The 57,322-nt window shown below is 62.0% G+C and carries 48 protein-coding genes and 6 pseudogenes (1 of these 54 only partly in view); 37 read left to right on the top strand and 17 right to left on the bottom strand.

What is annotated here, in order from left to right:
• On the top strand, positions 1-1,196 hold the 3' portion of the coding sequence (locus tag ACFLEY_RS39920) for an efflux RND transporter permease subunit (protein ID WP_060910355.1). 1,921 nt of this gene lie to the left of the window's left edge; 1,196 of the gene's 3,117 nt are visible here — the last part of the coding sequence; its start codon lies off the left edge, out of view; its stop codon occupies positions 1,194-1,196.
• A 275-nt stretch (positions 1,197-1,471) separates the two neighbouring features.
• Here ACFLEY_RS39920 and ACFLEY_RS39915 read toward each other — a convergent pair whose 3' ends face one another.
• Both ACFLEY_RS39915 and gmd read right to left on the bottom strand, forming a co-directional pair.
• Complete coding sequence (locus ACFLEY_RS39915) at positions 1,472-2,479, bottom strand: GDP-L-fucose synthase (protein WP_011084445.1); 1,008 nt, start codon at positions 2,477-2,479, stop codon at positions 1,472-1,474.
• Positions 2,451-3,536, bottom strand: a complete 1,086-nt coding sequence (gmd, locus tag ACFLEY_RS39910) for a GDP-mannose 4,6-dehydratase (protein ID WP_060910356.1) — start codon at positions 3,534-3,536, stop codon at positions 2,451-2,453. Before gmd ends, ACFLEY_RS39915 begins: the two co-directional genes overlap by 29 nt.
• 1,332 nt (positions 3,537-4,868) lie before the next feature.
• Between gmd and glmS the strand changes: the two genes are divergently transcribed.
• The 7 genes and pseudogenes from glmS to ACFLEY_RS39875 all read left to right on the top strand — a co-directional run.
• Positions 4,869-6,695, top strand: a complete 1,827-nt coding sequence (glmS, locus tag ACFLEY_RS39905; protein WP_211434221.1) for a glutamine--fructose-6-phosphate transaminase (isomerizing) — start codon at positions 4,869-4,871, stop codon at positions 6,693-6,695.
• Positions 6,696-7,209: 514 nt separating this feature from the next.
• Positions 7,210-7,809, top strand: a complete 600-nt coding sequence (locus ACFLEY_RS39900; protein WP_129557488.1) for a hypothetical protein — start codon at positions 7,210-7,212, stop codon at positions 7,807-7,809.
• Between the two features lie 289 nt (positions 7,810-8,098).
• A pseudogene (locus ACFLEY_RS39895) lies at positions 8,099-8,598 on the top strand (DUF932 domain-containing protein); the annotation flags it as partial.
• Positions 8,599-8,698: 100 nt separating this feature from the next.
• On the top strand, positions 8,699-9,673 hold the full coding sequence (locus ACFLEY_RS39890) for an ArdC family protein (protein ID WP_396604406.1): 975 nt from the start codon (positions 8,699-8,701) through the stop codon (positions 9,671-9,673).
• A 249-nt stretch (positions 9,674-9,922) separates the two neighbouring features.
• Positions 9,923-12,058, top strand: coding sequence for a ParB/RepB/Spo0J family partition protein (locus ACFLEY_RS39885; protein WP_060910359.1), 2,136 nt, complete (start codon positions 9,923-9,925; stop codon positions 12,056-12,058).
• A gap of 98 nt (positions 12,059-12,156) precedes the next feature.
• The gene (locus tag ACFLEY_RS39880; RefSeq protein WP_060910360.1) at positions 12,157-12,570 is read left to right on the top strand and encodes a hypothetical protein; all 414 of its coding nucleotides are present in this window, start codon (positions 12,157-12,159) and stop codon (positions 12,568-12,570) included.
• Between the two features lie 260 nt (positions 12,571-12,830).
• Positions 12,831-16,557 (top strand): annotated as a pseudogene (locus tag ACFLEY_RS39875) (strawberry notch-like NTP hydrolase domain-containing protein); the annotation flags it as partial.
• Between the two features lie 197 nt (positions 16,558-16,754).
• On the opposite strand, the gene ACFLEY_RS39870 reads toward ACFLEY_RS39875, so the two are convergent.
• The 3 genes from ACFLEY_RS39870 to ACFLEY_RS39860 all read right to left on the bottom strand — a co-directional run bounded on the left by ACFLEY_RS39870 (position 16,755) and on the right by ACFLEY_RS39860 (position 17,727).
• A complete protein-coding gene (locus ACFLEY_RS39870) occupies positions 16,755-17,033 on the bottom strand; it encodes an HU family DNA-binding protein (RefSeq protein ID WP_060910361.1) in 279 nt (92 codons plus the stop codon).
• Positions 17,034-17,168: 135 nt separating this feature from the next.
• Positions 17,169-17,318 (bottom strand): hypothetical protein, encoded by a 150-nt coding sequence (locus tag ACFLEY_RS39865; protein ID WP_171901206.1) that lies wholly within the window; start codon positions 17,316-17,318, stop codon positions 17,169-17,171.
• Positions 17,319-17,559: 241 nt separating this feature from the next.
• A complete protein-coding gene (locus ACFLEY_RS39860) occupies positions 17,560-17,727 on the bottom strand; it encodes a hypothetical protein (RefSeq protein WP_171901207.1) in 168 nt (55 codons plus the stop codon).
• 643 nt (positions 17,728-18,370) lie between these two features.
• Here ACFLEY_RS39860 and ACFLEY_RS39855 point away from each other — a divergent pair.
• Positions 18,371-18,559: pseudogene (locus ACFLEY_RS39855) on the top strand (DUF736 family protein); the annotation flags it as partial.
• 108 nt (positions 18,560-18,667) lie between these two features.
• Here ACFLEY_RS39855 and ACFLEY_RS39850 read toward each other — a convergent pair.
• The 4 genes from ACFLEY_RS39850 to ACFLEY_RS39835 all read right to left on the bottom strand — a co-directional run bounded on the left by ACFLEY_RS39850 (position 18,668) and on the right by ACFLEY_RS39835 (position 22,572).
• Positions 18,668-18,964, bottom strand: a complete 297-nt coding sequence (locus ACFLEY_RS39850) for a DUF736 domain-containing protein (protein ID WP_060912888.1) — start codon at positions 18,962-18,964, stop codon at positions 18,668-18,670.
• A gap of 478 nt (positions 18,965-19,442) precedes the next feature.
• The gene (locus tag ACFLEY_RS39845) at positions 19,443-20,453 is read right to left on the bottom strand and encodes a tyrosine-type recombinase/integrase (protein WP_060910363.1); all 1,011 of its coding nucleotides are present in this window, start codon (positions 20,451-20,453) and stop codon (positions 19,443-19,445) included.
• On the bottom strand, positions 20,450-21,370 hold the full coding sequence (locus tag ACFLEY_RS39840; protein ID WP_060910364.1) for a tyrosine-type recombinase/integrase: 921 nt from the start codon (positions 21,368-21,370) through the stop codon (positions 20,450-20,452). Before ACFLEY_RS39840 ends, ACFLEY_RS39845 begins: the two co-directional genes overlap by 4 nt.
• Entirely contained in the window at positions 21,364-22,572 is a 1,209-nt protein-coding gene (locus ACFLEY_RS39835) for a tyrosine-type recombinase/integrase (protein ID WP_060912889.1), read from the bottom strand. The genes ACFLEY_RS39840 and ACFLEY_RS39835 overlap by 7 nt, the downstream gene beginning before the upstream one ends.
• A 500-nt stretch (positions 22,573-23,072) precedes the next feature.
• Here ACFLEY_RS39835 and ACFLEY_RS39830 point away from each other — a divergent pair, with 500 nt between their 5' ends.
• Positions 23,073-23,372, top strand: a complete 300-nt coding sequence (locus ACFLEY_RS39830; protein WP_060910365.1) for a DUF736 domain-containing protein — start codon at positions 23,073-23,075, stop codon at positions 23,370-23,372.
• A gap of 36 nt (positions 23,373-23,408) precedes the next feature.
• On the opposite strand, the gene ACFLEY_RS39825 is transcribed toward ACFLEY_RS39830, so the two are convergent.
• From ACFLEY_RS39825 to ACFLEY_RS39815, 3 genes are all read right to left on the bottom strand, one after another.
• A complete protein-coding gene (locus tag ACFLEY_RS39825) occupies positions 23,409-24,308 on the bottom strand; it encodes a DEAD/DEAH box helicase family protein (protein ID WP_246572106.1) in 900 nt (299 codons plus the stop codon).
• A gap of 196 nt (positions 24,309-24,504) precedes the next feature.
• A protein-coding gene (locus tag ACFLEY_RS39820; protein WP_129557324.1) for an IS3-like element ISRj2 family transposase occupies positions 24,505-25,634 on the bottom strand; the annotation gives its coding sequence in 2 pieces (ribosomal slippage) (positions 24,505-25,382 and positions 25,382-25,634; 1,131 coding nt in all).
• A 59-nt stretch (positions 25,635-25,693) separates the two neighbouring features.
• Entirely contained in the window at positions 25,694-27,214 is a 1,521-nt protein-coding gene (locus ACFLEY_RS39815) for a TOTE conflict system archaeo-eukaryotic primase domain-containing protein (RefSeq protein WP_249163330.1), read from the bottom strand.
• 210 nt (positions 27,215-27,424) lie between these two features.
• On the opposite strand from ACFLEY_RS39815, the pseudogene ACFLEY_RS39810 reads away from it, so the two are divergent.
• A pseudogene (locus tag ACFLEY_RS39810) lies at positions 27,425-27,601 on the top strand (DUF736 domain-containing protein); the annotation flags it as partial.
• A 135-nt stretch (positions 27,602-27,736) separates the two neighbouring features.
• Here ACFLEY_RS39810 and ACFLEY_RS39805 read toward each other — a convergent pair.
• Entirely contained in the window at positions 27,737-28,138 is a 402-nt protein-coding gene (locus tag ACFLEY_RS39805; RefSeq protein WP_211434305.1) for a hypothetical protein, read from the bottom strand.
• Positions 28,139-28,299: 161 nt separating this feature from the next.
• The gene (locus tag ACFLEY_RS39800; RefSeq protein WP_060910370.1) at positions 28,300-28,533 is read right to left on the bottom strand and encodes a helix-turn-helix domain-containing protein; all 234 of its coding nucleotides are present in this window, start codon (positions 28,531-28,533) and stop codon (positions 28,300-28,302) included.
• A 241-nt stretch (positions 28,534-28,774) separates the two neighbouring features.
• Here ACFLEY_RS39800 and ACFLEY_RS39795 point away from each other — a divergent pair, with 241 nt between their 5' ends.
• The 25 genes and pseudogenes from ACFLEY_RS39795 to ACFLEY_RS39675 all read left to right on the top strand — a co-directional run bounded on the left by ACFLEY_RS39795 (position 28,775) and on the right by ACFLEY_RS39675 (position 52,314).
• Positions 28,775-29,038, top strand: coding sequence for a DNA -binding domain-containing protein (locus ACFLEY_RS39795; RefSeq protein ID WP_060912890.1), 264 nt, complete (start codon positions 28,775-28,777; stop codon positions 29,036-29,038).
• Positions 28,987-29,388 carry a transcriptional regulator domain-containing protein gene (locus ACFLEY_RS39790; RefSeq protein ID WP_306421947.1) on the top strand — a complete coding sequence of 134 codons (402 nt, stop codon included), beginning with the start codon at positions 28,987-28,989 and terminating at the stop codon, positions 29,386-29,388. Before ACFLEY_RS39795 ends, ACFLEY_RS39790 begins: the two co-directional genes overlap by 52 nt.
• Positions 29,318-29,965 (top strand): DUF2285 domain-containing protein, encoded by a 648-nt coding sequence (locus ACFLEY_RS39785; protein WP_249163400.1) that lies wholly within the window; start codon positions 29,318-29,320, stop codon positions 29,963-29,965. The genes ACFLEY_RS39790 and ACFLEY_RS39785 overlap by 71 nt, the downstream gene beginning before the upstream one ends.
• 206 nt (positions 29,966-30,171) lie before the next feature.
• On the top strand, positions 30,172-30,423 hold the full coding sequence (locus tag ACFLEY_RS39780) for an AlpA family transcriptional regulator (protein ID WP_060910373.1): 252 nt from the start codon (positions 30,172-30,174) through the stop codon (positions 30,421-30,423).
• A gap of 14 nt (positions 30,424-30,437) precedes the next feature.
• Positions 30,438-31,526: a replication initiator protein A gene (locus ACFLEY_RS39775; RefSeq protein ID WP_060910374.1), complete on the top strand. Its 1,089-nt coding sequence runs from the start codon at positions 30,438-30,440 to the stop codon at positions 31,524-31,526.
• On the top strand, positions 31,523-32,161 hold the full coding sequence (parA, locus tag ACFLEY_RS39770; RefSeq protein WP_060910375.1) for a ParA family partition ATPase: 639 nt from the start codon (positions 31,523-31,525) through the stop codon (positions 32,159-32,161). Before ACFLEY_RS39775 ends, parA begins: the two co-directional genes overlap by 4 nt.
• Positions 32,158-32,412, top strand: coding sequence for a hypothetical protein (locus ACFLEY_RS39765; protein ID WP_060910376.1), 255 nt, complete (start codon positions 32,158-32,160; stop codon positions 32,410-32,412). Before parA ends, ACFLEY_RS39765 begins: the two co-directional genes overlap by 4 nt.
• Positions 32,409-32,927, top strand: a complete 519-nt coding sequence (locus ACFLEY_RS39760) for a DUF2840 domain-containing protein (protein WP_060910377.1) — start codon at positions 32,409-32,411, stop codon at positions 32,925-32,927. Before ACFLEY_RS39765 ends, ACFLEY_RS39760 begins: the two co-directional genes overlap by 4 nt.
• The gene (locus ACFLEY_RS39755; protein WP_060910378.1) at positions 32,924-33,469 is read left to right on the top strand and encodes a S26 family signal peptidase; all 546 of its coding nucleotides are present in this window, start codon (positions 32,924-32,926) and stop codon (positions 33,467-33,469) included. The genes ACFLEY_RS39760 and ACFLEY_RS39755 overlap by 4 nt, the downstream gene beginning before the upstream one ends.
• 35 nt (positions 33,470-33,504) lie before the next feature.
• A complete protein-coding gene (locus ACFLEY_RS39750; RefSeq protein WP_060910379.1) occupies positions 33,505-33,840 on the top strand; it encodes a DUF736 domain-containing protein in 336 nt (111 codons plus the stop codon).
• 4 nt (positions 33,841-33,844) lie between these two features.
• Positions 33,845-34,405, top strand: a pseudogene (locus ACFLEY_RS39745) (lytic transglycosylase domain-containing protein); the annotation flags it as partial.
• A gap of 391 nt (positions 34,406-34,796) precedes the next feature.
• Positions 34,797-35,123, top strand: a complete 327-nt coding sequence (locus ACFLEY_RS39740) for a hypothetical protein (RefSeq protein ID WP_129557489.1) — start codon at positions 34,797-34,799, stop codon at positions 35,121-35,123.
• On the top strand, positions 35,116-36,855 hold the full coding sequence (locus ACFLEY_RS39735; RefSeq protein ID WP_211434304.1) for a VirD2 family relaxase/mobilization nuclease: 1,740 nt from the start codon (positions 35,116-35,118) through the stop codon (positions 36,853-36,855). Before ACFLEY_RS39740 ends, ACFLEY_RS39735 begins: the two co-directional genes overlap by 8 nt.
• 41 nt (positions 36,856-36,896) lie before the next feature.
• Positions 36,897-38,879 (top strand): conjugal transfer protein TraG, encoded by a 1,983-nt coding sequence (locus ACFLEY_RS39730; RefSeq protein ID WP_060910381.1) that lies wholly within the window; start codon positions 36,897-36,899, stop codon positions 38,877-38,879.
• Between the two features lie 8 nt (positions 38,880-38,887).
• Positions 38,888-39,373, top strand: coding sequence for a CopG family transcriptional regulator (locus ACFLEY_RS39725; RefSeq protein ID WP_060910382.1), 486 nt, complete (start codon positions 38,888-38,890; stop codon positions 39,371-39,373).
• A gap of 601 nt (positions 39,374-39,974) precedes the next feature.
• Complete coding sequence (locus ACFLEY_RS39720) at positions 39,975-41,690, top strand: outer membrane beta-barrel protein (RefSeq protein ID WP_063824272.1); 1,716 nt, start codon at positions 39,975-39,977, stop codon at positions 41,688-41,690.
• A gap of 621 nt (positions 41,691-42,311) precedes the next feature.
• Entirely contained in the window at positions 42,312-43,112 is an 801-nt protein-coding gene (gene trbB, locus ACFLEY_RS39715) for a P-type conjugative transfer ATPase TrbB (RefSeq protein ID WP_396604405.1), read from the top strand.
• On the top strand, positions 43,109-44,287 hold the full coding sequence (locus ACFLEY_RS39710; protein WP_347341936.1) for an FAD-binding protein: 1,179 nt from the start codon (positions 43,109-43,111) through the stop codon (positions 44,285-44,287). The genes trbB and ACFLEY_RS39710 overlap by 4 nt, the downstream gene beginning before the upstream one ends.
• 5 nt (positions 44,288-44,292) lie before the next feature.
• The gene (gene glcF / locus ACFLEY_RS39705; RefSeq protein ID WP_060910383.1) at positions 44,293-45,576 is read left to right on the top strand and encodes a glycolate oxidase subunit GlcF; all 1,284 of its coding nucleotides are present in this window, start codon (positions 44,293-44,295) and stop codon (positions 45,574-45,576) included.
• A gap of 466 nt (positions 45,577-46,042) precedes the next feature.
• On the top strand, positions 46,043-46,798 hold the full coding sequence (locus ACFLEY_RS39700; RefSeq protein ID WP_171901208.1) for a carbon-nitrogen hydrolase family protein: 756 nt from the start codon (positions 46,043-46,045) through the stop codon (positions 46,796-46,798).
• A gap of 22 nt (positions 46,799-46,820) precedes the next feature.
• Positions 46,821-47,450 carry a pyridoxamine 5'-phosphate oxidase family protein gene (locus tag ACFLEY_RS39695; protein WP_060910385.1) on the top strand — a complete coding sequence of 210 codons (630 nt, stop codon included), beginning with the start codon at positions 46,821-46,823 and terminating at the stop codon, positions 47,448-47,450.
• A 10-nt stretch (positions 47,451-47,460) separates the two neighbouring features.
• The gene (locus tag ACFLEY_RS39690; protein ID WP_396604404.1) at positions 47,461-48,228 is read left to right on the top strand and encodes an MBL fold metallo-hydrolase; all 768 of its coding nucleotides are present in this window, start codon (positions 47,461-47,463) and stop codon (positions 48,226-48,228) included.
• A 1,232-nt stretch (positions 48,229-49,460) separates the two neighbouring features.
• Complete coding sequence (sfnG, locus tag ACFLEY_RS39685; RefSeq protein WP_060910387.1) at positions 49,461-50,561, top strand: dimethylsulfone monooxygenase SfnG; 1,101 nt, start codon at positions 49,461-49,463, stop codon at positions 50,559-50,561.
• Between the two features lie 121 nt (positions 50,562-50,682).
• Positions 50,683-51,407 (top strand): annotated as a pseudogene (locus ACFLEY_RS39680) (ABC transporter ATP-binding protein); the annotation flags it as partial.
• Positions 51,408-51,774: 367 nt separating this feature from the next.
• Complete coding sequence (locus ACFLEY_RS39675; RefSeq protein ID WP_396604403.1) at positions 51,775-52,314, top strand: hypothetical protein; 540 nt, start codon at positions 51,775-51,777, stop codon at positions 52,312-52,314.
• 78 nt (positions 52,315-52,392) lie between these two features.
• On the opposite strand, the gene ACFLEY_RS39670 is transcribed toward ACFLEY_RS39675, so the two are convergent.
• The 3 genes from ACFLEY_RS39670 to ACFLEY_RS39660 all read right to left on the bottom strand — a co-directional run bounded on the left by ACFLEY_RS39670 (position 52,393) and on the right by ACFLEY_RS39660 (position 55,521).
• Positions 52,393-53,522, bottom strand: a protein-coding gene (locus tag ACFLEY_RS39670; RefSeq protein ID WP_129557324.1) for an IS3-like element ISRj2 family transposase whose coding sequence is annotated in 2 segments (ribosomal slippage) — positions 52,393-53,270 and positions 53,270-53,522 — 1,131 coding nt in all. Because the reading frame shifts where the segments join, the coding sequence is not laid out codon by codon here.
• A gap of 1,090 nt (positions 53,523-54,612) precedes the next feature.
• On the bottom strand, positions 54,613-54,897 hold the full coding sequence (locus ACFLEY_RS39665; protein WP_171901209.1) for a DUF3892 domain-containing protein: 285 nt from the start codon (positions 54,895-54,897) through the stop codon (positions 54,613-54,615).
• A 333-nt stretch (positions 54,898-55,230) separates the two neighbouring features.
• Positions 55,231-55,521: a DUF3892 domain-containing protein gene (locus tag ACFLEY_RS39660; protein ID WP_060910390.1), complete on the bottom strand. Its 291-nt coding sequence runs from the start codon at positions 55,519-55,521 to the stop codon at positions 55,231-55,233.
• A gap of 489 nt (positions 55,522-56,010) precedes the next feature.
• Between ACFLEY_RS39660 and ACFLEY_RS39655 the strand changes: the two genes are divergently transcribed.
• Positions 56,011-57,027 carry an IS630-like element ISRj1 family transposase gene (locus ACFLEY_RS39655; RefSeq protein WP_082756064.1) on the top strand — a complete coding sequence of 339 codons (1,017 nt, stop codon included), beginning with the start codon at positions 56,011-56,013 and terminating at the stop codon, positions 57,025-57,027.
• Positions 57,028-57,322 lie beyond the last annotated feature (295 nt).

The following is a 57,322-nucleotide window of genomic DNA, read 5'->3' as shown; positions in this document are numbered from 1 at the left end:
CCTTTAGCTTGCCTCCGCTGCCGGGCGGTTCTGGTGGCCTACCAGTCCAGATGGTGATCAATTCGACTCTTGGCTTTCAATCGATCCACGAGCAGATGTCAAAGTTGAAGGATGCCGCGCAGAAGAGCGGCCTCTTCATGGTGAGCGACTCCGACCTCGAGTTCAACCAGCCGGTGGTACGAATCAAGGTTGATCGATCGAAGGCTAACGAGCTTGGCATCACCATGCAGACCGTCGGTAACGCGCTCGCCACCTTACTTGGGGGAAATTACGTCAACCGCTTCAATCTGCAGGGCCGCTCCTACGAGGTGATCCCGCAGGTGCCGCGAGAGGAACGGCTAGTGCCGCAATCAATCGGAAGCTATTATGTGAAGACTGCGACGGGATCGATGCTTCCGCTGTCTACCGTAGTCTCCACCGAGACTGCGACCGATCCGAATGCGCTCACCCACTACAACCAGCTCAACTGCGCGACCTTTCAGGCCGTGCCGATGCCCGGCGTCACGATCGAACAGGCCGTGGATTTCCTAAAAGCCGAGGCGGAGAAACTGCCCCCAGGCTTCAGTTACGACTTCCTGGCCGACGCCCGCCAGTACGTGCACGAGGGTAATCAATTGGCGATTACCTTTGCATTTGCCCTCATCATCATATTCTTAGTGCTTTCGGCGCAGTTCGAAAGTCTGCGCGATCCGCTCATCATCATGATCAGCGTGCCGATGGCAATGGTCGGCGCCTTGATTCCGCCGTTCCTCGGCTGGGCGACCATGAACATCTACACCCAGGTTGGACTGTTGACACTGGTCGGGTTGATTTCAAAGCACGGCATCCTAATGGTTGAGTTCGCCAATGAGCTGCAGTTCAAGGAGAGATTTGACCGTCGCTCGGCTATAGAGATGGCGGCGCGTGTCCGACTGCGCCCAATCTTGATGACCACGGCGGCAATGGTCACGGGCTTCATACCCTTGTTGACGGCAACGGGAGCTGGCGCCGCGAGCCGGTTCTCGATCGGACTCGTTCTCGCCGCTGGCATGTCTGTGGGCACGCTGATCACGCTATTCGTGCTCCCGGCGGTCTATGTCGCGATCGCGTCCGATCACCGTGGTAATGGGGGTGTCGTCCGCGCGAACCTCGCCGAGCGCGACTTCACCAGCGCTGCTGATGCCGAGGTAACAAAGCATGACCATCAAATCATCTAGGTTTGCTAGTGTGACGCGCGAAGGAGCTTAGGACCACTTCACGGTTCTTTACACATCGAGAACTTCGCGTGCTTGGTGCCAAACTGGGCGCATCTTTTCGGCGGTTAACAGTCGGAGATCCGCCGCTGCCGCCCCAGGTTAAAGCGGCGCCGGGTATTCACGGAGACCTGACGCCCAAGCTCGACCAAAGGAGAATCGGTGCCTCTCTTGATCAAAAAGGAGGGCTGACAGATCATCGCAAGGCTCAGCCCCTTCGGAACATTGCTCGATATGATCTAGCCGGTGATGCAGGCTGCCTTGTCGAGAACGAGCAGATCACTCTGGAGCCGTCCGTCTCTCTCAGCGCAAAACACCCGGTATGCCAGCTGAATGCCTTCCGTGAGCGAGGTGGTGGCTCGCCAGCCGAGTCTGGACAGCCGACTAACATCCAGCAGCTTGCGCGGCGTTCCGTCCGGGCGCGACGTATCCAAGCTGATTTCACCGCGAAAGCCGACGGCGGCCGCGACCATCAGTGCTAAATCGGCGATGGTGATGTCCTCGCCGGTGCCGATATTGACCGGTTCCGGCGACGAATAGGTCTTCATCAGGTGCACGCAGGCATCCGCCATGTCGTCGACATAGAGGAACTCGCGCCGGGGCGTGCCGGTGCCCCACACGATGACGCGCTTCGCTCCCGAAACCTTCGCCTCGTGGAAGCGGCGGATCAGCGCGGCGACGACGTGGCTCAGCTCGGGGTGATAATTGTCGCCGGGGCCGTACAGATTGGTCGGCATCACGCTGATGAAGTCGCTGCCATACTGGCTGCGATAGGCCTCCGCCATCTTGATGCCGGCGATCTTGGCGATCGCATAGGGCTCGTTGGTCGGCTCCAGCGGACCGGTGAGCACGGAATCCTCGCGCAGCGGCTGCGGCGCCAGCTTCGGATAGATGCAGGACGAGCCCAGAAACATTAGCTTCTCGGCGCCGTTCTGATGCGCGGCCTGGATCACGTTCGCCGCAATCGCGATGTTGTCGTAGATGAACTCGGCGCGCAGCGTGTTGTTGGCGACGATGCCGCCGACCTTGGCCGCGGCGAGGAAGATCACTTGCGGCCGCGTCCTGGCGAACCAGTCGAACACGGCGGCCTGGTTGCAGAGATCGACCTCGCGCCGGTCGACCGTGACGAGCCGCACCTCCTCCCGTGCCAGCCGGCGCACCAGCGCGGCTCCGACCATGCCGCGATGGCCGGCGACGTAGACGCTCTTGCCCCTCAGCTCAAACGGTGCGTTTGCCACTGGCCGCATCCCGTTTTGTCTCCGCCAGATCGCTCGTCATCATCTCCTCGACGAGCTGGGCAAAGCTGCGCTTCGGCGTCCAGCCGAGCACCTCGCGCGCCTTGCTGGCGTCGCCGACGAGAAGATCGACCTCGGTCGGACGGAAATAGGTCGGATCGATCTTCACCACAATCTTGCCGCTCGTCTCGTCGACGCCGGTCTCCTCGACGCCCTTGCCGCGCCAGGCGATGCGACGGCCGACATGCGCAAAGGACAGCTCGACCATCTCGCGCACCGAGCGCATCTCGCCGGTGGCGAGCACGAAGTCGTCGGGCTTGTCGGCCTGCAGGATCCTGTGCATGCCCTCGACATAGTCCCTGGCATGGCCCCAGTCGCGCTTGGCCTCGAGATTGCCCAGATAGAGCGTCTGTTCCAACCCGACCTCGATACGGGCGACGCCGCGGGTGATCTTGCGGGTGACGAAGGTCTCGCCGCGGATCGGGCTCTCATGGTTGAACAGGATGCCGTTGCTGGCGAACATGCCGTAGGCTTCGCGGTAGTTCACCGTGATCCAGTAGCCGTAGAGTTTTGCGACGCCATAGGGCGAGCGCGGATAGAACGGCGTCGTCTCCGTCTGCGGGATCTCCTGCACCAGGCCATAGAGCTCGGAGGTGGAGGCCTGGTAGAACCGCGTCTCCTTTTCCATGCCGAGGATGCGGATCGCCTCCAACAGGCGTAGCACGCCGATGGCGTCGGCGTTGGCGGTGTATTCCGGGCTCTCGAAGCTGACGGCGACATGGCTTTGAGCTGCGAGATTGTAGATCTCGGTCGGCCGGATCTGCTGCACCAGGCGGATCAGATTGGTCGAATCCGTCATGTCGCCATAATGCATCAGGAACGGCACGTTGCCGGCATGCAGGTCCTGATAGAGGTGATCGACCCGCGCGGTGTTGAACGAGGACGAGCGCCGCTTGATGCCGTGCACGACATAGCCAAGAGACAGCAGATGCTCGGCGAGATAGGCACCGTCCTGCCCGGTCACGCCGGTGATGAGAGCGACACGCCCCTTTGAGTTGCGAACCGTCATGGTCTTCCTTAGTTGCACCGGAAAGAGCTGCACTCTGAGAAATCATTGCGAAGCCGCTTCTCGAAAAGATCGATATGCGGATGCGCGCTCCATCGCAATTAAAGGATACGCTCGGCAAGCCAAGTCATACACCGGACTCAGGAAAACACACCATATACATTGATTTAGGTGGACTGAATGATGCCGGCGCATGAGCTTCAAAGATGAAAGTCGAGCGAACCCTCGCAACGGCGACGATCCCAAGCAGGCGGGATGGATGGTAGGCCCTGTTAGACGCGCTCGGGGGCGCTTTGCCTCCTCGCGATATTTCTGGGGTCCTTATCTTTCCACGCGCGCAGGTATGTTTTCCGTTTGGTCCCTCATGGCGCGGAAGAGTGACGTGGTGAGACTTCCGACTAGAAGACGCAGCCTTCGCGGCTCATAATCAGCGCCGCTTTGCTAATTGCGGGTACGCAATGGACGGCCTGACGCAAAACAGAATGAGAAAGAAAGGCAAACGTTGGTATAGACTTTGTAACGTTTCGATATCGAAATCTTACGTTCGTACAATGGAGCTTTGATGCCAGTCCTCTAACTTGACCGGGCATAAGTTGCCTCTGTCCAATCATGAAAAGTCTCTTAAACCCTCATCGCAAGTGTGTTTCCAGCAAGTCGGGAGCAGCTGCGCAAAGAGATGAGCAGGGACTATGCGGAACGTGGGCAGATCTCATCTTTCTGTCTGAAATGGAGCGAAGCCCAGACGAAGCGTCACTCGCCCGGGAGAATGATTAGTGAGACGCGAGGACTCAGTTGTTGCCATATTGACCGTGCCCGGCAAGCTGGCATCGCTTCTCGCTTCTTCTGAGAACACAAACTGCGTCCTGAAATGGCTCCTCGGTGAGAGTGAGCCAAGCAAGATAACCTGCTTCACCGTAGGATAATTGGCTTTCCGTTCTGTTCGAATGCCCTCAATCTATGGAGCGAGACTATTTGATACATCTTGGCAGCGGCTTGTTGCGCCGGCGACAGTTAGTGAGGCCGTCGAGCGAGCCTGTTTGGGCGGACTTGGATGCGCCGTGCAGGCGCACTAGCGCATCTGATTCTGCTTCAGGCAGTCACGCCAATGGCGATGGCATCGCAGTGTTTCTTCGATCGGCCAGCCAAAAGCGGAATCTAGCTGGGCGAAGCGATGATGGCCGGGAGATCTAAATGAGGCCAGAGAATGCGGCGGTGATAAAGGCGCCCGCTGAAAATCCCGAACCTAAACCTGTTACCTTTGGGCAAACGAAGTTTGCGACGGTGCTCCTGTTGGAGGAACGTCAGACTTCTTGAAGCTGGGCTGCATGGATTGATATGTGTGGAATTGTTGGCATTTTGGGCCGTGGTCCGGTCGTTGATAAGTTGGTCGCGTCGCTCAGGCGATTGGAATATCGTGGCTACGATTCCGCGGGCCTCGCAACTCTCGAAGGAGTCCGGATCGAGCGCCGCCGCGCCGAAGGTAAGCTGAGGAACCTTGAGGAGCAGCTGCGCTATTGTCCGCCGTCGGGGCATGCTGGCATCGGTCACACCCGCTGGGCGACTCATGGAAAGCCGACCGAAAGCAATGCTCATCCGCATGCGACGGAGAATGTCGCGGTCGTTCATAACGGGATCATTGAGAATTTCCGCGAGCTGCGAGCCGAGTTGGAGCGGAATGGAGCCGGCTTTAACTCGGAGACGGACACCGAGGTAGTGGCGCATCTCGTCGATTCCTATCTCAAGAATGGCTACTCGCCGCAGGATGCGGTACAGGCGTCACTGCCGCGACTGCGTGGTGCCTTCGCGTTGGCATTCCTTTTCAAAGCGAACGACGATCTTTTGATCGGTGCTTGCAAGGGCTCGCCGCTCGCGATCGGACATGGTCGCGGCGAAGTGTATCTAGGATCGGACGCAATTGCGCTCGCACCTTTGACCGACACCGTCACCTACCTTGAAGACGGCGACTGGGCCGTGCTTACGCGCGCAACGTGCGTGATTTATGGTGCAGACGGCTCTATCGTCCAGCGGGAAACAACAAAATCTGGCGTATCAGCGCTCCTTGTTGACAAAGCGAATTACCGCCACTTCATGGCCAAAGAAATTCACGAGCAGCCGACAGTGGCCGGCAAGACATTGGCGCATTATCTCGATGTGGTGGCCAAACGCGTCGCCCTGCCGCTCGCGTTGCCCTTCGACTTTAATTGCATTCAGCGCATTTCAATTACTGCGTGCGGCACGGCTAGCTACGCTGGGCACATCGCCAAATACTGGTTCGAGAGGCTCGCGCGTTTGCCTTGCGACGTCGATGTAGCCTCTGAATTCCGCTACAGGGAGGCGCCTCTGCGCCGGGGCGATCTCGCAATAGTCATCTCGCAATCGGGCGAAACCGCTGACACATTAGCTGCCTTGCGATACGCCAAGGGCAAGGGCTTGCATACGATATCTGTGGTTAATGTACCGACGTCGACGATTGCGCGCGAGAGCGAATCCGTTTTGCCTACCCTGGCAGGGCCAGAAATCGGCGTCGCTTCCACCAAGGCATTTATCTGCCAGCTGATGGTATTGGGGGTGCTTGCCGTCAGAGCAGCTAAGGAGCGGGGTAAGCTGTCTGAAATCGATGAATCGCAGCTCGTGCGCGAGCTCATTGAGGTGCCGCGATTGATTGCTGCGGCCCTGTTGGTCGAGCCCCAGATTGAGAAGCTCGCGCGTTATATCGCCGGCGCGAGGACAGTACTCTATCTCGGTCGTGGCACATCGGCCCCCTTGGCCTTGGAGGGCGCGCTCAAGTTGAAGGAAATTTCCTATATCCACTCAGAGGGCTACGCCGCCGGCGAGCTCAAGCACGGCCCGATCGCACTGATCGATGAGGCTGTGCCTGTGGTGGTGATCGCGCCTTACGACGAGGTCTTCGAGAAGACCGTCTCTAACATGCAAGAGGTGGCCGCTCGGGGCGGCAAGATCATCCTGATCACCGATGCGAAGGGGGCGTCTGAAGCGATGGTAGACACGCTCCTGACCATCGTGCTGCCGGCAATGGTCGCAAGCTTTACGCCGCTGGTCTATGCCATTCCGGTCCAGCTCTTGGCTTACCATACCGCGGTCGAAAGGGGGGCGGACGTGGATCAGCCGCGTAATCTTGCAAAATCGGTCACGGTGGAATGAGGCTGGAGTGTTAGTATCAAAGCATTGAGGTCTCGGCCTCGAGCCATTCGGCGCGCGGGCTGGCGCTGTTCGGCACAATCTGTGCGGGTCTCTCGGATTGACAATTGGATCACAAAAGGAAAAGGCTCCCGTGAGGGAGCCCTTTCGGACGAAATAGTTGTTTAGACTCAGGTCGTGGCTTTTGGCAGCGAATGTCCCCGAAGCGACAACACTCCCGGAGTGCTTAGGGCCGCGTGTATTGCAAACTCCCTTGGCGATGTCAAGTTCCATTTTGGGGAGCGTTGAAGGACTAAATGCCTGATACTTCGTATGAATTCTTGGTTAAGTTCTTCGAGAACTATTTGCCATTCACTCCGACCCCGGGACAAGTTGCTGTTTTTCAGAACGATCTCTCCCTAGTCAGTCCGTACCTTATGGAAGCGGCTCTGGTCGAGCTGAAGAACGGATCCGCAGGAAAACGACCGGGATCGCCGGTGAATGGCGGCCGGCTCTTTTCCAAGTTTACAACCGAAAGGTGGCAGAACATGCCCAGTTGTTTGGCCTGTTCCATTCGTTCGAAACCGCTTTTCGGTCCACCGTGGCCGTCACACTGGAGCGGCATTACGATCACCAGCGGTGGTGGCGGAAGATCTATGATGAGTTGCGAAATGGCAACAAAGCTCGATCCGTAAAGAAGATCGGAACTGTGCCAATACCATCCGACGCTGCACACTCACTCGGCGACATCATCTACGCCATCGACGGGGACCGATTCCAGCGAAATCTCGTTGGAGGATTTGTAAACGGGTTCCAGTTTGTCGAGGCTTGCGATCTTAGTCACATAGCGCGCCTGATCGAAGATCACTGGTCCATATTTTCTTCCCGATTCGTGCGCGGTCCAAACCGCCTCTCGCTGGATCACTTCAAGCGGAAATTCAAAACGGTTCGTGATGCTCGAAATGATGTGTATCACCACAAGTCGATCGCACGGATGACCGATGTCGTCTTCAACGCAGAAGATCTACTTGATTACCTGGACTTCTCTCTGAATTTCGTGTGCACAAAAATCGGTGAAGCTACGCACACAAATTTGAAGTTCGCCGTTGCCGTTGAAATTCGTCACCGAACTTGGTGAATGTCCACTATCGGGATTGCGTCTCTTTCGCCGTGAAGGCCACTGATCATCTGCTCGAAAGATCGGGCTTCATGTTCGTCGCGGCCGCTTTGTCGCGATAGACGGCAAGGCCGCCGAACGCCCGGATGTCGCGTATTCCGCCCTTAAATGCGCTTTGGGGGGAAAGCCTTCCCCTACGCCCGAGCCTGCGGTCTCGGCCGCCCCCTTTAGAGTGAGAGGGCGGACGGGCTTCGCCATGACGGGTTGAAAACCGAGGAGAGGCCTCCGGTGCCTGTCGTGGAGATAACCCATGACCCAAGTCGGAGTTCTGAGCCCCGCCCGCGACCATGTCGGCGGCTACAAGGTGGACGTGACCCGCGGCGAGCGCGTCGGTCGAGTATCGTCGGAATGGTTCCCGCGGCCAACGGATGAGCGCTATCTATCCCTGTCGGACCTCTATGCCACGGTGCGTAGACGGACCGAGCGAAGCCGGACCCGAACGTTCGAGAGCACTGCGATCCGGGTTGACGCCGGCCGCGACGATGCCGAGCGCCTGGCTCTGCTGCTGCCCGATTCCGAAAAGCCGATCGCGCGGACTCACTGGAGCTTCGGCCAACTTGCCGACTTAGTTGGAGCGCCGGCGGCTTACCTCCGCTTCCGGCGCCGCTCGCTGGCATCAACCTGCAGTTCGGCCTCAGCTCTGATCGAGCCGAGTAGCTCAAGACGCTCGAGATAGAGGATGGTCGCGTCGAGCTTCGCGCCGCTACTGGCCCCGAATATGGCCGTTATCTAAACAGTCAAGCTGTCTCACCAGCTTTTCACTGATCCCTTCCCATCGACGTTGAGCGTGACGCCGCCCACAAGCGGTGGCGATCCCGTGCGCTCGCGTCGCTCCTAAGGAGCTATCACGATGTCTTTCAGGATGCAGTCCGGAGCGCGTGCCGATGTTTACACGCGCATCACCGCCGAGATCATCGCGGCAATCGAGCAAGGTGCACGCCAGTGGCGTGCGCCGTGGTTCCACAACGGGACGAGTGTTGCCCGCCCAATCAACGTCGCTTCGGGCAAACGCTACCGGGGCATAAACACGGTGGCGCTCTGGGTCGCAGCCACGGCCAGCCATTACAGCGATGGCCTGTGGGGCACCTATCGGCAATGGCGGGACGCTGGCGCGCAGGTGCGCAAGGGCGAACGCGCTACTACTGTTGTGCTGTGGAAGCAGGTCGCTCCGTCCGAGCCGGCTGACGGCGATGACGATGATAATGGCGGCCACCGGCGGATGATTGCGCGAGCATTCTCGGTGTTCAACGTCGCTCAGGTGGACGGATACGAGAGCCCTCCGACGAACGTCCTTCCAGAGAGCGAGCGCCTGGCGCATGCGGAAGCTTTCATCACCAACCTCGGGATCAAGACTGTATTCGGCGGATCCGAGGCTTACTACCTCCCGTCATCGGACACGGTATTCATGCCGGACTTCGCGTCCTTCCGCGATGCCGCGTCATTCTATGCTGTCTGGCTGCATGAGGACGGCCATGCCTCAGGGGCAAAGCACCGGCTTGACCGCGATCTCTCGGGTCGGTTCGGCTCGGCTGCCTATGCCGCCGAGGAATGTTGCGTGGAGATTCTCAGCGGGCTTGTCCTTGCCGATTTGGGCATAGCCCATTGTGCGCGTCCCGATCATGCGGCGTATATTGCGGCGTGGATCGAAGCGTTAAAGGACGACCCTCGGGCCATCTTTACTGCCGCCAGCAAGGCGCAGCAGGCCGCCGACTGGATGCACACGCAGCAGCCCGTATCTGCTGAGGAGCGTCAGACTTCATCCGCAGTCCCCGACGAGACGGATGCATACCAGTCTCATTTTCCTCTTGTCGCTGGCGCGTTGTAGCAGGACGCGGACCTGAAGATGCTGGGCGATCACGTTCTCCAGCTGGAGGCCCACGCGAAGAAGCTGCTCGACCGCGCGACCTGACACCCGGAAAGCCGCAGATGCGGAACGGCGTGTCTCCGGCTTCGTGCCTTTCCGTCTTTCCTGATCATCGGTTTGTGGCGCCCTGAGAGGAAGAGGGCGACGCTGCGCTTCGTGACGGGTTGGAGACCCAGAGAGAGACTTTGGGCCCGTCGCGGAGTATCACCTATGGCTACTGCCGTTCAGAAGATCACGCTGTCGTCCTCGCGCGACATTCCCTTCAACAAGCTGGTGCTCAGCCAGTCAAACGTCCGGCGTGTGAAGGCCGGCGTCTCCATCGAGGAGCTGGCCGAGGACATCGCCAGGCGTACCTTGCTTCAGAGCCTCAACGTCCGGCCGGTCCTCGACGCCGAAGGCGCTGAGACCGGCATGTTCGAGATCCCGGCCGGCGGCCGCCGCTATCGCGCGCTGGAGCTGCTGGTGAAGCAGAAGCGTCTGGCTAAGACCGCGCCGGTGCCCTGCGTCGTTCGCGACAGCGGCATCGCTGAGGAAGATTCGCTCGCCGAGAACGTCCAGCGAGCTCCGTTGCACCCCCTCGACCAGTTCCGTGCCTTCCAGGCTCTGCGAGAGAAGGGCCGTACCGAAGAGGACATCGCCGCTGCCTTCTTCACTTCGGTCAACGTGGTGAAACAGCGCTTGCGCCTGGCCTCCGTTTCGACCCCGCTGCTCGACGTCTATGCCGACGACGGCATGTCGCTCGAGCAGTTGATGGCCTTCACCGTCACCGTGGATCATGACCGTCAGGAGCAGGTTTGGCAGGCCATCTCCGGTTCCTGGCAGAAGGAGCCCTATCAGATCCGCCGCATGTTGACGGAGAAGACCGTGCGCGCCTCCGACCGGCGAGCCGTGTTTGTCGGCCTCGGCGCCTACGAGGCGGCCGGTGGCGTGGTGCTGCGCGACCTGTTCCAATCCGACGACGGCGGCTGGCTCGAGGACGTCGCTCTGCTCGACCGTCTGGTCGCCGAGAAGTTGACGGCAGAGGCGGAAACGATCGCCGCCGAAGGCTGGAAGTGGATCGAGGTCGCGATCGACTTCCCCTACGGCCATGCTCGCGGCTTGCGCGAGCTGGACGGCGTACTTGCCTATCTCACCACCGAAGAGCAGGCGGCCATCGAGGCGCTCGAGGCCGAATATGTCAGGCTCCAAGCCGAGCATGACGGCGCGGATGAGCTACCCGACGAGGTAGACCAGCGACTTGGCGAAATCGAGACGGCCCTCGGCGCCTTCAATGATCGACCCGTCATCTATCAGCCTGCCGACATCGCCCGCGCGGGCGTGTTCGTCGGCATCGACGCCGAAGGCAAGCTCTTGGTTGATCGGGGCTACGTCCGACCCGAGGACGAAGTGCCCGTGACGGAGCCAGAGCAGGGCAGGGGCAGTGAACCCGCTGCCGCGACCCTCGACGGCGCCGAACCATCAGCGCCGGTCATCCAGCGCGCCGTCATCACCATCGGCGGGCAGGTCGCGGAGGCAGAGGACGAGGATGATGATGCGGTCAAGCCGCTACCGGACCGCCTGCTGACCGAGCTCACGGCGGAGCGGACTTTGGCGCTGCGCGACAGGCTGGCGATCACGCCTTCGGTCGCTTTCCAGGCGGTGCTGTACAAGTTCTGCCTCGACGTCTTCTCCCGCTATTCCTCCTACGGGACGGCGATGGAGGTCTCGGTGCGCAACGCCAGCTTCCCGGTGCAGGCGCAAGGGCTGAAGGACACGCCAGCGGCCAAGGCGATCGACGCGCGCCATAAGACGTGGGAGGGGTGCCTGCCGAAAGACAAGGTCGATCTCTGGGACTGGCTCACCGGTCTGACGGGCGACGAGCAGGCGGCGCTCTTTGCGCACTGCGCCTCATTCGGCGTCAACGCGCTCTACGAGAAGGGCGACCGCTACGGCGGCGGCGCCACGCCGCACAGCGTCGAGCAGCGGATCACTGAGGCCGATCGCATCGCCCGGGCCGTCGACCTCGACATGGTGCAATCCGGTTGGCGGCCGACCGTCGAGAACTATCTCGGTCGGGTGCCAAAGCGCCGCATCCTGGAGGTGGTGAGGGAGGGCGCCGGCGAGCGGGCCGCCCAGCTCATCGACCATCTGAAGAATGGTGACATGGCCAAGGAGGCCGAACGCCTCCTGGCCGAGAGCGGCTGGCTGCCCGAGCCCCTGCGGATGACCGGCTCCGATCAGGCGGCGACCGTCGACGCCGCGGAGCCCGAGGGCGATGGCGAGGCGCTGCCGGAATTCCTCGCCGACGACGACGAGGAAACTCCGGCCGATGAAGTGGACGAGCCACACATGATCGCGGCCGAATAGCTCGAGCACGCGGGGCGGCTTCGGCCGTCCCGCGTCTTTGCACTGCCATTGACACCAAAGCCTGGCGCGAGCCGGGCTTTTGCATTCTGGAGGCTCTCGTGCCCTTCTTCACCATCGAGACGACCTATCATTTGCCGATCTGCCGGCAGCGAACCTACGAAGCCGAAACGCTCGACCAAGCCTGCGATCTTGCGATCGCCGACGAGGGCTGGGACGACAAGAGGTCGGACGTTGAAACGTCTGGCGATACCTATGTTACCGGTGCCTGGGAAGGCCGCGACGCTGCCTATAGCGGCCGGCGCCTGCCGTTTCCCTCACGTTTCGGCGAGCAGGTCCAGCGCAAGGCAGGCCATTTCGAGTTGCTGCTCGGTCTGCTCAAGATACTCATCCACGCTCCGGAGGAAGGCTCAGTGGATGTCGAGCTTTGGCGCCGGCGCGCGGACGCCGCCATCGCGAAGGCCGAGGCCATCCTCGCGCGCGAAAACGATCCGATCGAGGGAGCTGCGTCATGACGGAATACATCGTCACCGTCTTCGAGGGCGATGCGAGCTAACTCGCGGAAGCGGTCGCCGCCGCTGATGATGGCCAAGCCTAGCCATTATACTGACGAACGCTCTGTGCGCGGCGCGCCGCCACCCGGTGGGCGCCGTTTCTCATGTCGGGCACGGCCTTGATGCTGAGAGGGAGAGGACGGCCGGGACGGGTTTGAGCCGACGCGGTCAGAGAGAGCGCCGATCGGCTCGCCCGTTCCCGCTCTCCCGAGGTTTCTTTCATGACTGACCTTTCCTCGATCGCGGCCGATCAGGCCGCGCTGATCTCGTCTGTTCGCGCTCCCGAGGGCGCCAGCGTCATCATCACTGCGGCTGAGCAACTCCTGCCGCATCTCGAACGTGGTCGACGTATCGACGCCGCAATTCTACGTGCCGCCATGGAAGCGGCCTTCGGCGCATCCGATGCGACGGGCGCCTGGAATTGGAAGATGGCCTATGACGCTTGCGAGGCCGCCACCGTTCTGTTCCTGCGCAAATACGGAAAGGCGCTCTTCCACAAAGCTGATTCTGCGGCTTCACGACTTTCCGCCTTGGACAAGATCGCGAGGCTTCTGCCGACCCACACGTGCCGCTCTGCCGAGAGCGAGATTTTCCAGCAATTCTCGACCCCGATCCCGCTCGGCCTGGCTGCGCTGACCGCGGCCGCCATTACGGCGGCGGATCGAGTGTTGGAGCCGTCCGCAGGCACGGGGCTGCTCGCCATCCTCGCCGAGATCGCCGGCAGCGAGCTGGTGCTGAACGAACTGGCCGAGACCCGGGCCATATTGCTCTCTTCCCTCTTTCCGGCCAGCTCCGTCACACGCTTCGACGCCGCCCCGATCGACGATCACCTCGATCCCGCCATCGTCCCGAGCGTCGTGCTGATGAACCCGCCGTTCTCGGCGATGGCGAACGTCTCGGGCCGCATGGCCGACACTACGTACCGTCACGTCGCCTCGGCGCTGGCGCGTCTCGCCGATGGCGGTCGGCTGGTCACGATCACCGGCGCAAACTTCTCACCCGAAGCATCAGCCTGGCATGACGCCTTCGTCCGATTGCAGGAACGCAGCCGCGTGGTGTTCACCGCCGCGATCGCCGGCGCGGTCTATGCCAAGCACGGCACCACCATCGAAACACGTCTCACCGTTATCGACAAGGCGCCGGCCGATGACCCGAACGTGTTCCCTGAATCGCCGGGAGTGGCGCCCGATGTCGCGACGCTGCTCCGCTGGATCGGCGAACGCGTTCCACCTCGCCTGAGCGTCGCATCAACCGGCGCGCTTCCCATGTCAGTCTCGTCAGCGCCTCGCACCGTGCGCGGCTATCTCGCGCCGGCCACCACGCAGTCGGTCAGCGCGTCGGTCGCGGATCCCGAGGCCGTCGACCTCGCGTATGAGACATTCGACTGGATCCCGCCCGAGGGGGCGTGCCTCAGCGATGCCATCTACGAAGAGTACCGGCTCCAATCGATCCGGATCCACGGTGCGCAGGCGCATCCGACCAAGTTGGTGCAGTCGGCCGCGATGGCCTCGGTCGCGCCGCCGAAGCCGAGCTATCGGCCACGGCTGCCGGCCAGCCTCGTCAGCGATGGCATTCTGTCCGACGCCCAGCTTGAGACGGTCATCTATGCTGGCGAGGCGCATGTTGACTATCTCGCTGGCGCCTGGACGGTAGACGAGACCTTCGACCTCGTCGCGGCCGCCCGCGATGATGCGCCGAACGCCGTCCGCTTCCGTCGAGGTTTTATGCTCGGCGACGGGACCGGCGCCGGCAAGGGTCGCCAGTCCGCCGGCATCATTCTCGACAACTGGCTGCTGGGCCGGCGCAGGGCGCTCTGGATCTCGAAGTCCGACAAGCTGCTCGAGGACGCGCGGCGTGACTGGTCGGCGCTCGGCATGGAGCGGATGCTGGTCACGCCGCTCTCGCGCTTCCCTCAAGGGCGCGACATCCGCTTGGCCGAAGGCGTCCTATTTTTAACCTACGCTACGCTGCGGTCCGACGACCGCGGCGAGAAGCTTTCGCGCGTCCGGCAGATTGTTCAATGGTTGGGCTCCGACTTCGACGGCGTCATCATCTTTGACGAGAGCCATGCCATGCAGAATGCCGGTGGGGGCAAGGGCGAGCGGGGCGATGTCGCGCCCTCGCAGCAGGGTCGTGCGGGCTTGCGCCTTCAGCATGCGCTGCCAGATGCCCGCATCGTCTATGTTTCGGCGACCGGCGCCACCACCGTCCACAATCTCGCCTACGCCCAGCGGCTCGGCTTGTGGGGCGGCGAGGATTTTCCGTTCGCCACCCGCGCAGAATTCGTCGAGGCGATCGAGGAGGGCGGCGTCGCGGCGATGGAGGTGCTCTCCCGCGACCTTCGCTCGCTCGGTCTCTACACCGCCCGCTCGCTTTCCTACGATGGCGTCGAATACGAGCTCGTCGAGCACCAGCTCACCGACGAGCAGCGGCGCATCTACGACGCCTACGCCGGCGCCTTCAGCGTCATCCACAATCACCTCGACGCGGCAATGCAGGCCGCCAACATCACTGGCGAGACTGGCACGCTCAACCGCCAGGCGAAGTCGGCCGCGCGCTCGGCCTTCGAGTCAGCCAAGCAGCGTTTTTTCGGCCATCTGCTCACCAGCATGAAGACGCCGACCCTGGTCCGCTCGATCGAACGGGATCTGGCCGAGGGCCATGCCGCTGTGATCCAGATCGTGTCGACCGGCGAGGCGCTGATGGAACGCCGGCTTGCCGAAATCCCACCTGCGGAATGGAACGACGTGCGCGTGGACATCACGCCGCGCGAGTACTTGCTGGATTACCTCGCCCATTCCTTCCCGGTGCAGCTCTATGAGCCCTTCACCGACGCCGAGGGCAATCTCTCGTCGCGGCCGGTCTTCCGTGATGGCCAGCCGGTCGAGAGCCGCGAGGCCGTCGCCCGCCGTAATGAGCTGATCGAGCGGCTCGCTTCGCTTCCGCCCGTTCCCGGCGCGCTCGACCAGATCGTGCAGCGTTTCGGCACCGACCTCGTGGCGGAAGTGACCGGACGTTCGCGACGCGTGGTGCGCAGGGGTGACCGCCTTGCCGTCGAGAGCCGTGCCGCCTCCGCCAATCTCGCAGAGACCGCCGCCTTCATGGATGACCTGAAGCGCGTGCTTGTCTTCTCCGAGGCTGGCGGCACGGGCCGCAGCTACCACGCCGAACTCTCGGCGCGGAATCGCCGGCTTCGGGTCCATTATTTGCTCGAGCCGGGCTGGAAGGCTGACGCCGCCATCCAGGGTCTCGGCCGAACGAACCGCACCAACCAGGCGCAGCCGCCTCTATTCCGCCCCATTGCGACCGACGTGAAGGCGGAGAAGCGCTTCCTCTCGACCATCGCGCGCCGGCTCGACACGCTGGGTGCCATCACGCGCGGCCAGCGCCAGACCGGCGGCCAGGGCCTGTTTCGGCCTGAGGACAATCTCGAGAGCCACTACGCCCGCGATGCGCTGCGCCAGCTCTACCTGCTGCTCGTGCGCGGCAAGGTCGAAGGCTGCTCGCTTCAGACCTTCGAGGACGCCACGGGCCTGAAGCTCATGGACGCGAACGGCATCAAGGACGAGCTGCCGCCGATCACGACGTTCCTGAACCGGCTGCTCGCGCTCACCATCGATCTGCAAGGTGTGCTGTTCACGGCGTTCGAGGAGCTCCTCAATGCCAAGGTTGAGGGCGCCATCGCCAGCGGCGTCTACGATGTCGGGCTGGAGACCCTGCAGGCCGAGAGCTTCATCATCACCGATCGGCGCCCGATCTACACGCACCCCGCGACCGGTGCGGACACCCGGCTGCTCACGATCACCGAACGCCGGCGCAATCACCCCATGACGCTGGATCAAGCGCTCGGTTATCTCGCCGATGCTCGGGCGGTGCCTCTGGTCAATGAGCGCCTCGGGGCGTGCCGCCGTGCAGATTCCGGCACCGAGCCTCATGCTCGACGACGGCTTTAGCGCTGATGGTGCGAGCGCGGAAACAGAGATCAAGGAAGACACTGTGGCGACCATCAACACCTTCCGGAAGACCGGCAACGACGAGTTGACCGGTCCGATCCGCACGCTCGCCTTCCTCAAGGCACGGCTGGTCCGCATAGAGAACCCTCGGACAAGGGGCCTAACAAGGGTCCCGGCCTTGCGCCCCTGCCTTTAGCCGTTCAGCGCATCCTTGAGAGCCTTGGCCGGGGCGAACGTCAGTTTCCTCGACGCCGCGATCTTGATCGCCGCGCCAGTCGAGGGATTGCGGCCTTCGCGCTCCGGGGTGTGCTTCACTTTGAACTTGCCGAAGCCCGGCACATTGGTTTCAGCGTCGCTCGCTGCCGCATCGGCGATAGACTTGAAGACACCGTCCACGATGGCCTTGGCTTGCGCCTTTGGCAGATTGTACGCCTTGGCGATCTCGTCGGCGATTTCAGCGGCGGTGGTCATGGTGTGACGTTCCTCGGGGATGTCGGTTGCAATTGGCTGCGCGCAGCCTCGGCGCTATCAGCATAGAGGAGCGCGCATCGCAGCCACGTCAAGACGCGGCCTGGCCGCATGCGCGAATTATCCCATAGATTCGGCTTACGTCGGCAGCTTTCGGGAACGGGTCTGGCGCGCAAGCCGGCGATTGGCTGCATTCTTCTGGGTGATGGCCGGAGCGAGCTCGTCATAATTAGCGCGGCTCTTTTGTAGCGCGTCTTTGGCATCGGCGAGGTCGATTTCAAAGGCCAATCCAAAATGTCTTGCAGTGGTGGACTTTCGAACTCCCTGAAACGAAAAACCCCAGCATGAAAGCCGGGGCCCAGTGATGCCACGGCGTACATCCGGCCCCGACGATCAGGCGACAGATTGCATTTGGTTCCTGAAGAATGTGACCTTCGCGGCCGTCGCTTCTGAATGTCGCGCCAACCAATCGACGATCACACACTGTTCCATCCGAACGTTCGCCCTGCTCCGGTGTAAGATATCCGTGTCACAAAGGGAATTCGTGGAGGTTACGTCGGGCCCGCCACCGTCGCCGGTACGGCGTCACGTATGGAATCGTCCAGATGGCGATGCCTTCACCGACCTCGTGCACAATATCTGCTACCGTCTGCACGGTTGCCGTCAGCACCACGGCGTTCATCCGCTTCACCGGCATGACCGCGCCCGAACCAACAGGGCAGATCTTGCCGGGGAGCTGCTAGCGTCACACCGGAAGGGGCTGGACTGGATCAGGCACCCAGAGTGCTCGCGGTCCTCGTCTTTGAAGCTGGACTGAGAGCGGCCTAAGCGTCGAGGCTCGACCGATCATCGCAGAGAGGCAGGTTCGTGGCGGTCATTGTGAGGGGTATCGACCAAACAGCGGCGGATCACAGACACGGCCAACGACTCTCGCGAGCGCGGTGTGTTGCCGAGGCTTGATCGCGGCAGCGGAGATTCGCAGTCGCCGGGTCAGAGAGCCAATCACCATTGAGTTCGTTGGGCCGGGCTCTCGGTGGGACTCGCGGATCGCGACGTTCTCCTTGATGTCAGCTCTGTTCGGATCGAGCGCACCGAACGGCCTCTTCGATGGATGGATCTGGCCGAAGGCCGGCTAAGAAGCCTCGACCGCCTATGGCGCAACAGCGGCGTCACAACTTTCTTCCCCTGCCGGCTGTGCCGTCATTCCTCGCGCAAGACAAGAAAGTTCCTCCTTTGCTGTCGAGCCCCTGCGGGGTGCGCCGTCGATCGCCTCCGGCCTTTCGATCACCATCGAGGCCGCAAGGTGCGGGCTCGGAAAACAGAAATCAAGGAGAACTACCATGGCGACCATCGGCACCTTCAAAAAGACCGGCAACAACGAGTTCACCGGCGAAATCGTCACTCTCTCAGTCCAGGCCAGAAACGTCCGCATCGTCCCCGACGCCAGCCGCTCGGGCGACAACGCCCCCAGCCACCGGGTTTACGTCGGCCGCGTGGATTATGCGGAGCGTGGCGTTATGCGGAGTAGCGTGATTTGAGCGCAGGTTTTTCAGCGGGTTTTGGATGGCGGCGCTCCGCATAATATCGTTGAGGAGAGCCGCGGCGCCTCGCGCGAGGCGAGACGCCGCAAGCCCAGGTCAGCGCGACCAGACGAGCGCGTAGCCGTCATCGACCGCGACGAGGTTGGCGTAGATCGGCGCCGGGAAGGACGGGTCGTCGAGCTTCACCGAGTGATAGACGGTGTTCTCTTTCGAGGTCCGCTGCCACGCGGCGCCTATCTCAACGTTGCCGGCCATCACGCGCAGGTCCGGCGCCTTCTCGTTGTCGGAGGGTTCGGTCGGTAGGAAGCGTACCTTGATGTTGAGCAAGAGCGTCTTGATGGTGCCGGTGTACGAGCCATCTTCGGCGCGGGTGAAGGTGCCAATCTGAGCCATGGTAATCTCCTGTTGCTGTTTCAAGCCCGCGACCATCGCGGCCTTGATGGCGATCTTTGAGCGCCGCAACGACCGCCCCGCAGCCTTGGCCTGCAGCGTCAGCGGAGGATGGCGGGCTGAGCGATCTTGTTGCCTCGCGAGGAATGCCGCCGTTTGGCGGCAGGGGAAGAAGATCGCGAACGAGCCATTGCGGGTAAAGGTCGGCGAGCGCAGCGAGCGTATTGTGGCGCGTGATCCGCCAGCAAAAGGCCGGTATGGACGTGGGCCCAAGCAGCCTCACAGGAGAGCATCGGCTCACAGGCATCACCAAGGCCAATGACGGCGTCACCGCACCAACCAGATTCGTGCGCAACAAGAGAGTCCTTCTCCGGTTCCAGGATCGAACGGGAGAAGGCTCAACTTGCTGATGCGGCCGGCGTGATCGTGCAGCCGCACCGAACGGACCGAAGGCGTGTCACCGGAGCATGATAATGAAGCCTCACGTCGTGTCGGACGCAGATGCGTTCTCCAACAAAGAGGCGATCAATGCATCCGGCGCCCTGAACCGACCGCGGCGCAGCTCCGGCGGAACGACCGCTTCCACTGCCTCAAGCTTTTCCGAGGGATCCATGCGGAGATAGACCTCGGTTGTGCGGATATCGGCATGCCCAAGCCACAGCGCCACCTTTCGGATATCGTGCGTCGCCTGCAGCATGATCACCGCACAGCTATGCCGAAGCTGGTGCGGAGAGATCGAACGGCTGCGCAACGACGGGCACGCCTCGGCCGCAGCACGAACGTGCTTGTCGAGCACGTACTCGAAGCCCGCACGGGTCATCGGCTCATCCTGTGCGTTGACGAACAGCTCCGGCACGCGGACTGCTCCCCTGACGCTCAACCAGGCGCGAAGGTCGCGCGCGGTGTCCTTCCAGAGTGGCAGGCAGCGTTCCTTGCGGCCCTTGCCCCGGATCGTCACGCTCGCTCCGTGCTGGAGCGATAGGTTTTCGGTCAGAACGCCGACCAGCTCGGAGACCCGCAAGCCCCCGGCGAAGCAGAGGTGCATCATCGCCCGGTCGCGCACGCCGGATCGTGTCGCAAGATCGGGGGCGTTGAGGATCGCGCGAACCTCCTCCATCGTCAGATGGCGGATGAGCTTCTGGTCGTGGCGCTTGACCGGGATGGCATGGACGCGACCGATCTGCTCCAGGGCGGAGGGCACCCGGTGCTCCACATAGCGCATGAACGTCTTGATGGCGGCGAGCCGCAGGTTGCGCGTGGCGGCGCCATTGCCGCGCTCCTGTTCGATGTGGGCCAGGAAGGCGACAATCAGCGGCGCGTCCAGGTCTTCGATCGTCAGCCGTGACGGACGCGTGCCGAGCCGTTTCGCGGCGAAGTCGAACAACAGCTTGAAGCTGAACGCATAGGTCTCGCAGCTTTCCGGACTGTAGCCGCGCTGGCGGGGCATGTAGTCGCGCAGGAAGCCTGTGATGAGAGGGGCGAGCTTCGTCATGCGACGCTCCCTCCAACCAGCATTTCCGCCGCCGAGGCGATATCCGCCATCATCTCCGGCGTCGCCTGGAGATACCAATAGGTGTTCCGGATGTCGACATGGCCGAGATAGGTCGACAGAGCGACGAAGTGCCGGGCGACCGCGCCACGCTCGACGCCGCATTGTTCGAGCACGCGAGTTGCGAAGGTATGGCGAAGATCGTGGATGCGAGGCTGCTGGCTTCGCTCCGGCGCAATTCCCGCTCGCCGCAAGACGCAGCGGAACGTGTAATTCACGGTCGTCGGGCAGAGCGCCCTGTGCCGGACGGATGGGAACAGCCAATCGCTTGCGCCGGCGTGTTGGCGGCGCGCCTCGAGATAGCGGCCGAGCGCCTCGATGACCGTCGGATGCAGTGGCACGAGCCGGCTCTTGCGGAACTTGGTCTCGCGGACGTGCAGCACACTATCGGGCCCAATGTCGTCAAGCTTGAGCGCGATCGCCTCCGAGACGCGCAGTCCGGTGGCGGCGATCAGCCCGAACAGCATGACGTAGAGCTGGTGACGCAGGGGATTGGGCTTCTGCTGCCGGAGCCTGCCGGCGGCATCGAGGATGCGGGCGATCTCGTCCGCGGTATAGATATAGGGGATCGGTCGCGTTTGCCGGCTTCGCGCGAAGTCGGCGCGCGGGATGTCATGCCGAGGATCTTCGGCATGCAGGAAGCGCGCGAACAGGATCAAGTCCGTTAGGCGCCGCTCGCGTGCGCCCGATGTCCGGGCGACTGTTGCCAGCCAGGCCAGGACGGATGTGGAGCGGATATGCGCTTCGCCCCGCCCGGCGGCGAAGTGCGCGAAGGCACGAAGATGCCGCTCGGCCTTGACCAGCTTGTAGCCGAGCGTGCGGCGAAGAGAGATGTAGCGGTCGGCGTCGTCCCTCAGCATGGCAGCCTCCCACCCCAGGGCTGCGCGATCTCCGACAGGAGGCCGATGTCCACCTTGGCATAGAGCGCTGTGACCGATGGGGAGCGGTGTCGCAGCACGGCGCCGACGCCGGCGAGACTGGCGCCGTTGCGCAGCATGGTCGTCGCGGCGGAGTGGCGCAGAACATGAGCCCCACGATGGATGCTTTTGACGCCAGCCCTGTCGAGGGCACGGCGCACGATGCATTTCACGGCGATGCGGCTGAGCGGCCTGACGGGCGCAGCACTCGTCAGGAAGGCCCGCGCCGTCGCAATGCGTGGCCGTGCCCGCTCGATATAGGCGAGGATGGCATCGCCAATCTCCTGGGTCAGCGGCAGGCGCTCTTCGCGCCGAGCCTTGCCGGCAAGGGTTATTCTACCAGCCACCCAGTCGATCTCATCAAAGGCGAGATTGGCGACTTCGCTTGCTCTGAGGCCCAAGCGGGCAAGGAGCAGGATGACGGCCCGATCGCGCAGCCGATCCTCGCCGTCACAAGCGGCAAGCAGGCGGTCGATGTCGGCTTGCCCGAGGAAGCGTGGCGTCGTCGCCAACTGCCAGTTCGCGAAGCCAGGAACAGCCTGTTCCCGGCCGACCGGGCATTGTCCGGTCGCCACCAGATACTTGAGGTAGGCGCGCGTGGCGACGGTGATGCCCTGCGCCCGTCCGCGTCCGTGCGGCCTCGCGCGATTGAGCACGAAGCCGCGGATCGCGGCCGCCGTGTATGCCGTCGGATCAGCGCCAAGCGACCCCAAGAGGTCGACCAGGATCGCCTGATAGGTGTCGAGCGTGGCGTCTTTGACGCCGCGCTGCTCCCGCATCCAGCTTCGGAACGCGGCCAGCGATGGCCAGGTCTCCTCCAGCGACGGCTGCCGCTCCGGCGGCAGGACGTTCTTCTCGCGCAGATAGGCGATGAACAGCGCGGCGGCGCCCTGTGGCGCACGAGTTGTCTTGCCGCCCCGGAACACCGACGCCGATGCGGCGAACCCGGCGGCGAGCGTTTCGACTTCGAAGCCGGACGCGCGGACCCAATCGGCCCACAGCGCGAGCAGGCGCGCCACTTCTGTTATTGTCGCCGGTGTGTACTTCCGCTGCGCGAGCCAGTCCTTGAAGCCATCGACATGCGGTTGCAGCCAGTTGATCCGGACATCGACGCTTCGACGATGTCTGCGCTTTCGTTTTGTCACCACGTTTTCCTTCGAGTTGCTTGTTCACGCCGGGAGCGCCCGGCGCGTCGAGCAAACCGGAGGTTTCGATCCCATTCCATGCGATAGGCGTTTTGCCCACTGGATCCGAACCCGACGTGTCCGTGGAGACCCGTCGGGCGCGGCGTGTGTCGTTGCGTCGGAGCATGGTGGCCGTATTGCCGGAGGGCTGACGCGCCGGCGGCGCCGAACGTGCTGAAGAGGCGCCGACCGCCAACGTCGTTCTCTGCCGACAATGCCGGCGAAGCCCCAGGCGGCCTCTCTTCTGGGCTGTTCTGGCGCCGGTCCGGACTTGGCCTGCAACGGCTCCGCCGACCTTCTTCCCCTGCGGCTGCGCCGCATTCCTCGCGAGGCAACAAGCTCGGCTACCGCCGTCCTCCGCTCACGCTGCGGCCCAAGGGTGCAGTCGTCCGGTCCGTCGCCTCACGACCGCCATCGAGGCCGCATCGGGCGGCTTCGGGCAACTCTCAGGAGATACGACAATGGCTCAGATCGGCACCTTCACCCGCGACGACAACGGCGCCTACGCCGGCACGATCAAGACCCTCACCCTCAACGTCAAGGCTACCATCAAACCCTGCGACCGCGACAACGACAAGGCGCCCGACTATCGCATCACCGCCAACGGTGTCGAGTTCGGCGCCGGCTGGAGCAGGACCGCCCGTGAGACAGGCGCCGAGTACCTCTCGCTCAAGCTCGACGATCCGTCCTTCACGGCTCCGGTCTACGCCTCCCTCGTTCAGGGTGACAAGGGCGAGCACAAGCTCATCTGGTCGCGATGAACCGGCCAAGGGCGCTCCGCTCTCAGCGGGGCGCCACTACTCGATCACGTAGCCTAGCGCGCGATAACCCGCCCGTCGCTTCGCTGCCATCCGGGCCAAAACGGGAACGGTATTATCGACATAGTCGACGACCAAAACGTCTCTCTTGCCATCATGCTGGCGATGCAGACGGCCGACATACTGCGCCAGGGTGCCCTTCCAGGCGATCGGCATCGTCAGGAACAACGTGTCTAATCGGGCGTCATCGAAGCCTTCGCCGATATAGCGACCTGTTGCGAGTATCAGGCGCTCATCATCGTCAGAGACATTCAATTTCGTATTGGCCTGCTTGCGATCCTTCGCGGACATGCCGCCACGCAGCACCACAAGATTTTTCACGAATGGCGAGAATCTCTGCTGAAGATAATCGAGATGGTCTTTTCGTTCCGTCAGAACGATGGGCGAACGCTTGGCTTCAAGCGATTTCAATACATCATCAAAGATAAGGTCATTCCGGCCACTGTCCTGCGCCAGGGCTGCATAGATCGTCGGCATTGACGGGCGTTCGGCCAACGCCAAGGACGGCGGCAATTCAAATTTCGTCGAGCGATCGCGCGCGCGGTGACGAATGCCACGTTCGGCAGCCTGAACTCTTGCATCGACCCGATGGCGAACAGGGCCGCATTGCATGAAGATGATGGGATGATGCCCGTCTTTTCGGGCAACGGTCGCGGACAGGCCGACGACGTATCGCGCTTTTGACCGCCGAGCGACAAGCTCAAAGCTTGCAGCGGACAGATGATGGCATTCGTCGACAATCAGATGACCGTAATTGGCAACGATATCAGCGACCTCTCCATTGCGGACGAGGCTCTGGATGAGCGCCACATCGATGACGCCGGTTGGCTTTCTTTTTCCACCCCCGATAACGCCGATCTGTTTCGGGTCGATGTTCAAGAAGGAACTCAGGCGCTCCACCCATTGAGTGAGTAGTTCCCGGCGATGAAAGAGCTGGCCCCGGTTGTTTGGACAGCGCCCCGCTGGATTTAAGTGGATTCCTGCCGGGTTATGCTGAACGCGGGGCTTTACGGTTTTGTCGTTGCGTCGGGAGGGCGTAGCCCGACCAGAGCGACGACAAAACCGTCGGCGACGGTCATGCGGCCATCACCATAGCTTGCGTGCCGAAGTAAGCCTCGTCGGGCGTGCGCCCGTCAAGGCTCGAGTGAGGGCGTCCCTGATTGTAGAAGGCCAGATACTTGGCAATTGACGCTCGCGCCTCGGACACGCTGTCGTAGGCGCGGAGATAAACTTCTTCGTATTTGACCGTGCGCCAGAGCCGCTCGACAAACACGTTGTCGCGCCAGGCGCCCTTGCCGTCCATGCTGATGGCGATCTTCGCGTCCAGCAGCACATCGGTGAACTCGAGGCTGGTGAACTGGCTGCCCTGATCCGTGTTGAAAATCTCGGGCCTGCCGTGCTTCGCCAACGCCTCCTGGACCGCTTCGACGCAGAAGGCCGCCTCCATTGTGATCGAGACGCGATGGGCCAGGACCCGTCGGCTGAACACATCGACGACCGCCGCGAGATAGACGAAGCCACGCCGCATCGGAATGTAGGTGATGTCCATTGCCCACGCATGGTCGGGCCGCTCGATCTTCAATCCGCGCAACAGGTACGGGTAGATCTTGTGACCCGGAGCCGGCTTGCTCGTGTTCGGGCGACGATAGACCGCCTCGATCCGCATGCGCTTCATCAGCGTCGCGATGTGGCGGCGACCGGCGTATACGCCCTCCCGCCGCAGCAACGATCGCAGCATACGCGCTCCCGCGAAGGGATAATCGAGATGCAGCTCATCGAGCCGACGCATCAAGGCAAGGTCCTCGGCCGAAACTGGCCGAGGTTCATAGTAGACCGTGCTGCGAGCCAGCTTCAGGACCTTCGCCTGGCGCACGATAGAAAGATCATGACCGCGGTCGATCATCGCTTTGCGCTCAGCAGGCCCGCCTTGGTGAGCGCGCCGGACAAAAAATCGTTTTCCAACGCCAGCTCGCCGATCTTGGCATGTAACGCCTTCAAATCGACCGGCGTCTCGGCCGATGTCTTGTCATGCCCAAACACGCCGGCGGCGCCTTCCAGGAGCTGGTTTTTCCAGATCGTGATCTGGTTCGGATGAACATCAAACAGTTGCGCCAGCTCCGCCAGTGTCTTGTCGCCTTTGACCGCAGCCAAAGCAACCTTCGCCTTGAATGCCGGAGAATGCGTCCGGCGGCTCTTCTTCGTCATCTTCGCTCCTGATTCGCAGCAAGAATCCTCGCCGCTGTCAGGCAGAAAATCCACTCAAGCTACTGTCCGAATTTGCGGGGCCAGCTCTGAACGAGAACCAGTGCGTTGCGGGCGCGATGTGCGATGAGTGCGGCTGCGACAACCGTCTTGCCGAAGGCCGTCGTGGCGGCGAGCACGCCGTTGTCGTAGGCAACGAGAGCATCGAAAGCCCGGGATTGTGGCCCTCGCAGTCCGCCCTGGAACGAGACGCCGGCAGGCAGCGCCGTTCCATCTTCGCGATGATCGTCCAAAATGGCGACCGCCCCGTGACTCTTAATGAGTTCGACAGTTTCGTCGAAGCAGCCGCGAGGCAGAGCAACATGTCGCGGATGGAGCTCGGCGCACGAGACGATCCGAGGCTTGCCGAATGTCGGCAAACGCATTGCTTGCGCGCGATAGAATTCCGGGTTCTGGAACGCTGCCAAGCGAACGAACTGCGCAATCAGGGCCGGCGGAAGTTCTGTCCTGTCGATGTAGACCTGATCAGCGACCACGATCCTGATCTGCTGTGGTATCGCAGCAATGATACGCCGTGGCTCACTACGGCGTGACGGCGACATCTTCCACGGCTCGTCAGCATGTTCGTCATCGACCGGCATCCGGACGCCCAACACCCGTCCCGACAGTTCCGCCTCGTTCGCGATCCCGAAGGCCGCATCAGCTGATAATCTTGGGAGAGACGACAGATACGCCCATTGGTCATCGTAAGGTTGCAGATCTCCGTCGACAAAAACGCTGTTGCCAACTTCGCGAGCTTTTCGTTGGAGGGGAAGTGCAATCAGATTGCCGAAGCCACCAAGTGGCATCGTATCCTGGTTGGGAAAGAACCGATCATAAGAGGAGAAGCCGATCTCGGGACGTTTCTCCATCGTCTCCGTGATCAGGGCCGCCCCCATCTGACGCGCGATCCGCGCCGGGATCGGCTCGCTGAAGAATATCCAGACATGGCCGCCATTTCCCGATCGAGACCGCTCGAGAGCGGCAGCAATGCCCCTGCCGCGGCAGGTTTGCAGGAGCGCCCCGGCGTCCTCCGCCCACGCCTCCTTGTCGAAGTCGGCGGCGAGGAACCAGCATGTTTCGTCCTGGAGCAATGGATATACACCGGCGACAAAGTCACCGGTGCGGGCATCGCCGCCACGAAGGTGCTTTTCGATGATGTCCTCGGAAGGAGGAATGAAAGCCTGATGCGGGCATTCCCCACATTTTACCTTCGGTTTCCCGCAGATTCCTTTCGCCCATTCGTTAGAACAGGCCGGCGAATAACCGGAGCGTCCAGCTTTTCTATTTTCCCATCGCACCGGGAAAACATCAGGACGCCCGGCGAACAGGCGCCGGAACAACTCGATTTTCTCGAGAGACGACGAGTTGTTGGTAACAGCGGCATCGGCAAAAGCGTGCCGTTCGGCCGCACGGCTACCGGAGATCGGCTTTTGCTCAAGCGCTTCCAGTTCACGCTCAAGCTCCGTCCGCTCTGCATTCAGATCAGCTAACCGCCGTCGAATGCGTGCGATTTCCCCCGAAGCGTCATTCTTGTCGACCAACTTTGTAGCCTACGCCTAAATGTTCATGTCGCCCGCAATCATAGACCAAAGACGACCTCCGTTTAAGGCGGACTATGCATCACGACGGCCCAAGGTGTTCGACATTATGCGAAGCAAAATCCGCCAAAACCGGCGGAAATCCAGCCTCACAGGCCAACACTCCGCATAATGCCGCTCTACGCATAATCAACCTTATGTGGTGCACAACATAAGACCGAGATCGGGGCCGCCTGGTCCAAGCGCTCCAACGAGGGCCGCGACTATCTGGGTCTCAAGCTCGACGATCCGAGCTTCACCGCTCCGATCTTCGCCAACCTCTTCGACGACGAGGACGGTGAGGGCTTCAGCCTGATCTGGTCCCGCCCCAGCCGCCGGAACGGCGACTGACCCGACCCACGACGCCTCGCCCGGCTGGTCCGGGCGGGGCATCGCCTTGCTCAAGAGCTGGCCGCGCAGAGCTTCCGTCCGTGGCGACGGAGCAGGCGTGGACGGCGGAGCAAATCCCGATCAGCGACCGCGGACCTATCCCGCCTTGATCGGCCGTCTTTGAATAGCTTCCAACACCTTTTCGACGATGTCTTCCCAGTCAGGACAAACTGCAACCAAACGATCTAGCATCATGGGATCCCGCTCGATCTGGCCGAGCGCCTGAGCGCGCCATTGGTCGTTGAAGCTGATGCTCATCAGCCCGAGGCATTCGACGACTGAACTGTCAGGCGGCAAGTGTTCCAAGATTGCCGTCACTATGCCGGTCCATTCTTGAAGCAGACGCCACTGCGTAGCGGCGGCCCCGGTCTCCAATTTCTCTTGAAGGAGATCAATCAGCAAGAGGAAGCGAATTCGCCAAGGTTCGGGCCTGAGGTCCACGACGTAGGCGTCCACGACTTCGCGGATGTCGGCTGGAAAGTGCTCGTACAAGGTCATAGTGGCTCTCCATCCGTCCAATGCCCTTCAATTCCTTTGGCTAGCAGGTGCCTTCGCAAACAGAGCAGATTTGCCCGGAGCCGCCCATCCACTTGTGCGTGACGCAACGCGGAGTTGGTTCTCGACGTGTCAGTGCGACGATGCAGCACAAATACACTCTGTCATCGAGTACGGTGAGGATGAACCGCCGTTCGTTTAATCAGATCGGTTGCTTCGACGCCTAGCGCCTCCGCGATTCGGCCGAGTACCGTCACGCTGGCGGATACATCGGCGCGTTCAATTGCACCGATGTAACGGACGCTCAGTCCGGCGCTATCGGCCAACTCTTCCTGCGTCATCTTCTTCACATGGCGTATCCGACGCAGATTGATCGCCATGATCTCCTTGAGATCCATGGCGACAGGGGGAACTCACACCGGCACGATCGTTCCAGGAACGATCGTTCCGATTCGTGCGGCGCCATGTTATTCATTTCTTCTGGGCTTGGGCCTGGTTTACCGCTTCCGGGGAGCGCCGTGATGCGCCCCATGCATCGCGCCGCGACAAAACGTCTCCTGATTCTTTCGCCTTCTGCGAAAGTTTCGCAGTACATGGAACTGTGCAACGCATTGCTTCGATCGGAAGGGGATGATCGCAATGAACGAGGTGTCATTCCAGGATCAGCCGCCGTTGACCGCCCGCGTCAACGCCTATGACGAGCAACATCTTGCAATTTATCTTCGGTTGTTAATGGCTGAAGACGAGGGCGCCGACTGGCGTGAGGTCGTCCAGGTGATCTTTGGTCTCGACCCTGCTCGAGAACCCGATCGTGCCAAAATTGTCCATGACAGCCACCTCGCTCGCGCCAGATGGATGACGGAGGCAGGTTATCGGTATCTGTTGGAACCGCGGATGCAGTGAGCAGGCGCTCGCGCTCTCCTATTACGCAAATTGCGATCACGCGCGATGCAACCTTTGGGTCTAGTTTGCTGGACGGTCTTTCCGGATCGTGGCGTGTCCCTCGTTCGGGACGACAAAACAAAAAACGAGAGGAAACACCAATGCCCACCCAATACTGGCGCTCGCCGGAGACCATCGAACGCCTGAATCGCCTTGAGCGCCCCGGCTTCGCCCTCGAATTCCTCCGCCGCAATGCTGACTACCGCCGCGACTTCGCTCACACGCAGCGCCAGATTGTGCATGACGGCGGTGATGCCGAGACCCTTCGTGCGACTTTCGCACGGCGATGGAGGTTGCGGTTTCGCCCATGACCCCGCCGCTCCGGTTGGGCAAGAACCAACCATCTGGCTGCCCGAGGCATCACCAGGAACTTTGCTCCTGGAGCCCGCGCCGCCCGGCTTCGATGCTCTTCGTTCCATCGACCGCAGTGCTTTTGGGCAGTCGCTCCTCGAGTGGACGGATCCCGACGGTCGCGAACTGGTGATTGCGGACGGATCGGGTGAGCTTCATGTCCGGTTGCGTGACGAGCAGGGCGTACGACGTCCCGCCGTGCTTCTGCCAATCGACAGCATGGCGGAGCTGCGGCTCGACGTCGCGTTACACTTCGTCCGCCGGCTTGACGGCCAGAGTATCGGCCTTCTACCAGCGGCCCTGCGGCTGACGTCCTTTCAGAAACGGCGATTGATTCAGCTCCTTCACGCCTTCGACGTTCGCGACCTGGGCGGCGGTCCGCGAGACGTGGCAGCGAAGGTGCTCGCCTCCGACCATGCCCAGCGTCGTTCGGTCGAGTGGAAGGATTCGCATGCCCGACGTAAGGCGAACCGGCTCATTCACGATTCGATCGCCCTGGTCGAACGGGACTATCTGAAACTCCTACGCGGCCTCTGACCGGCCCTTCGATCCCTCCAAGCTATCCGCGGTGACGACGTTAGCCTGCGCCCCGCTGGTAGCGCCCGGGTTCCGGCTGATCGCGAACGGGGGGACACGCATGTTCAAAAACTTTCGTCCACCCCCAACGTCCGAACTCTCCGCCATTTTGGCCCCGACACGCCGCGCCTTGGCTGCGGCGCTTTCAGGCAAGATGGAGACCTCCCATGCTCGACCGGCCCGCGCAGCTTACCACGCGCTACGTGCGCACCCCCGAGGCCGCGCGCCTTCTCGGCATCTCGCCGCGCACGCTGGAGAAATATCGTTGCCATGGCAATGGCCCGACCTTTCGCAAGCTCGGCGGTCGCGTTGTCTACGCCATCGGCGATCTCGAAGCCTGGGCTGATCGGGCCGCCTGCAGCTCAACGTCGGATCCGCGCTACGTGGAGGCCCGCGCCGCTAGCCACGCGCATCGCTAAGGCAAGGCCTCGCCATGTCGTCGCGTCGCCTCATCACTCCCAGCGAGCGAAGCAAGCTCGACCCGTTCGTTGTCGCCACCGGCGACGCCAGCCCGCGCGACCTGATGGAGCGGCCATTCTTCTCGCTTGCCAAGGCCAAGCGGACGGCGCCGATCGTCTACCAGGCCGGCGACGTGCGCGTTGAAGTCTATGCAGTCCCAGAGCACGGTATGGCGACCATTTGGGATGCCGACGTGCTGATTTGGGCGGCAAGCCAGATTGTCGAGGCCGAGAACCTTGGTCTGAAGACCTCGCGTTTCCTGCGCTTCACGCCCTACCAGCTTCTGACCGCAGTCGGCCGGCGGACCGGGGCCCGTGACTACAAGCTCCTGAAGGGCGCGCTGGCCCGCCTGCAGGCGACCGTTATCCGCACCAGCATCCGGCAGGACGAGCATTGGCGGCGCCACCAATTCTCCTGGATCAACGAATGGGAAGAATGCGCGCGGCGCGATGGCCGCGTGCAAGGGATGGAATTTGTTCTTCCTGACTGGTTCTATCGCGGCGTCATAGATCGCTCACTCGTTCTCACGATCGATCCCGCTTACTTCAGCTTGACTGGCGGGATTGAGCGTTGGCTTTACCGCGTCGCTCGCAAGCATGCCGGCCGACAGCCGAAAGGCTGGAGCTTCGAGATCGCACACCTTCACGCGAAATCCAGCAGCCTGGTGCGTGTCTCTGATTTCGCGCTGCAGATCCGGCGCATCGCGGTACGTCAGCCGCTTCCCGGCTACCAGTTGCACATCGAAAGCGAGGCGCGCCGCGAACTGCTCCGCATTGTGCCATCAAAATTATCCACATCCCCTGTGGACAGTGCTGTGGAAGCACTCGGGACTCCGCACGCAAACGGTATCGGTATTCCGCACGCAGGCCTGTCGGGACTTCGCACGCATGACTCTTATTCAGAGTCTAACTTAGAGTCTAACTTAGACTCTAACTGTTGTAGTGGGCCCGTGCGTCTTGCGGATAACGCCGACGCGTCGTCGTTCGCTGACCCGCCGTCGAGCAAGCTCCCAAGTCAACCATCTCTGCCCCTTCTCGACGACAAGGCGGGAGGCAGGAGATGATCGTCGCGCTCCTTAACCAGAAAGGCGGTGTCGGCAGGACGACGCTCGCTCTTCACCTCGCCGGTAAATGGGCGCTGCGCGGCAAGCGGGTGACCCTGATCGATGCCGATCCGCAGAGCTCGGCATTGGACTGGTCGAAGCAGCGGGCGGGGGAAAACGTCGCACGGTTATTCGGCGTCGTTGGCCTCACGCGCGATACGCTCCACCGCGAGGCGCCGAAGATCGCACGCACCGCCGATCACGTCGTCATTGACGGCCCGCCTCGCGTTGCCGGTTTGACGCGTTCGGCGCTGCTGGCGGCTGACCTGGTGGTGATCCCCGTGCAGCCGTCGCCGCTCGACGGTTGGGCCTCCGCCGAGATGCTCGCTCTGCTGCGAGAGGCCCGCATCTATCGCCCACAGCTTGCCGCGCGCTTTGTGCTCAACCGCTGTGACGCACGCACGGTCATTGCCCGCGAAACAACCAAGGCGCTTGCCGATCATGATCCGCCGGTGCTCGTCAGCACCATTGGCCAACGCGTCGTCTTCGCGGATGCCGCGCAGTCCGGCCGACTCGTCTTCGAGCTTGCCGAAGGGAGCGCTGCCGCCCGCGAGATCGCCGCATTCGCCGCTGAAGTCGCGAGGATCGCACCATGAGAGAGCGCTCCACCAAGCGCGGTTTTGCGTCGCGACCTGGCGATGTGGAGCGCTGGATCAAGGCCAGCGATACGCCGCCAGGTCGCATGGATGATGCCGCGGCCTTCACCGCGAGGCTGACAATCGATGTCACGCCGACGCTGCGCGGCCGCGTCAAGGTCGCTGCGTTCCAACGCGGCGTCACGGTCGCCGACATGCTGCGCGAATTGCTGGCGCGCGAATTCCCCACTGATGCCGGAGAACTGTCATGAACGACAATGAGGCCTTGCCGCCGCGTGCTGTGTCGCCCTCGCATCGGCGCGGCGTTGCGCTTACTCAAGTCAAACTAACCTGGATCGAGAAGAGGATCGAGCATTGGCTGCGCTTCGGCCGGCGCACTGAAGAGAAGATCCTCGACCGCCGCCGCAGCGTATCAAGTTTTGCACCCGGCAGCATCTTCGGCTTCGTGCGCTGGGCATCGAACGACTACGGCACTGTCATCTCGCGCATGGATATCGTGCGTGCCATGGAGGTTGGCAAGCCCTATCAGACACTGCCCTTCGTGCGGCCCGGCGGCGAGATCCTGCTGCGTGTCGACAGCTGGCCGAAAGTCGAGCGTGTGCTACAGGCGGTCGACGCCATCGAGGCGCTCAACATCGATCCGGCCGACGTCGCGCCGGAATACTGGCGACATCTCCACAACCGCCTCACCGCCGGCCACGAGCCGCGCGCCTACACGCGCGAGCAGCATGTGGCCTGGCTCAAGCGCCGGAGCGTCACGCCATGACCCCCTTCGGCTACGTCATGGTGACGTACATAGCGATGCTGGCCGCCGGCGGCCTGGCGTTCTTTCATCCCGCGCCGCGGCTGATCTGGAATGCCACCGCGAGCACGCCGACAGGGTTTTACGCGCTGCATCCAGTTGGAGAGCTGCACGCCCTGGAGCTGGTCGTGGTGCGGCTACCGGAGCCGATCGCGGGATTCCTTGCTGATCGCGGCTTTCTTCCGAACGGAGTGCCGCTGCTGAAGCATGGGATGGCGCTGCCCGGGCAGACCGTGTGCCGGTCCGACGACGCCGTCACCGTCGATCACATCGAAGCCGGCGCCGCACATGATCGTGACCATCTCGGCCGTCCGCTGCCGCGCTGGAGCGGTTGCCACACCCTCGAGCCGGGCGAGGTCTTCCTCATGAACCCGACCGTCCCGGACAGCCTGGACGGACGCTATTTCGGACCGCTCCCCGTCACTTCGATCGTCGCGCGCGCGGTCCCGCTTTGGACCGACGAGGCCGGCGACGGCCGCTTCGTCTGGCGCGCCGCCACCCATTGACCCGCTTCCCAACCCAGCAACCAAGGAGGATTCCCATGGCGCAAATCGGTCAGTTCACCCGCGATAAGTCTACCTTCACCGGCCGCATTCAAACGCTTTTCTTCGAGCGCCATCTCACCCTCACCCCGGCCGAATCCTCGGATGCCGAGAATGCGCCGGATTACCGCATCCGCCTCGGGGATACCGACGGTCCGGAAATCGGCGCGGGCTGGAAGCGCACCGGAGAAAAGGCCGGAGATTACGTTTCGCTCATCATCGACGACCCGACGCTTCCGCGGCCGATCCGCGCCAATCTCTTCCAGTCGGGCGACGACAAATCGGCCTGGACGCTGAACTGGAATCGTCTGCCCCAGCGCGCCGAACGGGACTGATCGCATGCAGGATCCTGTCGCGCGTGCCGGCAACGAGCCGCATCAACGGTCCACCTCGTTGTTCGGAGGAAAGCCGTCCCACCCCTTCGTCCCGCTCGAACGTCAGTCGGCCTCCGTGCAGACCAGCGGTCGAGGGCGGGGCCGCCCGCCGCGCATACCCTTGCCGGACGAGAGCATGACGGGTTGCTCGCGTCATGGCAGAGACGCGGTGCGCCTTGCCATTCTCCTGATAACCGTTCTGCTGACAATTGGCGGCACGATGCCGGCAGTGTCCGCAGAGAGAGCGCCGGCGCGCGGTCAACCTGCGCGCGACCGCTATGTCACTTATGTGGCGGAAGCCGCGCTGCGCTTTGGCATTCCGACTGCATGGATTCGCGCCGTTATGCGCGTCGAGAGCAACGGCGATCGGCGTGCCGTCTCACCTAAAGGCGCACTCGGTCTGATGCAACTTATGCCCAAGACCTGGGCGGACATGCGCGCTCGCTATGGTCTCGGACGCGATCCTTTCGATCCGCATGACAACATTCTCGCTGGCGCCGCCTTCCTTCGTGAACTGCACGACCGCTACGGCTCGCCGGGCTTCCTCGCGGCCTACAATGCAGGTCCCGCTACGAGGATTTTCGCGATAGACATCGTCCACTTCCCGCCGAGACGACAGCCTATGTCGCAGCCATTGTCCCTTTTGTCGATGCGGAGAGGACGCCAGGGCCTTTCCTCGTCGCGGCCCCCTCTCGTTCATCCTGGACGCAGGCGTCGCTCTTTTTCGGCCACGTTGACGGGCCGTCCTCCGCCGCGCCAGCTGCATTCGATCGACCGACGCACGACAAGCCGGCTGTCGCTCCTGTGCACGATCTCTCGGCCATCGCTCCGCAATCAGAAGGCCTGTTCGTCGCGCTCTCGAAAGCGGGACGACCGCAATGAATGCGCGGCGTCGCCAAAAAAAAGGATGCCGATCTATGCTCTCCCGTCGCGCCCATGCTGCGGAAATCTCGGCTGCTGTCGCGCAATGGCGGCGCGCCATCGCGATCCGATGCGAATTCGCGCCCTGGCGTACTTCAGCGCTGATCGGCGAAAAGGGAAGAGCAGGCGAGGGAGACCAGCGGGCAACGACCGAACGAGGGCGAGATAAAAGGCCGCAATGTGCGGCTTGGTCGGTCGGTTGTTGTTGCTTCATTTTTTTACTGACCCGGCAATGTGTGGTTTCGGCGCGCAATGTGCGCCTCACCATCAACTCATTGCGGGGATTCTGCTTTTCGCACATTGCCGAGGCCGTCAATGGCTGAAGAGAACGACTTCCACCCTCGGCCCGGCCGTATCCGCTCCTCGCGGAGCCAGCGAGCCAAGCCCTTCATCGCCCAGGCGCTTGCGGCTGCTCAACGCGCCGGCGGCGGCATCTCGCGAGCCGGCTATCTCGTCAGCTCCCGTCATTCGCGCTTCGGCCGGGGCCGTGTCGCCAGCGTGCGGGCAAACCGTCTGCTCACCGGTCGCTCGCGTCTGGTGACGATCAAGGCCCGGGTCGTCCGGCATCGGGCCAGATCGGCGTCGCTCGCCGCGCATCTCGGCTATCTCCGGCGCGAGGGCGTCACCCGGGACGGGGAGAAGGCCCACCTGTTCGGTCCGGACACCGAGGATGCCGACCCCAAGGCCTTTGCCGAGCGCTGTCGGGGTGACCGGCACCATTTCCGCTTCATCGTCTCGCCCGAAGATGCGCCCGAGATGGCCGACCTCAAGGGTTTTGCCCGCGAGCTGGTCGGTCAGATGGAAATAGATCTTGGCACCAAGCTCGACTGGATGGGTGTCGATCACTGGAACACCCAGCACCCTCACGTCCACATCATCGTGCGTGGCGTCGCCGAAGACGGCCAGGACCTCGTCATCTCCCGCGACTACATCAAGGAGGGGATGCGCGCCCGCGCCCAGGACCGAGTTACGCAGGAACTCGGACTGCGCTCCGATCTCGACATCCGCCGCTCGCTTGAGCGCCAGGTCGAAGCCGAGCGCTGGACACAGCTCGACCGCCAGCTTGTTCGCGATGCAGACCGGCACGGCGTCATCGACCTCGCGCCCAATCCGGCGCAGCAGCCTGATCAGTTCCATGCGCTGAAGGTCGGCCGGCTGCGGCGCTTGGAGAGCCTCGGCCTCGCGCATCAACTCGGGCCAGGCCAATGGGTCATGGATGAGGCCGCCGAGACGACGCTCCGCGAGCTCGACGAGCGCGGCGATATCATCAAACGCATCCACCGCAGCCTGATCGAACGCGGCATCGAGCGGGGGACCGCGAGCTACGTGCTATCAGGCGAAAGCCTCGACGTCCCCGTCATCGGACGCCTCGTCGATCGCGGTCTCGACGACGAACTCAAAGGGACCGCCTATGCCGTGGTCGACGGCGTCGATGGCCGCACCCACCACATCAGGCTGCCCGATCTCGACGCGGCCGGCGACAGCGCGCCGGGCTCGATCGTCGAGTTGCGCAAATTCGATGATGCGAGAGGACAGCGCCGCGTGGCGCTTGCCGTCCGTTCCGATCTCTCGATCGAAGCCCAGGTAACGGCGAGCGGCGCGACATGGCTCGACCGGCAGGCCGTCGCACGCGAACCTGTGGCACTCGGCCAGGCCGGCTTCGGCGCCGAGGTCCGCGACGCCATGCAACGGCGGGCTGAGCAGCTCATCGAGCAGGGTCTCGCCGAAGGCCAGGCGCGCGGCCTCGTCTTTTCTCACAACCTCATCGGCACGCTGCGCCGGCGAGAGTTAGAGGCTCTCGGCAAGCAACTCGCGACCGAGGCCGGCCAGCCGTTCAATCCGTCGGCTGCCGGTGAATATGTCTCGGGCACCTATCGGCAGCGCTTCGCGCTCGCCTCCGGCCGCTTCGCCATGATCGACGATGGTCTCGGCTTCCAGTTCGTGCCCTGGACGCCTTCGCTCGAAAAGCAGCTCGGCCGGCATGTCTCCGGCGTCGCTCGCGCCGACGGCGGCATCGATTGGGGTTTTGGGCGCAATCGGGGGCTCGGCCTGTGAGCGATCTCGACAGTCACCGACGTCAGGAAAGGGCGGCGGCCATGTCCGCTACCAAGATTCCCTGGGGGCAGGTTATCACGGTCTTTGCGATCGTCCTGCTGACGATCTGGACTGCGACGGAATGGACGGCCTGGCGGCTCGGCTTCCAGCCGCAGCTCGGGCAGCCCTGGTTCGAGCTGCTCCATTTTCCCGTCTACCTTCCGCCCGCCTTCTTCTGGTGGTGGTACGCCTACGATGCTTATGCGCCACAGGTCTTCATTGAGGGCGGCTACATCGCCGCATCCGGCGGCATTATCGCCGCGGCCGCCGCGATCGGAATGTCGGTCTGGCGCGCCCGCGAAGTGAAGAATGCCGAGACTTATGGCTCTGCGCGGTGGGCTGAGGCGACGGAGATCGCGCAAGCAGGGTTACTCGGGCCTGACGGCGTCGTGCTCGGCCGGTTCGAGCGTGCCTACCTCCGCCATGATGGACCGGAGCATGTCCTGTGCTTCGCGCCGACCCGGAGCGGGAAGGGCGTCGGCCTCGTCATTCCTTCGCTGCTGACTTGGCCCGGCAGCGCGATCGTCCACGACATCAAGGGGGAGAACTGGCAGCTCACCGCCGGCTTCCGCGCTCAGTACGGCCGCGTCCTCCTGTTCGATCCGACCAACGCGAAGTCGTCGGCCTATAACCCGTTGCTCGAGGTCCGCCGCGGCGCGCGGGAGGTTCGTGACGTCCAGAACATCGCCGACATCCTCGTTGACCCGGAGGGTAGCCTCGAGAAGCGGAACCACTGGGAGAAAACCAGCCACGCACTTCTGGTCGGCGCCATCCTCCACGTCCTCTATGCCGAGGAAGACAAGACGCTTGCCGGCGTCGCAGCTTTCCTGTCCGATCCGAAGCGGCCGATCGAGACGACACTCGCCGCCATGATGCGGACGCCGCATCTCGGCGAGGCCGGGGTCCATCCCGTTGTCGCGTCCGCTGCGCGCGAGTTGCTGAACAAATCCGGAAACGAGCGCTCCGGCGTCTTGAGTACCGCCATGTCGTTCCTGGGCCTCTACCGAGATCCGGTGGTGGCGGAGGTGACACGGCGCTGCGACTGGCGGATCACCGACATCGTCGGCGGCGACCGGTTCACCACGCTGTACCTCGTGGTGCCGCCCTCGGACATCAACCGCACCAAGCCGCTGATCCGCCTGATCCTCAATCAGATCGGCCGCCGCTTGACCGAGGATCTCCAAGCCAAGGCCGGACGGCGCCGGCTCCTCCTGATGCTCGACGAATTCCCCGCGCTCGGCCGGCTTGACTTCTTCGAATCCGCGCTCGCCTTCATGGCGGGTTACGGCATCAAGAGCTTCCTGATCGCCCAGTCGCTGAACCAGATCGAGAAAGCCTACGGGCCCAACAACTCGATCCTCGACAACTGTCATGTTCGGGTCAGCTTCGCGACCAACGATGAACGGACCGCGAAGCGGGTGAGCGACGCACTCGGCACCGCGACCGAGATGAAGGCGATGAAGAACTATGCCGGCAGCCGGCTGGCGCCATGGCTCGGCCACCTGATGGTCTCTCGGTCGGAGACCGCCCGCCCGCTGCTGACGCCTGGCGAGATGATGCAGCTCCCGCCATCAGATGAGATCGTCATGATGTCGGGTCTCCATCCGATCCGGGCCAAGAAAGCGCGCTATTACGAGGACGCGCGCTTCCAGGAACGCATACTGGCGCCGCCGACGCTGAACAAAGCCAACGAGGTGCGGCCGGACGATTGGAGTTCACGGCCACTGCCGCCGCGCCCATCGGCATTAGCGGCGTCGGCCGACGACCAGACGGACGACGAAGATCCAAAGACCGCGGATCGCCGCCGGCAGCCGGAACTGGCCCAAGACACCGTGGAAAAGAAGGAACCGCTCGGCAACGAGTTCGCGGCCGACCTCGCCGACGAGTTCGATGAAGATGCACCGCGCATCAGGCGCATGAACGACATGATGCAGGGCGTCGCGCGCCAGGCTTCACTCGATCCCGGCGATGATCTCGGATTGTGAGGCCAGGCATGACCGCAGCGAAGAAAAAGGCCCAGATGTCGGTCTATCTCGAGCCTGATGTCATGAAGGCGCTGTCGTCCTATGCCGCCCGGCGCGAGCAATCGCTGTCGCTCATCGCCGAGGCCGCCATTGCGTCCTTTCTGTCGCCGGACGCCGACGAGCGGCGGGAGGCTGCTATTGCCAAGAGACTCGATCAAATTGATCGCCGCATCGCGCGTCTGGAACGGGATGTCGGGATTTCAGTCGAGACCATCGCCCTCTTCATCCGCTTCTGGCTGACGACAACACCGCCACTCCCCGAACCGGCTGCAAAGGCCGCGCGGGCACAAGCCGGAGCGCGCTATGATAACTTCGTCGCCGCGTTGGGCCGGCGACTCAATCAGGGCCCGAAACTGCGGCAGGAGATTTTGGAGGACATGCCCAACTCGCCGCCGGAGTCCCGATGTGGGTGTCAGTCCGTTCTAAATGTGAAGAACTCAATGGAGACGAGGTAGAGATCCGGCTCGCTCTCGATCTTCGTTGCACTGCCCGGCCGCGCTAAGCTCTCGCCAGGATGACGTCAGATGATGACACGGGGTTGATTGCGGACCCTACATCGCCCAAACACTCGAGGCGATCATCGCCTGCCATCCCCAAAGTCGAATCGAAGACCTCATGCCATGGCGACTCCGCAAAACGTCAAGCCAGCATCAATAGGTTGCGGCTAAGCGCTCACCAGCAAGCAGAAGATTTCGGCCTTGAACCACTCTGACGGAATCACAGGTACTACAGCTAACAGCTCAACACGGTTGCCTATTGCGCCGGCGAGGATGCCTGGAGCAAGAGGAGAACTCTCCGCAGGCGCATTCACCTATTCGATCGGTCTGAGCCGGCGTGCAGCATGCGCCTTGTGTTCCACCTCAGACGCGCGGCTTGTTTCAAAATCTACCGATCTTGTTGCGAAGAAAACATCGCGATCGAAAAACCGCAGGGAATGCGCATTGCGTCCGCTGGCCTAGATCCTGCACACCACAAGCGCCGGGGAAGCGGAGCCAACAACTTCGGCTATTGGGCCTTCGTTGCAAATTGGCGCGCGTCATGTGTTCGTGAGGTGAAATGCGATCTGAACTTCTTTTTTGCGGAATCGCAACAGCTGCGCTCGTTGCTGGCGGTACCGTCAATTCGGCCGATCTTAAGCCGGCAGTAAAGGTCCCACCCGCCGTCTGGAACTGGACCGGCGGGTATATCGGCGGGCACGTCGGCGGGGGCTACGGGCTGACATCATTCAGTGATCCCTATGGTCCGTCACTCTATGGGGACGTTGTCCACACCCCCGTGTTCCTGGCCGGAGGTCAGATCGGCTACAACTGGCAGAGGGAGCGCTGGGTTTTTGGCCTTGAATTGGATGCTAGTGGCGCTGTCTCGGACGGTAAAAACACCTGTCTTGCCGTTTCCAGCTCGGTGGTGAGCGCGAACTGCAACGCCAGTCCAAACGTTTTTGTCACCGGGACGGGTCGCCTGGGGTATGCGTTTGGACCGCAGGGCCACACGCTAGCTTATCTCAAAGGGGGCGTGGCCTGGCAGCACAATCGCGGCGATGTCACCAACAACAACGAATTCGGTGACTTGGCGCCACAGAATGCCACCCATTTCGACTATGGTCGTGTCGGTGGCACAATCGGGGTAGGCGTCGAGCAAGCGCTCACGCCGGCTTGGTCCCTGACACTTGAATACGACTATCTAAGGTTCGGCGGAGCAAACGTGGCGACCCCTCCGACCCTACGGTATCCGCCGTTGGCAACGGTCCCAGCCAACATCACTAGCCTATCCAGCAGCTACCACGTCGGAAAGCTTGGTCTGAACTACCATTTTGACGCCGCCCCATGGACACCGGCATGGTCAGATGCGCCGCTATACCCGACAAAGCCGACGGTCAGCGCCTCGCCGATTGCTCTCGCTGATCGGTGGTCGCTGGAAAGCGGCACACGGGTGTGGTTAAGCCGAGGAAGGTATCAATGGGACCACGGGAGCAGTGATCTCGTATCAAGACTCTCCTATCATGGGCTCGATGGGATTTCGGGTGAGTTGTTCGAACGTGTGGACAGCCCCTGGGGGATCTTCCTGAAGGGCAATATCGGAATCGGGCGCTTCAACACTGGAAATATGAACGATGAAGATTGGGGCTTACGCCCTCCGTACGTGAGTGTCCCCACCGCCTACGTCAACACGATATCGGGTCAGGCCAACGGAAGGTTCACCTACTACACCGCCGATGCCGGATACAATTTCCTCCGCGGCAGCACCTACAAGGTCGGTGGGTTTATGGGCTGGAGCTACTACGGCCAGAAGTCCGACTCGATAGGCTGCGTTCAGATCGCCGCCCCCAAGTCTGATCCATGCCTTGCGCCAAGCGATAGAAGGATCATCGGCAGCCAAGACACTGACTGGAATGCGCTGCGCATCGGCCTCAGCGCTGAGACCATGTTGCTCGACCGTTGGCGCGTGAGTGCCGATGTTGCTTACCTGCCGTGGACAGACTTCCACGGGCGCGACAACCATCTGCTGCGTCAATTCACGTCCTTCGCCGATCAACGCGGGAGTGGTGGCGGTGGTGTGCAGGTTGAGGCAGTCCTATCCTACTTCATCACTGAGAACTTCAGCCTCGGCGTCGGCGGCCGTTATTGGGCCATGTGGACCCCAAATGAGCGTAAAGGAATTGACACCCAAGCCACGGAGGCGCACCGCCCCCCTGTTACCCACGGGCCCTTTCCTGCGGACCATCGCATGGAACGATGGGGCACGTTCCTGCAGGCGTCCTACAAGTTTGACTGAAACTGCATGCTCCTCGCTCTAAGCTTGGCACGGCCGAGATTACACAATGACGACGGCGCCGCGCTCTTGCCTAGGCTGGAACTAAGCGAAGGTCCGGGACTAAAGCTGCAAGCTTTTGGGCCGTTCAAGCCCGAAAGCTTGCATCGACGCATCAAGGGTGAAGGCTAGGCGCCGCGGAGGTGGTGCAACGTTTGATCTTCGATGTGAGCGCCGTCATCCCGCCCACCGCAAGCACGCGGTCAGAGCTTTGATTTGCACGCTTTGTTTTCGTTTGCGGCGGGCGGGTTGTCGTTATCAACTTGCAGCTTAGCGATGGCCTCGTGATCGGTAGTCGCCGGACCGATGTCAATTGTTTGCAAATTTGACCCCTTGCATTGCCAATAAATCCCTATTGTGGAGATTTGTCGTGAGAGGCTCGATCAGCACCCCTTCGATACAGCAAGTATTTTTTCTCTGCTCTACCCTTGATTCCTACGACGGCTGAATACTTGTTGAACTAACCCATTTCCTGCCTTTTCTATCCATCCCCGTCGCCGATCGCTTGTTGCGATTGGCGTTCGACGGGGGACGATCGTGGCGGGCACTTCACTCCATTCGGAAGCGTTCTCGCGTGGCGCGCGCATGCTGCGCACCGCGCTCGGCCCCGCGATCGCCACCTTCCTTGAAGATCCATCGATCGTCGAGGTGATGCTCAACCCCGACGGGCGGCTCTGGATCGACCGATTATCCGGCGGCCTGGAGGATAGCGGACGAACGATGTCCGCCGCCGACGGCGAGCGGATCGTGCGCCTGGTCGCGCACCATGTCGGCGCTGAGGTGCATGCCGAGAAGCCGCGCGTCTCCGCTGAGCTTCCCGAGACGGGGGAGAGGTTCGAGGGGCTTCTCCCGCCCGTTGTTGCGGCTCCGGCCTTTGCAATCCGCAAGCCGGCCGTCGCTGTTTTCACCCTGGATGACTACGCGGCGGCTGGCATCATGACGGCCGGGCAGGCGATCCTGCTCCGCGAAGCGGTTGCCGCCCGCAAGAACATCCTGGTCGCCGGCGGCACCTCGACCGGCAAGACCACACTGACAAACGCACTGCTGGCCGAGATCGCCGGCACCACCGATCGCGTGGTCCTGATCGAGGATACGCGTGAGCTGCAATGCCGCGCTCCGAACCTGGTCGCGCTGCGGACCAAAGATGGCGTCGCGTCCCTGTCGGATCTGGTTCGGTCCTCCCTGCGCCTACGCCCCGACCGGATTCCGGTCGGCGAGGTACGGGGCAGCGAAGCCCTGGAGCTCCTCAAAGCCTGGGGCACGGGCCATCCCGGTGGGATCGGAACGATCCACGCCGGCACGGCACTGGGCGCGCTTCGCCGCCTCGAGCAGCTCATCCAGGAAGCCGTCCTCACCGTTCCTGCGAGGGACAGCTCGCGGACATAGTCTCTTGGGCGGCCGCGGAAAACAAGAAATTTGAGGTCGTCGCTGGCGATAGCAAGCGCGCGCTGGGCCGGTCCACGATGGCTGAGCACACTCTCGACGTTTCGCAAATCTGTAGGATTATCGACTACGAGCCTGCTGAGCTTATTCTGACCGCTCGTCCCGGGACCCCTCTGGTGACTATTCAGGCGGAGCTCGAAGCCAAGGGTCAGATGCTTGCTTTCGAGCCACCCAATTGGCGCAGTTTGCTTCAGTCCACTGGAGAGCCGACGCTCGGCGGAACTTTGGCCTGCAATCTTGCCGGGCCACGGCGGGTTCGTGCAGGCGCTGCACGTGATTTCCTCCTGGGCTTTTCCGCAGTCAATGGCAGGGGAGAGGTATGGAAGGCAGGCGGCAAGGTCGTAAAGAACGTCACTGGCTTCGACATGTGCAAGCTGCAAGCCGGGGCCTTCGGCACCCTGTCTGTTCTAACAGAAATGACTCTGAAGGTATCCCCAAGACCGGAAGTGGAAAACACTCTTCTCCTCCCGGGGCTTGCTGACGAGATTGCAATCGAAGTCATGGCAGCTGCGCTAAACAGCCGCTTTGAGATTTCTTCAGTGGCTCACCTGCCGGCTGCCGCGGCGCGGCGATCCGAGACGAGCGCCGTTTCAAATGGTAAGGGCGCGGTTACGGCGGTGCGGCTGGAAGGGCCTCGTCCTTCGGTCGCCTATCGGGCTGAAGCCCTCGAAAAGAAGTTCGGACATGGCACACGTCTTCTCGGTCCGGAGTCGGCGTACCTTTGGAACGAGATCGGCGAGGTCCGACCGCTTCTGCCGCGTGGCCCCCGGGTCGTGTGGCGTCTCTGCCCGACACCAAGCTCGGCGGCGCTGATTGTCGCCAACGTGTGCGCCAAATTAAGCTCTGTCGACGCGCTATACGATTGGGGTGGCGGGCAAGTGTGGCTCAGCATTGATGCAGACGAAGCTGGCCTGGACGCTGGCGCGGCGGTTGTACGCGGAGCCATGAGGCGGTCGGGAGGCAATTCGACCCTTGTCGTCGCGTCCGCGCAAACGCGGGAAAGAGTTGCGGTGTTCGATCCGCTGGAGGGGCCGATTGCGGACCTCACATTGCGCATCAAGCGTGGCTTCGATCCTCAGGGTGTCCTCAATGGCGGCCGCATGCACGAGGGACATTAGCTGCCATGCAGACAAACTTTACCGAAGGCCAGCTCGCTGATTCTGGGACGCGCATTGCTGAAAAGATTCTTCGCGCGTGTGTGCACTGCGGGTTCTGCACGTCTACCTGTCCGACTTATGCCCTGCTCGGCGACGAGCTCGATAGTCCGCGCGGACGCATCTATTTGATAAAGGACATGCTCGAGAACAGCCGGCCCGCGACGAAAGAGGTCGTCAAGCACATCGATCGCTGCCTGTCCTGTTTGTCCTGCATGTCGACCTGTCCATCTGGCGTCAATTATATGCATCTGGTCGATCATGCCCGGCATCACATCGAAAAAACCTACCGCCGGCCATGGTTCGACCGAATGCTAAGGCATTTGCTCGGCTTGGTGCTTCCGAGGCCTCGCCTGTTTCGCGTGGCGCTGACCTTCTCGCGTCTCATCAAGCCGTTCACCTGGCTAATGCCCGTTCAGTTGCGCGCATCGCTTGATCTCATCCCCGAGCGGATCCCGCTTGCCTCGAAATTGGTGCAGCCTCAAGTGATATCCAGTGCACCCAGACGCAAGTGGCGCGTTGCCCTGCTCCCCGGCTGTGCCCAGCAGGTTTTAGCGCCGCAGATCAATGAGGCGACAATCCGTCTGTTGACCAGGCACGGATGTGAGGTTGTGATCTCGGGTGGCGCAGGCTGCTGTGGAGCGCTGAACCATCATCTCGGTCAGGATGGGCGCGCCTTGGCGCGCGCCAATATCGAGGCGTGGAGCAGAGAGATAGAGGGCGCCGGGCTCGACGCTGTCGTCATCAATGCGTCAGGATGTGGAACGACTGTAAAGGACTATGGCTTCATGTTCCGTGATGATCCGGAGCTCGCGAAAAAAGCTCAGGTGATATCTTCGTTGACCCGCGACATTACGGAGTTCATGAGCGAAATCGGCCTTCAGCCGCAGCTCACTCCGACCGGACAGCGCGTCGCATATCACAGCGCGTGTTCGTTGCAGCATGGGCAACAGGTGCGAGTTCAACCCAAACAGCTTCTCAAGGAAGTCGGCTTTATCGTACTCGAGCCGCCGGAAGGTCATCTTTGCTGCGGCTCGGCAGGTACATACAACCTGCTTCAGCCGTACCTCGCTGGCAAATTGCGTGACCGCAAGGTGGCCAACATAGAGGGCACATCGGCACAAATAGTCGCGGCAGGCAACCTCGGCTGCATTACCCAGATCGCGAGTGGAACATCAATACCAGTGGTGCACACGGTTGAGTTGCTCGATTGGGCAACAGGTGGACCCCGCCCAAGGGAATTGTCTGCCTGATGGTGAGTTGTTCTTTAGCATCGACCTCATTCCCAACCTTCTCGTAGAGGTTGACGCGCCACGGCCGATGAAGATGGCTCTATTGCTTCGCCTTGGTGCTATGATGCTGCGGAAGCCCAAGCGCTCCACCCGGATAACCTGCGACGGACTGCGATCTTGCGCTACGCCTCATGGGCGGCTGTCTTCCCAATGTACGTGGTGCTTGCGCGGAGGATGGAGCAAAAAGATGGGAATCCTGAAATAGCGACTATTGCGATGCGGAGGCCCCTGCTGCTTGGTGGCCGATCAGCGATCTTCGCCCACTCCCATGCGCCCGGACACCTGAAAGGCCGCGCGGAAGCGAGACGGTCGATCGCCAGGTCTTGATCCAAGTGGTGTTGCGCCCACGCGAACACGGATGCCAAGGCATCGCCCTCATCACCGGGTGACATGCCGGTTGCTTCCTCGGACCAAGTTGGAGGACACAGTGACGTTTCGAGTGGCGACCTGCGAATTCCCTGATCGGACTGATGAGGTGTCGGCGATGTGGCGCCGGCTCGAACGTGAGCTCGCCAAGGCGCCGGTCGATCTACTCGTTCTTCCCGAGTTGGCTGGCGTTGATAGTTTTTGGGGAAGCCCGGTCTTCAGCGAGGTCGTTTGGCGTCAGGCCGTCACCACGCATGCCAAGATCTCGGATGAGCTGAAGCGGCTCACGGCAAAGCGTGCCCTCGGGACGCGGGCTGTCGAGGTGGACACACGGCGCTGGAACGAGACCTTTCTCTGGAAGCCGGAGAGCGGTCTGGTCCGAGGCAGGCCCAAGGCGTGGCTACCGCAGCAGGAGGGCGGCTGGGAAGCGACCTGGTTCGACCGCGGCCCACAGAACGTACTCCCTGTGCGGGACGACGAACTCTGTTTCGCCGAGCTGGTGTGCACGGAGATCATGGTGAGCACCGCGGCGCGCCGTCTCGGTCAGGCCGGGGTTCAGTTGATTGCCGCGCCGCGGGCGACCGGCGGCCATCCGCGTTGGGAAGTGGCCACCCGGATGGCGGCGATTGCAGCCGGCGCGTTCGTCGTGACGGCGAACCGCCGAGGCGGCAGCCTCGCCGGCGGTAGCTGGATCGTGGCGCCTGATGGTGACGTCCTTGCGCGCACGAGCGAGGGCAATCCCATCATCAGCCTTGAAATCGATCTGGCCGCGGCCGACGCGGCCAAACAGACCTATCCGCGCAATGTCAGGGATTGACCGGATCAAGGAGACCCCGCCGATGCTGGACGCGCTGACCTATCTCACTTCAGCCGAGGAATTACGGCCACCCTATCTTCCGCCGTCGGCGCTGATGCGCGCCAAGCAGCTCGACCGGCTGGACCCACATTGCTGCAAGTTTATCGCGCATGCGCCGTTTGTCATCATCGGCTCGTCGCATCCTGAGCGCGGCCATGATGTCAGCCCCCGCGGTGATGCGCCGGGCTTCGTGCATATCTTCGATCCTCATCATCTGGCGATCCCAGACCGGCCCGGCAACAATCGCCTCGATACGATCGAGAATTTGCTCGTCAATCCGGCGATCGGCCTGCTGTTCGTTATTCCGGGCATCGAGGAATTGCTGCGGGTCAACGGCACCGCGCGTCTTTTACGTTCGCAGGACCTCCTCCAATCGATGTCGGTCGGCGGCAAGGCGCCGAAGCTCGCGATCGTCGTGACCGTCACGGAGGCGTTCCTTCACTGCACCAAAGCCCTCAAGCGCAGCCGACTCTGGCAAGATGATTATCGGCTGGACCGCGCCAAACTGCCGTCGCTCGGCCAGATGATTTCCGATCAGACCATGCCTGCAGATCTCTCCGTCAAGGACATCGAGGCGAGAATTGAAGTCGACGCCAAAAAGAATCTCTATTAACGAACGAGGAATGACGGATGAAGCTGCAACTCCTTCGAAACGCAACATTGAAGCTGAATCTCGGCAGACGCACGATACTATTGATCCGTTCTTCGCCCCAAAGCACAGCCGGCCTTCCATTGCGCGACGCTCGCCAAATCCGCTGGTCGAGCTTCCCGTGAGCGTCGACCAAGCCCTCGACGGCGTTGAACTGGTTATCGTCTCGCACCTGCATTCGGATCACTTCGATCCGCTGGCACAATCCCTTGTGCCGAAGGATATGCCGATCGTCTGCCAACCTGCCGACGACAGCAAAATCCGCTCTTTCGGCTTCGAAGAGGTCACGCCACTTCATAACCAACTGGATTGGCGCGACGTTAAGCTGACGCGGCGCGAAGGCCGCCATGGCTTTGGCCCGGTGGTCGAGAAGATGGGGCCGGTCATGGGGTTCAGCATTGAAGTAGAAGGCGAGCCGAGACTCTATTGGACAGGCGATACTGTTCTCTACCCGCCGGTCGAGGAGACAATTCGAAGCACCGATCCGGACATCATCGTCATTCATCCTTCCGGTGCGCGATGGGAAGGTTCGTCGATCGCCATGGATGCCGAACAGGCCGCGACGCTCTGCAAGACGTTCCCGCGCCCAATTGTTGTCGCAACTCACCTTGAAGCTCTGGATCACGCGACGGTCACCCGAGATCACCTTCGGCAATTTACGCTCTCCCAAGGAATCGCTGCCGAGCGATTGTTGATCCCTCGTGACGGCGAATTGCTCTACCTCGATGTTCCGGCCAGATAAGGAGCCTGCTCCAATCATGAGGTGCTGGTCAGAATATATGCGTCCAGAATCTTTGGCAGCCAAATGCGATGACGCGCACGAGAGAGGAATGGCGGCGGCGATCCACGATGAGCTTTCCTACAAAGCGATCGGACGAGGAATAGAAGGCGCGTGCAGCATTCTGAGCGGTGAGTTTGTCGCGTTTTGCTAGCGGCTCTCGACATCAGGTTTGGCAGTAGCATCATTGGTCAGCTTAAAGTCAGTGCATGACGTGACGAGCTGTTGTTCGACGAACCGGGAGGCGTCGATTGAGATTGTTTATGACCCGCGCCGCCTGCCAGCAAGCTGCGGCGTGGCGATCGCCGATCTCCAGCGACGCGTCTACGCTGGCGAGAATTTTCTTACGCGACAACCCGCGACGGGTAGGCGAGGAGATGGACAGAGGTTGGCCGATACGATCGGGTGACGCGTCAGAATAATTTATCTGCCAGAGCGATGAATGAAAGGACGAACTATCAATTCGAGGGGCGCCCGCAGCCACTCCTACAGTTTGCATTTTTCACGATCCAGCGTGTTCGGCGCAGACCTTCTTGGTCCATGCGCGGCCTTCGACCACATGAAACCCAAGCGCCATCCGACTTTGTCTGCGTGATCTGCGCCTCGGGCTCGTCGCGAGCTTAGTTCGAGAAGGATCTACATGTCGAAAGCAACGCGCAGTTCTTTTGCGTTCACAGGGCCGGTTCGCGCAAAACAACGTCTCACCCGAGACAGTTTCTCTCTCTTCCATCGCGTAGTCGTGAGCCAGCGTCGTCTTTGCGTGCGGATACATCGATGCGAGCGAAGTTGCAGCCGCGCAGCAACAAACACCGCATTTTGCGTCAACAAAAGAATACCGCTTTCCCGGACTCGCTGAAAAAGAGTTTGCCTTGGACTCGCTCGCTTCGGCGTTCTCTGAGACTATTGATTGCTCGCCGATGGTGCTTGCGAGGAGAATGCGGATGACTTGCACGGGCCTCCTTGATCGATCTCGAACCTGCGTCGCGCCGCTGACATCGTGTCTCGCGGCGTATTGTTGACGCGCCGATCGCGCGCCGGCGCCGGTCGCAACTGATCGCGCCAACCTTCCCATCATTCAAATCTTAGCGGCCGCCCGAACAGGCCGCATCGTCCCTCGCTGACCGCACGCAGCGCGAACGCACCGCGCTGCCTGCGCCGCATCCGTCTCCAAGACCCAACCTTTGAGGAGAATTCCGATGACCACGAACCATGATTCGATCAAATTCGCCTACTGGGTTCCGAACGTCTCCGGCGGCCTCGTGATCAGCAAGATCGAGCAGCGCACCGGATGGGACATCGACTACAACCGCCGCCTGGCGCAGATCGCGGAGCAGGCCGGCTTCGACTACGCCCTGAGCCAGATCCGCTTCACCGCGGGCTACGGCGCCGAATTCCAGCACGAGCCGGTCGCCTTCAGCCATGCGCTGCTCGCGGCGACGACCAAGCTGAAAGTGATCGCGGCGCTGCTGCCGGGACCGTGGAATCCGGCGGTCGCGGCCAAGCAGATCGCAACCATCAGCCAGCTCTCCGAAGGTCGCGTCGCGGTCAACATCGTCTCTGGCTGGTTCCGCGGCGAGTTCACCGCGATCGGTGAACCGTGGCTCGACCACGACGAACGCTACCGGCGCTCGGAAGAATTCATCCGCTCGCTGCGCGGGATCTGGACCCAGGACAGTTTCACCTTCCGCGGCGATTTTTACCGCTTCACGGATTACTCGCTGAAGCCCAAGCCGGCGCAGCCGCTGCCCGAGATATTCCAGGGCGGCAGCTCGCGCGCGGCGCGCGACATGGCGGCGCGGGTATCGGACTGGTACTTCACCAACGGCAATTCGGTCGAGGAGATTAAGAAGCAGGTCGACGACATCAGGGCCAAGGCGAAGGCCAACAATCATTCCGTGAAGATCGGCGTCAATGCTTTTGCGATCGCGCGCGACAGCGAGGCCGAGGCGCGCAGCGTGCTGAACGAGATCATCGCCAAGGCCGATCCGGAGGCGGTCAACGCCTTCGGCCACGAGGTCAAGAACGCCGGCAAGGCCTCGCCGGAAGGGCAGGGCAATTGGGCCAAATCGAGCTTCGAGGATCTCGTCCAGTACAATGACGGCTTCAAGACCAATCTGATCGGCACGCCGGAGCAGATCGCCGAGCGCATCGTCGCGCTCAAGGAGGTCGGGGTCGACCTGGTGCTGCTCGGCTTCCTGCACTTCCAGGAAGAGGTCGAGTATTGCGGTCGCCGCGTCATTCCGCTGGTGCGGGCGCTGGAAACGAATGCGCCGCGGCACGTCCAGGCTGCCGAGTGATCGGGGAAGCTCTGGCGTGACCATGATCGCAGCAAGCGCGGGCGCGCTTCCCCTGGATGGTGCCCTGGTCGAGCCGGCGCTCTCGCCACCCTTGGGCGGGCGCGCCGAAGCGACGGGCCGTATGCTCGCCAGGCGGGGCAATGGCGAGGTGCGGCCGGTGCTCGCGCTGGCGGACATCTCGCTCTCGTTCGGCGGCGTCGCCGCGCTGCGCGACGTAGGCTAGAGGTCGCGCAAGGCGAGATCCGTGCGGTGATCGGGCCCAACGGGGCCGGCAAGAGCTCGCTGCTCAATGTCATCAGCGGGCTCTACCGGCCCGACCGGGGCCGGGTGTGGCTCGGCGCGCAGTCCTTCACCCATGTGCCGACGGTACGATTGGTGCAGCACGGCGTGGCGCGGACGTTCCAGAATCTCGCGGTGTTCAAGGGCCTCTCGGTGCTCGACAACGTCTTGATGGGACTGGCGCATCGTGTTCGCGCCGGCTTCCTGCGCCAGATCGCCGGCTCGCCCTTGGCGCGGCGGATCGAGGCGGAGAATCGTGCGGCTGCCGAGGACGTCATCGGCTTCCTGCGTCTCGACCATGTGCGCGACCGCGCCGCCGGAACCTTACCCTACGGATTGCAGAAGCGCGTCGAGCTGGCGCGTGCGCTGGTGGCGCGGCCGTCCCTGCTGCTGCTCGACGAGCCGTTCGCGGGCGTCACGCTGGGCGAGAAGCAGGAACTGGCCGCGCATGTCCGCAACGCGCGCGACAGCTATGGCGCCACCATCATCCTGATCGAGCATGACATCGGTGTGGTGATGGGGCTGTCCGATCGTGTTGCGGTGCTCGACTACGGCCGCAAGATCGCCGGATACGACGGTTTTTTCGATCTGAAATGGGCGGGAATTGCGCTGGATGACGATGGCCGCCCTGACCGCGAGGAGGCACACACTGCCTGGCGGCGGTTTGGGCGCGCGTTTCTTGAGGAGTATGCCGTCCGGAATCAGAACGGTCCAGGCCGCTACGGGCCACCCTGGGCTTTGACCACATTCGGGCCGCCTTAATGCCCGCGCGATCGAAACGAGATAAGCGGCGCCATTCTGTGCACGTGACGGCCGAAGCTGTGCGCTTGTTCAAGCGGGGCGTTGAACTGCAGCGCGGCCCACATGACCCCGCCGAGTTGCGCGATCTGAAAATCTCTTTGGCGGCAGCGCTTTGCCGCAGCAAGTTCCGAGCATGCCCGCTCGACGCCACGCCGAGCAGCTTGATCGGATGCGACCGCGAGCCGGCAAGGTGGTGCAGGACGGCACGGCGGCGATATCAACGGATGGGACGTTCGCGGCAAATTCTGATGCCAAGGTGCCAACCGAAAAGGCTGTGAAGACGTACGTAGACACGGCCGGTGGCGCCTGGACCGTGACAAGTCCAACCGTCACGGCGTCGAGCGGCACGTTCACCACCGTTAGCTGTTCGCTGCGATACAAGCTGATCGGCAAGACCGCGATATTTACGGCGACCGTCACGATCACCAACGCCGGCACGGCTTCCGGCAATATTCTTTTTAATATGCCGTTTACGCCGACCGTCACCCACGCGGGCGGAGGAAAAGAAGTCGCCACTCTTGGTCATCAGTGCAACTGGCAGATAACTTCCGCGCAGATGATCATCGCAAAATATGACAATACCAGCATCATCGCGACCGGCCGAGAGAGCTGGCCCCGGTTGTTTGGACAGCGCCCCGCTGGATTTAAGTGGATTCCTGCCGGGTTATGCTGAACGCGGGGCTTTACGGTTTTGTCGTTGCGTCGGGAGGGCGTAGCCCGACCAGAGCGACGACAAAACCGTCGGCGACGGTCATGCGGCCATCACCATAGCTTGCGTGCCGAAGTAAGCCTCGTCGGGCGTGCGCCCGTCAAGGCTCGAGTGAGGGCGTCCCTGATTGTAGAAGGCCAGATACTTGGCAATTGACGCTCGCGCCTCGGACACGCTGTCGTAGGCGCGGAGATAAACTTCTTCGTATTTGACCGTGCGCCAGAGCCGCTCGACAAACACGTTGTCGCGCCAGGCGCCCTTGCCGTCCATGCTGATGGCGATCTTCGCGTCCAGCAGCACATCGGTGAACTCGAGGCTGGTGAACTGGCTGCCCTGATCCGTGTTGAAAATCTCGGGCCTGCCGTGCTTCGCCAACGCCTCCTGGACCGCTTCGACGCAGAAGGCCGCCTCCATTGTGATCGAGACGCGATGGGCCAGGACCCGTCGGCTGAACACATCGACGACCGCCGCGAGATAGACGAAGCCACGCCGCATCGGAATGTAGGTGATGTCCATTGCCCACGCATGGTCGGGCCGCTCGATCTTCAATCCGCGCAACAGGTACGGGTAGATCTTGTGACCCGGAGCCGGCTTGCTCGTGTTCGGGCGACGATAGACCGCCTCGATCCGCATGCGCTTCATCAGCGTCGCGATGTGGCGGCGACCGGCGTATACGCCCTCCCGCCGCAGCAACGATCGCAGCATACGCGCTCCCGCGAAGGGATAATCGAGATGCAGCTCATCGAGCCGACGCATCAAGGCAAGGTCCTCGGCCGAAACTGGCCGAGGTTCATAGTAGACCGTGCTGCGAGCCAGCTTCAGGACCTTCGCCTGGCGCACGATAGAAAGATCATGACCGCGGTCGATCATCGCTTTGCGCTCAGCAGGCCCGCCTTGGTGAGCGCGCCGGACAAAAAATCGTTTTCCAACGCCAGCTCGCCGATCTTGGCATGTAACGCCTTCAAATCGACCGGCGTCTCGGCCGATGTCTTGTCATGCCCAAACACGCCGGCGGCGCCTTCCAGGAGCTGGTTTTTCCAGATCGTGATCTGGTTCGGATGAACATCAAACAGTTGCGCCAGCTCCGCCAGTGTCTTGTCGCCTTTGACCGCAGCCAAAGCAACCTTCGCCTTGAATGCCGGAGAATGCGTCCGGCGGCTCTTCTTCGTCATCTTCGCTCCTGATTCGCAGCAAGAATCCTCGCCGCTGTCAGGCAGAAAATCCACTCAAGCTACTGTCCGAATTTGCGGGGCCAGCTCTCGAGTCGTGGTCATCACCGGTACGATCGAAACGACTTAATCATCGGGAGTGTGACTCCTAAGCGAGGGGTTACCGCCAGCCTTTCTTTTGTCGGAGTCGCACACTACTTTTCATTTTTGAAAAATGGATAAGTTAAAACGATTGCCACGGTAGACGGTGTTCACCCGAACAACGCTGGCTCAGCTACGATGGCCACCATCATTTACAACGCCATGCAGCCAGCGGAGTGCCTTACTAGTAAAGTTCTACCACGGCCAACCGCTGGCGCCTCCGCGCGGCGCATCAGGGTTGTCCCTTCGCCATTGGATCAGCGCGCTCTTGAAGCATGCAGCGTATGGATTGCCCGACTCAACGCCTTTGCAGGCAGCCGTCGCACGAGCCACTTCCGCGGAGCTCCACCACTCGGGGGCGTTCGATGTCGCGGTCATGGATATCCCGATGAGCGAAATCACCATGGCGGCGTACCACCATAGGCGCTCGTTTTTCAGTATCCGCACCGCAGAATCCTCCGGCCGCGCAGCCTACTCCGCCACAACCGCTCCGTGCAAGCGCGCCATATAGCTACTTGACACCCGCCGCCAATTGATCCTGCGGCTGAATCGCCACCCAACCACTACTAAGGAGATGTCTCCCAGGGGGGGGTCATTGCCCAACGACGACTTTCAACGACAAATCGGCCAGTTGCCGATCAAGCTAAAACGCCAACTCGCGACGGCGCCGCCTGCAATCCGAGACTGATTGCCAAATCACTGGCTACGACCAGTCCTGGTAGTTGTGCCAGGGCTTTTTGCGGTGGATGTATCCTACCGTCAGCCTCTTCGCCGCGAGGCTGGCGGTGGAGTTAGCGACGCCTGGTAGGGACAGCGCTCGGCCTCCGAACTGGGCGCCGAGCCACGTGGCCGCTAGCTTCACCGGCGGCGCGGGTGTGGCAGGGACAGCGTCGTTTCGCATTTCCCGACGCCGAGTCGCGCCCGCGCTGCCACGATCTGGGATCGATAAGCATCACGGACACTCAGGGAGGGAAAGGAGATTGTCCGGTTGAATTCCGTCCACTGTTGTCTTGATGTACTTGTTTCGGCCGTCTGTGGCGACGATGACCTCGACAGTGACGCCTGATTCTTCGACGTAGTACTCCCACTCGCGGCTTTCGAGGTCTCGGATAGTCTTCTTAACGGATAGCTTCCATCGCGTTCCGTCTGAATTTACCCCGCCGACATTTTTGATTCTCTCGTGTGAGCTTCGCCTGTCAGTCTTGTTTATGCAACGAATGCGCACGCGTTTGGGCATGCTGGTGTCTCCCGTTTCTGCAAGCTGTCGGACCAGCTTAAGGACTGGTCGAGGAGGAGGGACCAACCAATTCAGGCAGGTGCCCCACGAGCGATCTTGACGCTACAATTTGGCGCCCGTGGAGTTTGACGACCCTCCCGGGAAAGCGAGGTGGTCAGCGTAAGGCTGGCCACCGAAGTTAGCGCGACAGGGACGGCGCTTCAGCGGCCCCCCGCCGAGCGCCGAGTCATGTCGCCCTAACACTGGGGCAGCGCGGGCGTGGTAGGGACAGCGTCGCTTCGCATTCCCGACGCCGAGTCGCGCTCGCGCTGCTTCCGGTCACTGAGACTGAGATCATCCGGGGCACTCGGCTAGGAGCGGGAGAACATTGTCTGGTTGAATGTCGTCGGCCGTCGTCTTGATGTACTTGTGCCCGTTGTGCGTGGCCCAAACCACACCAACTCTGCGTCCATTTTCTTCGACATAGAACTCCCATTCGGCGCTCTCGATGTCTTTGACAACCTGTTCGATGGATCGCTTCCACGGCTTTCCATCGGGGTTTACTCCGCCGACGTGTGTTATTCTTTCGTGAGGAGTCTTTCTGTCCGTCTTGTTGGCGTAACGAATGCGTGCGCGTCTGGCCATTTGAGTATCTCCTAAATCTGCAAGCCTGAGGCACTAGCTTAGACCGGGGCAGTCAATTCGACCGGCCACCGTTTCTGGTAGGTGCTTCCAGTCCTTCTCAGCGATACTCCTTGGTGGCACCAGGGGGGAATTTGGGGCTCCTCAGGAGCAGGGTGGCCGGCCTGCCAATCCAAGGGCGAAGGCTGGCCACCATCGCTTGCGACGTCACCACATAGGGTAGCTACAGGCCAATGGATGCACACATTCGAGCGGGACATCACCTCACTGCGGTCGCAAGCGCTTGCGGTGCTTGCAGCCAATCAGGCCCGCGCGGCCGATCAGTCTTTGAGCCAAGCAGATCGCCAAGTCGCGACGTTTAATGCCGGGGAGGCTCAGGCAGTGCTAGGCATACTCGACAGCTTGAAACCCAACCTCGGGCCGGAAGAGGCACGGAAGATCACTGCGCGCATATAAGCAAGAGAAGTCCACCTTTCGAGGAAAGATCGCAAGGTGCTTGAGGCGTGCTGTCGCTCACCGGTGACGTTGCAGCGCGATTTGAAGCGGGCGCGGATAGTTCTGTTGGCGGCGGATGGGCGCAGCACCCGGTCGATCGCCAAGGAAGTTGGGGTCCAGCCGCGGATTGTCAGCCTTTGGCGGCATCGCTATGCCGACCATGGCCTTGAAGGGCTGCAAGACAAGCCGCGGCCTGGCAAGCAGCCGATCTATACGAAGACGACCGACAAGCGGATTCTGAAGCTGCTGGATAAGCCGCCACCGCAAGGGTTTGCGCGCTGGACCGGCCCCCTGCTGGCCGAGGCGCTGGGCGATGTCGATGTCCAATATGTCTGGCGGTTCCTGCGCAGCCACAAGATTGACCTGGTGGCTCGCAAGTCCTGGTGCGAGAGCAACGACCCGAACTTTACGGCCAAAGCCGCCGATGTTGTCGGCCTCTATGTCGCGCCGCCGGCGAAGGCCATTGTGCTGTGCGTGGACGAGAAGCCCTCGATCCAGGCTTTGGAGCGAGCGCAGGGTTATCTGAAGTTGCCCAATGGCCGCGCCTTGACCGGCCAAAGCCACGATTACAAGCGGCATGGCACCACAACATTGTTTGCGGCGCTCGAAGTCGCCACCGGAAAGATCATCGCGACCCATTCAAAACGCCGGCGCCGCGTCGAGTTTCTCGATTTCATGAACAGCGTCACCGCGGCTTTTCCGAACCGCAAGCTTCACGTCATCCTCGACAACCTCAACACCCATAAAAAGAACGAGGACTGGCTCAAGGCCCACCCCAACGTGCAATTTCATTTCACGCCGACAAGTGCGTCATGGCTCAATCAGGTCGAAGTATGGTTTTCCATCTTGCAGGGGCAGTCGCTCAGCGGCACCTCCTTCACGAGCCTCAAGCAGCTTCAGGAACACATCGATGCCTACGTCAACGCATACAACGACAGAGCCGAGCCCTTCGTCTGGACCAAGAAAAAGGTCCGTCAACGCCGTTTCAAAGGCCGCCGTATCACTCAGCTCTGATTCCGGGTACTAGGCCCACCTGCGGAGCGCACAATTCCCGCCCGCTTTTACCCCCGTAATACACCGGGACGCGCCGAGGCGCCCCTCATCGCGAAGCCCCCACAAGGGCGTCAACGCTTCGCCAGCCTCACGCCAGGCTGGCCGTGATTGAGAAACTCCACCCCACGGTCTTCTAGGGCGCGTTGAACGGCCTGTACGTTCTGAGCACGCCCACCGATCGGCGAAGCGCCCGAAGCCTCCATGCTTCTTATTGTATTTACGTGAACGCCGACCGACGCCGCGATCTCGGTTTGCT

It is taken from the genome of Bradyrhizobium sp. YCK136, assembly GCF_044570075.1.
GTDB classification, from domain to species: Bacteria; Pseudomonadota; Alphaproteobacteria; order Rhizobiales; family Xanthobacteraceae; genus Bradyrhizobium; species Bradyrhizobium diazoefficiens.
Note: the sequence above shows the minus strand (reverse complement) of the source record. Positions and strands in the feature narration are given on the sequence as shown.

What these genes read in the sequence shown, in the direction of transcription:
- ACFLEY_RS39785 (WP_249163400.1), top strand. Translation starts at nt 29,318, where the DNA reads ATGACGGCGGTGATGCCGAGACCCTTCGTGCGACTTTCGCACGGCGAT.
- ACFLEY_RS39885 (WP_060910359.1), top strand. Translation starts at nt 9,923, where the DNA reads ATGGCTACTGCCGTTCAGAAGATCACGCTGTCGTCCTCGCGCGACATT.
- ACFLEY_RS39915 (WP_011084445.1), bottom strand. Translation starts at nt 2,479, where the DNA reads ATGCGGCCAGTGGCAAACGCACCGTTTGAGCTGAGGGGCAAGAGCGTC.
- ACFLEY_RS39665 (WP_171901209.1), bottom strand. Translation starts at nt 54,897, where the DNA reads ATGCCCAAACGCGTGCGCATTCGTTGCATAAACAAGACTGACAGGCGA.
- ACFLEY_RS39800 (WP_060910370.1), bottom strand. Translation starts at nt 28,533, where the DNA reads ATGGATCTCAAGGAGATCATGGCGATCAATCTGCGTCGGATACGCCAT.
- ACFLEY_RS39795 (WP_060912890.1), top strand. Translation starts at nt 28,775, where the DNA reads ATGAACGAGGTGTCATTCCAGGATCAGCCGCCGTTGACCGCCCGCGTC.
- trbB (WP_396604405.1), top strand. Translation starts at nt 42,312, where the DNA reads ATGCTGCGCACCGCGCTCGGCCCCGCGATCGCCACCTTCCTTGAAGAT.
- ACFLEY_RS39675 (WP_396604403.1), top strand. Translation starts at nt 51,775, where the DNA reads ATGCCCGCTCGACGCCACGCCGAGCAGCTTGATCGGATGCGACCGCGA.
- ACFLEY_RS39850 (WP_060912888.1), bottom strand. Translation starts at nt 18,964, where the DNA reads ATGGCTCAGATTGGCACCTTCACCCGCGCCGAAGATGGCTCGTACACC.
- ACFLEY_RS39740 (WP_129557489.1), top strand. Translation starts at nt 34,797, where the DNA reads ATGCTCTCCCGTCGCGCCCATGCTGCGGAAATCTCGGCTGCTGTCGCG.
- ACFLEY_RS39805 (WP_211434305.1), bottom strand. Translation starts at nt 28,138, where the DNA reads ATGACCTTGTACGAGCACTTTCCAGCCGACATCCGCGAAGTCGTGGAC.
- gmd (WP_060910356.1), bottom strand. Translation starts at nt 3,536, where the DNA reads ATGACGGTTCGCAACTCAAAGGGGCGTGTCGCTCTCATCACCGGCGTG.
- ACFLEY_RS39660 (WP_060910390.1), bottom strand. Translation starts at nt 55,521, where the DNA reads ATGGCCAGACGCGCACGCATTCGTTACGCCAACAAGACGGACAGAAAG.
- ACFLEY_RS39730 (WP_060910381.1), top strand. Translation starts at nt 36,897, where the DNA reads ATGTCCGCTACCAAGATTCCCTGGGGGCAGGTTATCACGGTCTTTGCG.
- ACFLEY_RS39755 (WP_060910378.1), top strand. Translation starts at nt 32,924, where the DNA reads ATGACCCCCTTCGGCTACGTCATGGTGACGTACATAGCGATGCTGGCC.
- ACFLEY_RS39765 (WP_060910376.1), top strand. Translation starts at nt 32,158, where the DNA reads ATGAGAGAGCGCTCCACCAAGCGCGGTTTTGCGTCGCGACCTGGCGAT.
- ACFLEY_RS39780 (WP_060910373.1), top strand. Translation starts at nt 30,172, where the DNA reads ATGCTCGACCGGCCCGCGCAGCTTACCACGCGCTACGTGCGCACCCCC.
- ACFLEY_RS39790 (WP_306421947.1), top strand. Translation starts at nt 28,987, where the DNA reads ATGGATGACGGAGGCAGGTTATCGGTATCTGTTGGAACCGCGGATGCA.
- ACFLEY_RS39840 (WP_060910364.1), bottom strand. Translation starts at nt 21,370, where the DNA reads ATGCTGAGGGACGACGCCGACCGCTACATCTCTCTTCGCCGCACGCTC.
- glcF (WP_060910383.1), top strand. Translation starts at nt 44,293, where the DNA reads ATGCAGACAAACTTTACCGAAGGCCAGCTCGCTGATTCTGGGACGCGC.
- ACFLEY_RS39735 (WP_211434304.1), top strand. Translation starts at nt 35,116, where the DNA reads ATGGCTGAAGAGAACGACTTCCACCCTCGGCCCGGCCGTATCCGCTCC.
- ACFLEY_RS39870 (WP_060910361.1), bottom strand. Translation starts at nt 17,033, where the DNA reads ATGACCACCGCCGCTGAAATCGCCGACGAGATCGCCAAGGCGTACAAT.
- ACFLEY_RS39830 (WP_060910365.1), top strand. Translation starts at nt 23,073, where the DNA reads ATGGCTCAGATCGGCACCTTCACCCGCGACGACAACGGCGCCTACGCC.
- ACFLEY_RS39725 (WP_060910382.1), top strand. Translation starts at nt 38,888, where the DNA reads ATGACCGCAGCGAAGAAAAAGGCCCAGATGTCGGTCTATCTCGAGCCT.
- ACFLEY_RS39845 (WP_060910363.1), bottom strand. Translation starts at nt 20,453, where the DNA reads ATGACGAAGCTCGCCCCTCTCATCACAGGCTTCCTGCGCGACTACATG.
- ACFLEY_RS39695 (WP_060910385.1), top strand. Translation starts at nt 46,821, where the DNA reads ATGCTGGACGCGCTGACCTATCTCACTTCAGCCGAGGAATTACGGCCA.
- ACFLEY_RS39720 (WP_063824272.1), top strand. Translation starts at nt 39,975, where the DNA reads ATGCGATCTGAACTTCTTTTTTGCGGAATCGCAACAGCTGCGCTCGTT.
- ACFLEY_RS39860 (WP_171901207.1), bottom strand. Translation starts at nt 17,727, where the DNA reads ATGCCGGTGAAGCGGATGAACGCCGTGGTGCTGACGGCAACCGTGCAG.
- parA (WP_060910375.1), top strand. Translation starts at nt 31,523, where the DNA reads ATGATCGTCGCGCTCCTTAACCAGAAAGGCGGTGTCGGCAGGACGACG.
- glmS (WP_211434221.1), top strand. Translation starts at nt 4,869, where the DNA reads ATGTGTGGAATTGTTGGCATTTTGGGCCGTGGTCCGGTCGTTGATAAG.
- ACFLEY_RS39690 (WP_396604404.1), top strand. Translation starts at nt 47,461, where the DNA reads ATGACGGATGAAGCTGCAACTCCTTCGAAACGCAACATTGAAGCTGAA.
- ACFLEY_RS39760 (WP_060910377.1), top strand. Translation starts at nt 32,409, where the DNA reads ATGAACGACAATGAGGCCTTGCCGCCGCGTGCTGTGTCGCCCTCGCAT.
- sfnG (WP_060910387.1), top strand. Translation starts at nt 49,461, where the DNA reads ATGACCACGAACCATGATTCGATCAAATTCGCCTACTGGGTTCCGAAC.
- ACFLEY_RS39890 (WP_396604406.1), top strand. Translation starts at nt 8,699, where the DNA reads ATGTCTTTCAGGATGCAGTCCGGAGCGCGTGCCGATGTTTACACGCGC.
- ACFLEY_RS39775 (WP_060910374.1), top strand. Translation starts at nt 30,438, where the DNA reads ATGTCGTCGCGTCGCCTCATCACTCCCAGCGAGCGAAGCAAGCTCGAC.
- ACFLEY_RS39750 (WP_060910379.1), top strand. Translation starts at nt 33,505, where the DNA reads ATGGCGCAAATCGGTCAGTTCACCCGCGATAAGTCTACCTTCACCGGC.